At 39.4% G+C, this 57,671-nt stretch carries 57 protein-coding genes and 1 pseudogene (1 of these 58 running past the window's edge); 39 read left to right on the top strand and 19 right to left on the bottom strand.

Translation table 11 applies throughout. The annotated features are described in order from the left end of the window. Nucleotides 1-77: 77 nt before the first annotated feature. Together FJR09_RS17350 and FJR09_RS17355 are read right to left on the bottom strand one after the other, a co-directional pair. Nucleotides 78-422: a type II toxin-antitoxin system PemK/MazF family toxin gene (locus FJR09_RS17350; RefSeq protein WP_041458587.1), complete on the bottom strand. Its 345-nt coding sequence runs from the start codon at nucleotides 420-422 to the stop codon at nucleotides 78-80. Next, on the bottom strand, nucleotides 409-639 hold the full coding sequence (locus FJR09_RS17355; protein ID WP_015083417.1) for a hypothetical protein: 231 nt from the start codon (nucleotides 637-639) through the stop codon (nucleotides 409-411). The genes FJR09_RS17350 and FJR09_RS17355 overlap by 14 nt, the downstream gene beginning before the upstream one ends. A gap of 694 nt (nucleotides 640-1,333) precedes the next feature. On the opposite strand from FJR09_RS17355, the gene FJR09_RS17360 reads away from it, so the two are divergent. The 4 genes and pseudogenes from FJR09_RS17360 to FJR09_RS17375 all read left to right on the top strand — a co-directional run bounded on the left by FJR09_RS17360 (nucleotide 1,334) and on the right by FJR09_RS17375 (nucleotide 4,305). Beyond that, complete coding sequence (locus FJR09_RS17360; RefSeq protein ID WP_015083416.1) at nucleotides 1,334-1,552, top strand: DUF4327 family protein; 219 nt, start codon at nucleotides 1,334-1,336, stop codon at nucleotides 1,550-1,552. A gap of 499 nt (nucleotides 1,553-2,051) precedes the next feature. Further along, a pseudogene (gene iscB / locus FJR09_RS17365) lies at nucleotides 2,052-3,330 on the top strand (RNA-guided endonuclease IscB). Next, nucleotides 3,308-3,712, top strand: a complete 405-nt coding sequence (locus FJR09_RS17370) for a Uma2 family endonuclease (RefSeq protein ID WP_323294673.1) — start codon at nucleotides 3,308-3,310, stop codon at nucleotides 3,710-3,712. The pseudogene iscB and the gene FJR09_RS17370 overlap by 23 nt, the downstream one beginning before the upstream one ends. A 311-nt stretch (nucleotides 3,713-4,023) precedes the next feature. Then, a complete protein-coding gene (locus FJR09_RS17375; protein ID WP_371260418.1) occupies nucleotides 4,024-4,305 on the top strand; it encodes a Uma2 family endonuclease in 282 nt (93 codons plus the stop codon). Here FJR09_RS17375 and FJR09_RS17380 read toward each other — a convergent pair. The 3 genes from FJR09_RS17380 to FJR09_RS17390 form a co-directional block, all read right to left on the bottom strand. Next, nucleotides 4,291-5,547: a protein kinase gene (locus FJR09_RS17380; protein WP_015083415.1), complete on the bottom strand. Its 1,257-nt coding sequence runs from the start codon at nucleotides 5,545-5,547 to the stop codon at nucleotides 4,291-4,293. The genes FJR09_RS17375 and FJR09_RS17380 overlap by 15 nt on opposite strands. 35 nt (nucleotides 5,548-5,582) lie before the next feature. After that, nucleotides 5,583-7,490, bottom strand: coding sequence for a serine/threonine phosphatase (locus tag FJR09_RS17385; protein WP_168652780.1), 1,908 nt, complete (start codon nucleotides 7,488-7,490; stop codon nucleotides 5,583-5,585). A gap of 155 nt (nucleotides 7,491-7,645) precedes the next feature. Further along, nucleotides 7,646-8,230 (bottom strand): rRNA large subunit pseudouridine synthase E, encoded by a 585-nt coding sequence (locus tag FJR09_RS17390; RefSeq protein WP_015083413.1) that lies wholly within the window; start codon nucleotides 8,228-8,230, stop codon nucleotides 7,646-7,648. 182 nt (nucleotides 8,231-8,412) lie between these two features. On the opposite strand from FJR09_RS17390, the gene FJR09_RS17395 reads away from it, so the two are divergent. Together FJR09_RS17395 and dnaK are read left to right on the top strand one after the other, a co-directional pair. Next, entirely contained in the window at nucleotides 8,413-9,276 is an 864-nt protein-coding gene (locus FJR09_RS17395) for a phosphodiester glycosidase family protein (protein WP_168654152.1), read from the top strand. A 656-nt stretch (nucleotides 9,277-9,932) separates the two neighbouring features. Beyond that, nucleotides 9,933-11,831 carry a molecular chaperone DnaK gene (dnaK, locus tag FJR09_RS17400; RefSeq protein ID WP_168631942.1) on the top strand — a complete coding sequence of 633 codons (1,899 nt, stop codon included), beginning with the start codon at nucleotides 9,933-9,935 and terminating at the stop codon, nucleotides 11,829-11,831. Nucleotides 11,832-12,387: 556 nt separating this feature from the next. Here the strand turns inward: dnaK and gatC are convergent. Continuing rightward, nucleotides 12,388-12,678, bottom strand: a complete 291-nt coding sequence (gene gatC, locus FJR09_RS17405) for an Asp-tRNA(Asn)/Glu-tRNA(Gln) amidotransferase subunit GatC (protein WP_015083410.1) — start codon at nucleotides 12,676-12,678, stop codon at nucleotides 12,388-12,390. A 17-nt stretch (nucleotides 12,679-12,695) separates the two neighbouring features. On the opposite strand from gatC, the gene FJR09_RS25935 reads away from it, so the two are divergent. The 3 genes from FJR09_RS25935 to FJR09_RS25940 are packed head-to-tail and all read left to right on the top strand — an operon-like array spanning nucleotide 12,696 to nucleotide 13,078. Continuing rightward, the gene (locus FJR09_RS25935) at nucleotides 12,696-12,818 is read left to right on the top strand and encodes a hypothetical protein (protein WP_256370266.1); all 123 of its coding nucleotides are present in this window, start codon (nucleotides 12,696-12,698) and stop codon (nucleotides 12,816-12,818) included. Continuing rightward, on the top strand, nucleotides 12,819-12,962 hold the full coding sequence (locus FJR09_RS25415) for a hypothetical protein (RefSeq protein ID WP_168652310.1): 144 nt from the start codon (nucleotides 12,819-12,821) through the stop codon (nucleotides 12,960-12,962). Continuing rightward, nucleotides 12,956-13,078, top strand: coding sequence for a hypothetical protein (locus tag FJR09_RS25940; protein WP_256370267.1), 123 nt, complete (start codon nucleotides 12,956-12,958; stop codon nucleotides 13,076-13,078). Before FJR09_RS25415 ends, FJR09_RS25940 begins: the two co-directional genes overlap by 7 nt. Before the next feature lie 139 nt (nucleotides 13,079-13,217). Here the strand turns inward: FJR09_RS25940 and FJR09_RS17420 are convergent, their stop codons facing one another. Both FJR09_RS17420 and priA read right to left on the bottom strand, forming a co-directional pair. Next, nucleotides 13,218-13,739 (bottom strand): photosystem I assembly protein Ycf3, encoded by a 522-nt coding sequence (locus tag FJR09_RS17420; protein WP_168631941.1) that lies wholly within the window; start codon nucleotides 13,737-13,739, stop codon nucleotides 13,218-13,220. Nucleotides 13,740-13,921: 182 nt separating this feature from the next. Further along, entirely contained in the window at nucleotides 13,922-16,390 is a 2,469-nt protein-coding gene (gene priA, locus FJR09_RS17425) for a primosomal protein N' (protein WP_168652977.1), read from the bottom strand. A 1,067-nt stretch (nucleotides 16,391-17,457) separates the two neighbouring features. On the opposite strand from priA, the gene FJR09_RS17430 reads away from it, so the two are divergent. The 5 genes from FJR09_RS17430 (at nucleotide 17,458) to FJR09_RS17450 (ending at nucleotide 21,942) form a co-directional block, all read left to right on the top strand. Then, nucleotides 17,458-18,627 carry an RpoD/SigA family RNA polymerase sigma factor gene (locus tag FJR09_RS17430; RefSeq protein WP_015083407.1) on the top strand — a complete coding sequence of 390 codons (1,170 nt, stop codon included), beginning with the start codon at nucleotides 17,458-17,460 and terminating at the stop codon, nucleotides 18,625-18,627. Between the two features lie 12 nt (nucleotides 18,628-18,639). Then, entirely contained in the window at nucleotides 18,640-18,984 is a 345-nt protein-coding gene (locus FJR09_RS17435) for a hypothetical protein (protein WP_174783330.1), read from the top strand. A gap of 64 nt (nucleotides 18,985-19,048) precedes the next feature. Continuing rightward, a complete protein-coding gene (locus tag FJR09_RS17440; RefSeq protein WP_168653719.1) occupies nucleotides 19,049-19,534 on the top strand; it encodes a GNAT family N-acetyltransferase in 486 nt (161 codons plus the stop codon). 257 nt (nucleotides 19,535-19,791) lie between these two features. Beyond that, nucleotides 19,792-20,130, top strand: coding sequence for a cytochrome c6 PetJ (petJ, locus tag FJR09_RS17445; RefSeq protein ID WP_168653718.1), 339 nt, complete (start codon nucleotides 19,792-19,794; stop codon nucleotides 20,128-20,130). Between the two features lie 429 nt (nucleotides 20,131-20,559). Beyond that, nucleotides 20,560-21,942, top strand: a complete 1,383-nt coding sequence (locus FJR09_RS17450; protein WP_168653717.1) for an energy transducer TonB — start codon at nucleotides 20,560-20,562, stop codon at nucleotides 21,940-21,942. Between the two features lie 167 nt (nucleotides 21,943-22,109). Here FJR09_RS17450 and psbN read toward each other — a convergent pair whose 3' ends face one another. After that, nucleotides 22,110-22,247: a photosystem II reaction center protein PsbN gene (gene psbN, locus FJR09_RS17455; RefSeq protein ID WP_015083402.1), complete on the bottom strand. Its 138-nt coding sequence runs from the start codon at nucleotides 22,245-22,247 to the stop codon at nucleotides 22,110-22,112. A 214-nt stretch (nucleotides 22,248-22,461) separates the two neighbouring features. On the opposite strand from psbN, the gene FJR09_RS17460 reads away from it, so the two are divergent. Beyond that, a complete protein-coding gene (locus FJR09_RS17460; protein ID WP_015083401.1) occupies nucleotides 22,462-23,790 on the top strand; it encodes an adenylosuccinate synthase in 1,329 nt (442 codons plus the stop codon). 99 nt (nucleotides 23,791-23,889) lie between these two features. After that, complete coding sequence (gene rplY / locus FJR09_RS17465) at nucleotides 23,890-24,189, top strand: 50S ribosomal protein L25 (protein WP_015083400.1); 300 nt, start codon at nucleotides 23,890-23,892, stop codon at nucleotides 24,187-24,189. Here rplY and FJR09_RS17470 read toward each other — a convergent pair. From FJR09_RS17470 to FJR09_RS17480, 3 genes are read right to left on the bottom strand one after another with little or no spacing between them, the layout of a single operon-like run. Beyond that, nucleotides 24,179-24,343 (bottom strand): hypothetical protein, encoded by a 165-nt coding sequence (locus FJR09_RS17470; RefSeq protein ID WP_168654141.1) that lies wholly within the window; start codon nucleotides 24,341-24,343, stop codon nucleotides 24,179-24,181. The two genes, rplY and FJR09_RS17470, sit on opposite strands and share 11 nt — an antisense overlap. Next, on the bottom strand, nucleotides 24,277-24,456 hold the full coding sequence (locus tag FJR09_RS17475) for a hypothetical protein (protein ID WP_168654142.1): 180 nt from the start codon (nucleotides 24,454-24,456) through the stop codon (nucleotides 24,277-24,279). Before FJR09_RS17475 ends, FJR09_RS17470 begins: the two co-directional genes overlap by 67 nt. Further along, nucleotides 24,401-24,544: a hypothetical protein gene (locus FJR09_RS17480; RefSeq protein WP_174783331.1), complete on the bottom strand. Its 144-nt coding sequence runs from the start codon at nucleotides 24,542-24,544 to the stop codon at nucleotides 24,401-24,403. Before FJR09_RS17480 ends, FJR09_RS17475 begins: the two co-directional genes overlap by 56 nt. A gap of 78 nt (nucleotides 24,545-24,622) precedes the next feature. On the opposite strand from FJR09_RS17480, the gene FJR09_RS17485 reads away from it, so the two are divergent. From FJR09_RS17485 to FJR09_RS17505, 5 genes are all read left to right on the top strand, one after another. Continuing rightward, the gene (locus FJR09_RS17485) at nucleotides 24,623-26,161 is read left to right on the top strand and encodes an AAA family ATPase (protein ID WP_015083399.1); all 1,539 of its coding nucleotides are present in this window, start codon (nucleotides 24,623-24,625) and stop codon (nucleotides 26,159-26,161) included. 298 nt (nucleotides 26,162-26,459) lie between these two features. Then, nucleotides 26,460-26,972, top strand: coding sequence for a hypothetical protein (locus tag FJR09_RS17490; RefSeq protein WP_168631938.1), 513 nt, complete (start codon nucleotides 26,460-26,462; stop codon nucleotides 26,970-26,972). Nucleotides 26,973-26,989: 17 nt separating this feature from the next. After that, nucleotides 26,990-27,781 (top strand): YdcF family protein, encoded by a 792-nt coding sequence (locus FJR09_RS17495; protein WP_168651109.1) that lies wholly within the window; start codon nucleotides 26,990-26,992, stop codon nucleotides 27,779-27,781. A gap of 71 nt (nucleotides 27,782-27,852) precedes the next feature. Beyond that, a complete protein-coding gene (locus tag FJR09_RS17500; RefSeq protein WP_168653837.1) occupies nucleotides 27,853-28,596 on the top strand; it encodes a Uma2 family endonuclease in 744 nt (247 codons plus the stop codon). A 79-nt stretch (nucleotides 28,597-28,675) separates the two neighbouring features. After that, nucleotides 28,676-29,242: a Uma2 family endonuclease gene (locus FJR09_RS17505; RefSeq protein WP_168651110.1), complete on the top strand. Its 567-nt coding sequence runs from the start codon at nucleotides 28,676-28,678 to the stop codon at nucleotides 29,240-29,242. A 5-nt stretch (nucleotides 29,243-29,247) separates the two neighbouring features. Here the strand turns inward: FJR09_RS17505 and FJR09_RS17510 are convergent, their stop codons facing one another. The 3 genes from FJR09_RS17510 to metH form a co-directional block, all read right to left on the bottom strand. After that, nucleotides 29,248-29,490 carry a DUF4351 domain-containing protein gene (locus FJR09_RS17510; RefSeq protein ID WP_168651111.1) on the bottom strand — a complete coding sequence of 81 codons (243 nt, stop codon included), beginning with the start codon at nucleotides 29,488-29,490 and terminating at the stop codon, nucleotides 29,248-29,250. A gap of 17 nt (nucleotides 29,491-29,507) precedes the next feature. Further along, nucleotides 29,508-32,189 carry a DNA methyltransferase gene (locus FJR09_RS17515; protein ID WP_168653836.1) on the bottom strand — a complete coding sequence of 894 codons (2,682 nt, stop codon included), beginning with the start codon at nucleotides 32,187-32,189 and terminating at the stop codon, nucleotides 29,508-29,510. Nucleotides 32,190-32,486: 297 nt separating this feature from the next. Beyond that, a complete protein-coding gene (gene metH, locus FJR09_RS17520; protein ID WP_168653835.1) occupies nucleotides 32,487-36,020 on the bottom strand; it encodes a methionine synthase in 3,534 nt (1,177 codons plus the stop codon). Nucleotides 36,021-36,240: 220 nt separating this feature from the next. Here metH and purC point away from each other — a divergent pair, with 220 nt between their 5' ends. The 11 genes from purC to FJR09_RS17575 all read left to right on the top strand — a co-directional run bounded on the left by purC (nucleotide 36,241) and on the right by FJR09_RS17575 (nucleotide 47,174). After that, complete coding sequence (gene purC / locus FJR09_RS17525) at nucleotides 36,241-36,984, top strand: phosphoribosylaminoimidazolesuccinocarboxamide synthase (protein ID WP_015083391.1); 744 nt, start codon at nucleotides 36,241-36,243, stop codon at nucleotides 36,982-36,984. A 50-nt stretch (nucleotides 36,985-37,034) separates the two neighbouring features. After that, nucleotides 37,035-39,437 (top strand): BamA/TamA family outer membrane protein, encoded by a 2,403-nt coding sequence (locus FJR09_RS17530; RefSeq protein WP_168653834.1) that lies wholly within the window; start codon nucleotides 37,035-37,037, stop codon nucleotides 39,435-39,437. 136 nt (nucleotides 39,438-39,573) lie between these two features. Next, complete coding sequence (locus FJR09_RS25420) at nucleotides 39,574-39,723, top strand: hypothetical protein (protein ID WP_235082073.1); 150 nt, start codon at nucleotides 39,574-39,576, stop codon at nucleotides 39,721-39,723. 158 nt (nucleotides 39,724-39,881) lie between these two features. Beyond that, nucleotides 39,882-40,730, top strand: coding sequence for a UDP-3-O-acyl-N-acetylglucosamine deacetylase (gene lpxC / locus FJR09_RS17540; RefSeq protein WP_015083389.1), 849 nt, complete (start codon nucleotides 39,882-39,884; stop codon nucleotides 40,728-40,730). A 53-nt stretch (nucleotides 40,731-40,783) separates the two neighbouring features. After that, nucleotides 40,784-41,293, top strand: coding sequence for a 3-hydroxyacyl-ACP dehydratase FabZ (fabZ, locus tag FJR09_RS17545; RefSeq protein ID WP_168653728.1), 510 nt, complete (start codon nucleotides 40,784-40,786; stop codon nucleotides 41,291-41,293). 118 nt (nucleotides 41,294-41,411) lie between these two features. After that, the gene (gene lpxA / locus FJR09_RS17550; protein ID WP_148763897.1) at nucleotides 41,412-42,227 is read left to right on the top strand and encodes an acyl-ACP--UDP-N-acetylglucosamine O-acyltransferase; all 816 of its coding nucleotides are present in this window, start codon (nucleotides 41,412-41,414) and stop codon (nucleotides 42,225-42,227) included. Between the two features lie 217 nt (nucleotides 42,228-42,444). Next, the gene (lpxB, locus tag FJR09_RS17555; RefSeq protein ID WP_168653727.1) at nucleotides 42,445-43,602 is read left to right on the top strand and encodes a lipid-A-disaccharide synthase; all 1,158 of its coding nucleotides are present in this window, start codon (nucleotides 42,445-42,447) and stop codon (nucleotides 43,600-43,602) included. Nucleotides 43,603-43,614: 12 nt separating this feature from the next. Continuing rightward, a complete protein-coding gene (locus FJR09_RS17560) occupies nucleotides 43,615-44,862 on the top strand; it encodes a DNA cytosine methyltransferase (RefSeq protein ID WP_015083385.1) in 1,248 nt (415 codons plus the stop codon). 258 nt (nucleotides 44,863-45,120) lie between these two features. Beyond that, nucleotides 45,121-45,567 carry a deaminase domain-containing protein gene (locus tag FJR09_RS17565; RefSeq protein ID WP_015083383.1) on the top strand — a complete coding sequence of 149 codons (447 nt, stop codon included), beginning with the start codon at nucleotides 45,121-45,123 and terminating at the stop codon, nucleotides 45,565-45,567. A gap of 14 nt (nucleotides 45,568-45,581) precedes the next feature. Then, on the top strand, nucleotides 45,582-46,328 hold the full coding sequence (locus FJR09_RS17570; protein WP_235082071.1) for a hypothetical protein: 747 nt from the start codon (nucleotides 45,582-45,584) through the stop codon (nucleotides 46,326-46,328). Between the two features lie 270 nt (nucleotides 46,329-46,598). Further along, nucleotides 46,599-47,174, top strand: a complete 576-nt coding sequence (locus tag FJR09_RS17575; protein WP_015083381.1) for a phycobiliprotein lyase — start codon at nucleotides 46,599-46,601, stop codon at nucleotides 47,172-47,174. Nucleotides 47,175-47,259: 85 nt separating this feature from the next. On the opposite strand, the gene FJR09_RS17580 is transcribed toward FJR09_RS17575, so the two are convergent. After that, nucleotides 47,260-48,744 carry a site-2 protease family protein gene (locus tag FJR09_RS17580; RefSeq protein ID WP_168631924.1) on the bottom strand — a complete coding sequence of 495 codons (1,485 nt, stop codon included), beginning with the start codon at nucleotides 48,742-48,744 and terminating at the stop codon, nucleotides 47,260-47,262. A 164-nt stretch (nucleotides 48,745-48,908) separates the two neighbouring features. On the opposite strand from FJR09_RS17580, the gene FJR09_RS17585 reads away from it, so the two are divergent. Next, nucleotides 48,909-49,661, top strand: a complete 753-nt coding sequence (locus FJR09_RS17585; RefSeq protein WP_168653457.1) for an MBL fold metallo-hydrolase — start codon at nucleotides 48,909-48,911, stop codon at nucleotides 49,659-49,661. On the opposite strand, the gene FJR09_RS25945 is transcribed toward FJR09_RS17585, so the two are convergent. Both FJR09_RS25945 and ctpA read right to left on the bottom strand, forming a co-directional pair. Continuing rightward, on the bottom strand, nucleotides 49,614-49,745 hold the full coding sequence (locus FJR09_RS25945) for a hypothetical protein (protein WP_256370269.1): 132 nt from the start codon (nucleotides 49,743-49,745) through the stop codon (nucleotides 49,614-49,616). The genes FJR09_RS17585 and FJR09_RS25945 overlap by 48 nt on opposite strands. A gap of 11 nt (nucleotides 49,746-49,756) precedes the next feature. Beyond that, entirely contained in the window at nucleotides 49,757-51,004 is a 1,248-nt protein-coding gene (gene ctpA, locus FJR09_RS17590) for a carboxyl-terminal processing protease CtpA (RefSeq protein WP_015083378.1), read from the bottom strand. Between the two features lie 393 nt (nucleotides 51,005-51,397). Here ctpA and petB point away from each other — a divergent pair, with 393 nt between their 5' ends. The 4 genes from petB (at nucleotide 51,398) to FJR09_RS17610 (ending at nucleotide 54,154) form a co-directional block, all read left to right on the top strand. Continuing rightward, nucleotides 51,398-52,045: a cytochrome b6 gene (petB, locus tag FJR09_RS17595; protein WP_015083377.1), complete on the top strand. Its 648-nt coding sequence runs from the start codon at nucleotides 51,398-51,400 to the stop codon at nucleotides 52,043-52,045. 182 nt (nucleotides 52,046-52,227) lie between these two features. Continuing rightward, complete coding sequence (gene petD, locus FJR09_RS17600; protein WP_015083376.1) at nucleotides 52,228-52,710, top strand: cytochrome b6-f complex subunit IV; 483 nt, start codon at nucleotides 52,228-52,230, stop codon at nucleotides 52,708-52,710. A 339-nt stretch (nucleotides 52,711-53,049) separates the two neighbouring features. Then, the gene (locus tag FJR09_RS17605; protein ID WP_015083375.1) at nucleotides 53,050-53,493 is read left to right on the top strand and encodes an anti-sigma regulatory factor; all 444 of its coding nucleotides are present in this window, start codon (nucleotides 53,050-53,052) and stop codon (nucleotides 53,491-53,493) included. Nucleotides 53,494-53,785: 292 nt separating this feature from the next. Continuing rightward, nucleotides 53,786-54,154 (top strand): hypothetical protein, encoded by a 369-nt coding sequence (locus tag FJR09_RS17610; RefSeq protein ID WP_015083374.1) that lies wholly within the window; start codon nucleotides 53,786-53,788, stop codon nucleotides 54,152-54,154. 94 nt (nucleotides 54,155-54,248) lie between these two features. Here FJR09_RS17610 and rimI read toward each other — a convergent pair whose 3' ends face one another. After that, the gene (gene rimI / locus FJR09_RS17615) at nucleotides 54,249-54,743 is read right to left on the bottom strand and encodes a ribosomal protein S18-alanine N-acetyltransferase (protein WP_015083373.1); all 495 of its coding nucleotides are present in this window, start codon (nucleotides 54,741-54,743) and stop codon (nucleotides 54,249-54,251) included. A gap of 125 nt (nucleotides 54,744-54,868) precedes the next feature. On the opposite strand from rimI, the gene lysA reads away from it, so the two are divergent. Further along, nucleotides 54,869-56,281 carry a diaminopimelate decarboxylase gene (gene lysA, locus FJR09_RS17620; RefSeq protein ID WP_015083372.1) on the top strand — a complete coding sequence of 471 codons (1,413 nt, stop codon included), beginning with the start codon at nucleotides 54,869-54,871 and terminating at the stop codon, nucleotides 56,279-56,281. Nucleotides 56,282-56,784: 503 nt separating this feature from the next. Beyond that, nucleotides 56,785-57,671, top strand: the 5' portion of a protein-coding gene (gene cdaA, locus FJR09_RS17625) for a diadenylate cyclase CdaA (protein WP_015083371.1). 67 nt of this gene lie beyond the right edge of the window; 887 of the gene's 954 nt are visible here — the first part of the coding sequence; the start codon lies at nucleotides 56,785-56,787; the stop codon falls past the right edge of the window.

Below are 57,671 nucleotides of genomic sequence, written 5' to 3' on the forward strand. Positions count from 1 at the left end.
AAAGCTCTACTTTGTGTATCCATAATTTTGTTTTACATTGATACCTAATTGTTAAAATCATAAATTTTAATTGACCGTCAATGTAGTTTACTTGTGCTACTTTTTGAAGTGCGGAATGTGGGTTCTAAAATCCCCACCAACCCTAAAACCCGACGATAATCAACAGAACGAATTTGAGCAACATCAATAAAACGATCTTTATCTAATCCATTAGTTGCTGTTGCTTTGATATTGACAATATAGGGAGCTTGCTTACTTCCTGGTCGAAATGGCATCACAATTGTTAATAATCCATATTGATTCATAATATCATTTTGAACTATCAAACAAGCACGGATTTTTTGTGCTTCTGCTCCCACCGTTGGATCAAGATTTACCCAGCGAATTTCACCCCGTTTATAAGTTAAATTACCCTCTGGCATTAATACCATCTCCAGCTACATTATCCCAAGCAGAAATCTCATTTTGATATTCTAAATCTTTTGCATCTTCTTGGAGTGCAGCAATTATTTCTGCTTCTAAAATTTTGCGTCTTTGTTCTGCTAATAGTGCATTGATATAGGCACTACGATTACCTTTTGCTTGTTGATCAATAAATCTGAGAATGTCTTCTTCTAAAGTAATTGTGACTTTCATCATTATGTATGACTTATTCATCTTACTAATCAATCATACCACTTTTTTAACAATTTGCAAATACTCTGTATTCTCCGTGTCTGGAGTGGTTCGTAAAAAAAAGGATTCTGGTAAGTTGAAGGAATGCGATAGCGTAAGTGCTGACTTGTCAGTTCGCTGTTTGGGAGGTTGAGGAGATGCGATAGCGAACGCATTGCGTCCCGGAGGGAACTAGCGTGACCTAGGAATCGCTTTTATCTTAAAATGGAATCCATTCCAACTTATCTATCCATTCTTCCCCTTCAGTGAATAAAAACGGGTTGCAGGTCTAAAGGTAGATTTGTTCCCTAATTAGGCTAGACTAGCAGCGCAACTCCTTCAATTCGGGGAAAACAATTACCTATTTACATTCATCCCACAATTAAAATTGAGAAATTCGTGTCAATTTTCTCTACTTGCGTTATCATGGCGATGGCAAGCCTAAAAACCTTGTAGACTGGATATTGCCACCACTTTTCAGCCTAAATAGCGGTTAGTAGTAGTGATTACCGGACAAAACCGAATTCCCAAGCAACTTACTCTTGTTAGTTATGGTATAGTGGAAAAGTTGGAACTAGCTTTGCCAAACCATAATTGCTCTACGCGCAGGTAATAATTGCAACCGGAAAGCTGTTTTGATCAAGAATTTACACACAAAAATCTGAAATACACCGAGTTTATGATTCAGCAAGTAATTCACCCAATGGTGAAATTGCAGCGCAACGTGCAATCACTCGTAGAATCCAATATTATCAAACCCAATGATAGGATTTGGAAAATTGCCTTACTCTATGGCGATGAATGGCAACATTGGAAACAAGAATTGCTAGACTTTGGATTTAGCACTCAAGATCCAATTGGTGATTTATTAGCAGTAGAAAAGTGGGACGACGATTAAACATCTAAATTAGATCGGCTATATCTAACATAGCTTGATGTAAATACGCCTACCTCTACCTATAACAAGGATGGTGCTTAATCCTTGTTTTTATGGTAGGTGTAATTCCGCCGAGATTCTATTATAGATTTAGCACAATATTGATCTGGGATTCAGTATCTTAACATAGCATTTTTATCAAGGTAGGTAAATTATGGTTCAAACCTTACCTAAAACCCAGTTAGTAACCTTTGAAGAGTTTATTAAATGGAAACCAGAAGGCGGATTTTATGAACTGCATGAGAGCATAAATAAACGGAGTAATCTGTAGTTTATGTGAACCAAACCACCCTGAGCGTAGTCGAATGGGTAAACGTTATCTAGGTCATAACACCTTGGGATTCGCTAGTCCCCTGCCATGTTGCTACTTATTAAACAATCCGCAAGGATAGTGTATTTAGCATAACAAGCTCAGATAACAAGGTTGAAGCAAACATTACCCTGAAAAGGTGAAATTTAAATGTCTAATTTTGTTCTAGTTCTTGATACCAACAAAAAACCACTTACTCCAATTCATCCAGGAGATGCACGTTTTTTATTAAATCAACAAAAAGCTGCTGTATTTAGAAGATTTCCATTTACCATAATTTTGAAAGAACCTAAATCTGAAGTTCCAACTCAACCGATTGAATTAAAAATAGATCCAGGGAGTAAAACTACAGGTTTTGCGTTAGTTCAAAATAATAAAGTCATCTGGGGTATGGAATTACAACACAGAGGTTTAGCTATTAAAGAAAGCCTAGAAACTCGAAAAGGAGTAAGGCGAGGAAGACGTTCTAGACATACTCGTTATCGTCAAGCTAGATTTCTTAACCGCACTAAACCTCAAGGTTGGTTAGCACCTTCTTTAAGCCATAGAGTTTTAACTATTAACACTTGGGTCAAAAGATTATGTAATTTTGCCCCAATAACTGACATAGTTCAAGAGCTTGCTAGGTTTGACCTACAGCAGTTAGAAAACCCGGAGATATCAGGCTTTGAGTATCAACAAAGGAGAGTTACAAGGGTATGAAGTCCGTGAATATCTTTTGAATAAATGGAATAGAAAATGTGCATACTGTACTGCTGAAAATGTCCCTTTACAAGTTGAGCATATTAAACCAAAAGCCAAAGGAGGAACTAATAGAATTTCTAATTTGTGTCTAGCTTGTGAAAAATGCAATATCAAAAAAGGTACTCAAGATATTGAGAAGTTTTTAGCAAAAAAGCCTGAGTTGTTGAAGCAAATTTTATCCCAAGCCAAGCGGACACTAAAAGATGCGTCTGCTGTAAATTCAACGAGATGGGCTTTATTTAATAAGTTAAAAGAAACTGGATTACCTATAACAACAGGTTCAGGAGGTTTAACTAAGTTTAATAGAACTCGTTTAGGATTGCCTAAAACTCATTGGATTGATGCTGCTTGTGTAGGAAAAGTTGAAACTCTCAAAATACTGACAACAAAAATTTTAACAGTAAAAAGCACGGGGCATAGTTGCAGAAGATTCTGTAGGATCAATAAATTTGGTTTTCCTTGCACTGAGCCTAAAAAAATATTCACTCATGTTTCTACAGGAGATTTTGTTAAGGCTACTTTGCACAAAGATCGTAAAAACATAACTTCTGGAAAGTATGTAAGTCGTGTTAAAACTCCCACAAAAAACGGATGTGAGATTGTTATCAATGGTTTTAGAGTTGAATTTTCAACAATGAAGGATATTACTAAGGTTCATTGTAGTGACGGATATAGCTACGTTTGACTACGGAAAACTACAATTTTATGAGATTAAATGCAGAGACGGGGAAATTATTGAGATGAATCCGCCATTAGGAAAACACGAAAGCAGAACTGGATTTTTAACTATAGAATTAGCTATAGAGTGCCGCCGCTTAAATCTTCCCTATTTTATTCCCAAACAGGCATTAGTTAAACCGCAAACAAGGCAATCAGCCTATTGTCTAGATGTTTTGTTGATAAATCCCACAAACCTAGTCAATGAAGCCCTGTGGGAAAAAACAGCAACGGTAACTCAAGGTGATTCTGTACCATTAATCATCGAAGTGGTGAGTAGCAATTGGCGAGTTGATGACTATAGAAAATATATTGACACTCTGCGGTCTAAAGACACGCAGATTCTTTAAGACCTGCTTAAAAAGGATAGTCAATTATCCTCCTAGACGCTCAAGGCAACTACCAGTACGACAGGTATTGCAATTGCGCTTACTTTTGATTTTTTTTTGCTGCTTTTGTGAGTCCATCAATTTTTAATGTTAAACGCTCCATGATTTACCATTGCTTGTTTACCCAGGCTACAGCTATGCCGAGACGAGATAAATCAGGGGTTTCTCCTTAATAAAACACTTCTTTGCGCTGATGGTTATTCCTACTTGCTAATTAATTCTATCATGTCACCGCGAATAAATAGAGCCTCCGGCACGCTCCGCGAACGCCGTTGGCACTTCCTCCACGCATCTATTGCCAAGTGGCTTCCGTGCCTTTCGTTCTATTTGGTGATTATGAAGAAATGGGAATTAAAGAATACTGGATTGTTGATTATCAACCTTTTGGTGCTGGTAAATTCGTTGGTGAACCAAAACAACCTACCATATCAGTTTGTTCTCTAATTGGTGATGAGTATGAAATTAACCAATTTAGAGACAATGAGCCAATAATTTCCCGGATTTTTCCTGAATTGAAGTTAACCGCTCACCAGATTTTGCTAACTGCTGACTGATCTTAATGCTTGAGCCAAATCTTTTGCAGTATGATAGCGATCGCGTGGTAAAGGTTCTGTCACACACTCAATTACCTGTCTTAATTGATCAGTGATTGTGGGAATACCTTTAACCTCAAACCGAAAATTCCGTCCCCTTTGCCGATAAAATTTTAAAGGATTTTCCCCGGTTAATAAAAAAATTAACGTCGGACCAATAGCATATAAATCAGATTGGGTAAGAGGTTGTCCCCGTTCCTGTTCAGGAGCGCAAAAGCCTTCAGCACCGATTCTGGTCCCTGGTTTTGTGCCAATTTCCTTAACAGCACCAAAATCCAACACCACAATACTATTATTACCACCACGCACCATTAAATTAGCCGGCTTAATATCCCTGTGAATTAGTGGTGTTTGTTGGTGATGAAGATAATCTAGAATATCACAAGTTTGTACCATCCAAGCGATCGCCTGTTTCGGAGTTACAGGCCCAGTTAAGCGAATTCGTTTGTCTAAATCTTGTCCATGAATTAACTCCATAGCCAAGTATTTTTTACCATCTTCCACAAAAAAGTCATAATATTTGGGAACTCCTGCATGATTAAGATGCTTGAGAATACTAGCTTCTCGCATGAATAACTCTTGAGCCTTGGGAATTTTCACCATATCAGCATTCATCTGTTTGATTACCAGTAATTGTGGTACACCAGTAATTTCACCAACACTATCCCAAGCTAAATAGGTAGTACCCATGCCACCCTTGCCAATAGTGCGTAATACCTGATAATGACGAATAGTCTTTTGTACCAAAATTGGTTGACCACAGTGAACACAAAAGACATTCTGGGGATGATTCCCCTCATGAGTACAACCAGTGCTGGAGTATTCTGGGGTTATCTTCTGACTAATTTCCCCATCTCCTGACGGTGAAGGTTGGATAAGTAGAGAAGATAATTCCTGAATCTGTACCTTGAGTAGAGGACCACCTTGAGCTAATAGCAGTAAAGAATTATCAGGAACGATACATTTAGTCACCAAAGAGCCATTGAGGAAAGTGCCATTAGTCCCGTGACTAATTAATTCCCAATCATCTCCTCCGGCATTAGTAACTAATTTCAGTTCTAAATGATACCGAGAAACTAAATTTTCAGCCAAAATAACGTGATTATCTACCGCCCGACCGATGCGAACGACGGTAGAACCCTCAAAGCACCACTGTTTAAGCGGTGTTTGTGTGCTTTTTTCTAATAGGGTCAGAGTAATCACAATACAACCTAAAATTTAAGATCAAAAAACTAATTTTATAAGCAACTTTGCTGAGATGGGCGGACTTTCACCCGTACCAGTATAGCTGTAATATTATCATGACCGTTATGTTCATTGCCCAATTCAATTAAATTTTGAATACCCGTTTCTAAGTTACTAGCAGAACTTAATAAGGGTTGAAGATGAGTTTGCCAATGAGTTTCTAGACAGTCATTATCTGATAAACCATCTGATACCAATACCAGAAGCATATCTTCATTGATCTCAAAGAACGTCACATCAGGATGGAGAGAATCTTCATTGCGTGGACCCAGAGCTTGGGTAAGTTGGTAAGCATCTGCACGTCCATAAGCGACACTCGGTTCTATCCCCCTAGCAATTTCTCGTTGACCAACTTCATGATCTACAGTTATTTGTTCTAGTCCTTGCTTGCGGGTCAGGCAATAAACACGACTATCTCCCACATGAGCAATTGCGGCCTGATTATCCTGAAGTAACAGCATGACCAAAGTAGTACCCATGCGACCAATACCGGAACGGGCTTCTTTTTGATTAAGCTCATAAATAGCTTGATTAGCTAAATAAACCGCATGACGGATACATTCCCTCCGAGGTAATTCTGTATTTACCCAGGTTTCTTGGAAGTATTTACGGATAGTCTTCACCGCTAATTCACTGGCTACTTCACCTCCAGCATGACCACCCATACCATCACAAAGAATATATAAACCCTGTGCTGTAATCGTGCTATTTCTTGGTAATTCTACCTTGTGAACCTGACTATCAACACAAAAATAGTCTTCATTGTGATTGCGTTGACGACCAACATCAGTAGATGCTGCATATTCCAAGCTACTTAGCTGCATGGATAGCACCACAGTTGGGGCATCATCAGTCTTGGTTTCCGTTTCATCACCTAGTTGCAAAATAGTTGAAGAAGCATTGAGTTTTTCCTGAGTAAATATTTCTGCTGTTTTTTCTAACTCCGATAGCGTTCGCGGAGCGTTCTGGAGGGAACTAGCTCTGCTACAAGCAGTTCGCAATTGTGTCAGAGTTTGAATATTCCCAGATTCTATATCCTCTAATATCTCTACCACACAGCCAAATTGAGTGCATTGGGATTCTCTAAACAAAGTTTGCCACATCTGGCCCAAACTTTTAATAGTTAAGAGCTTCTCATTATCAGGATATAACTTTTGTAATACCAAAGCTTGGTCTTCATCTAACCGCAAATTTGATAACTCCAACAAACTTTGGCGACAATTCACAGCTTCGAGTAACTCCCAAAGTTGAGTCATCTGATCAAACCAATGTAAAATTTCCACCGGGCTGGTTGTGTCTTTTTGCCAAACATCAAGCAACATAGGATAATTGGATCTATCTGCCAACAAGACTATTTGCAGATCATCTTGCTGCCAAGCATCATGAATTTTGGGTATTCCTGGGTGGATCTTCATCTGCAATTCTAGATAAGCTGGCGCTAGATCCGGAATTGTCATTGTATCGATCTTAGTTTCATGCTCAAGCATGGCCCCAATCAGTGATATTTCGTAAGGTTGGCAATCTAGAACCTTGACTTCTCTATAATCCCCAATCACTTGTGGAGATTCTAATAAGCGATAACGCTGCTGAGAATCTAAATAAGAATCTAAAACAAATTTGGAAAACGGACTAGAATCACCACTCTCGTCCGCTATATTTTCTAAATTTTGGGTTAATTCCGCAGTTTTTGCCATAACAGAAACTACCTGATCTACTGCGTGAGTAATGAGCGCGTACCAAACTGTGCTAGATTCTGCACCACATTTATAACAATACTGTGCATCTAAAGCTATATCGGCACTGCATTCAGAGCAGATTTTATGAGCTAAGGATGTACCACAGCTTTGACAAAACTTATTACTATCAGGGTTTTCAAATTTACACTGGGGGCAAATCAGCATAGTGGGAGTTCCTTGATTTTCCTGCTAAGGTGCTTTCAGTCTCTCTAGCCACGAACATTCCAACGGGACAGAATTAAATGACTAAAATTATGTAACTTGAGAATTAAGTGGTATTGTTAACACTCTTTTGTATACTGGTATTACAGTCCCTTAATCTATCTTTCCGGTGAATGATTTAATCTTGTGACTTCTAAGGAAGTGAGTTCTCGCCATTGTCCTGGTGATAAATCATCTAATTGAATATTACCAATACTTATTCTGATTAACCGCAAGGTCGGAAAACCCACAGCAGCCGTCATGCGACGGACTTGGCGGTTTTTACCTTCAGTTAGGGTCATTTCTAGCCAAGCAGTGGGAATACTTTTGCGAAATCTAATCGGTGGAATGCGTTGGACTACGGATGGTTCTTCTAACAATAACCTAACTTGAGCAGGACGAGTCCGGTAATCTTGAATTTCTACCCCACTTTGTAGCTGATTAATTGCATCAAGATCAGGAATGCGTTCCACCTGCGCCCAATAGGTACGTTGATGACCAAAACGCGGATGTGCCAGACGATGCTGTAACTGTCCATCATTTGTTAACAACAGCAACCCTTCACTATCCCAATCTAAACGCCCTACAGGATAAACATCGGGAACATCTATATACTCTTTCAGAGTGATATGTTTGGGACTTTCTTGGGTAAATTGGCTCAAAACCCCATAGGGCTTGTGAAAAATAATATACCGATTGTTCATAAGATATAGGAGTCAGGAGTCAGGAGTCAGGAGTCAGGAGGCAGGAGTTAGGAGGAACAAAGAAGAATAGTTTTCACCACTTACCACTTACCAATTACCAATTACCTGTTCCCTGTTCCCTGTTCCCTGCTCCCTGTTCCCTCTCTCAACAAATGAATTTAATTTTGTCAGACTACTCAATTATGACAATTAGCAAAATCAGCCGCAGATCCTTTTTATTCCTTGGTGGTGCAACCTTAGCACAAGGATTAACCTTAACATTACCTAGTTATGCCCAAACTGTACAGGTAAACAAAAGTCAAATTAATGGTATTCCTTTTTATCAAACCATAGTTGACCTCACAGATCCAAAAACCTTTATCACCATGGGTTTAGCCAAAAACGCCGCTTTTGCGAATACCATTCAAAAAACCAGTGGTGATGAAGAATTTAGTAAATTAGTGGCGCGTTATAAGGCTGCCGTAGTTGCTAACGGCACATTTTTTGCCAAAAATCCCCAAAAAACGGTTATGGGTAACATGGTAGCCGGGGGAAAATTTGTGAAATACAGTCGTTGGGAAAACTTTGGGACTACTTTGGGATTAGGAGTCGGTAATAAACCAGAAATGGTGACAGCCAGAATAGACGGCAAACCAGAATGGAATAAACATTGGTTTTCCCTAACTTGTGGACCAAGATTATTGCGACAAGGGGAAATCCGGTTAAACCCCAGGATTGAAGGTTTTAAAGATCCTGCTGTTTTAGGTAATAGCGCCCGAACAGCAATTGGTTTTACTCAGGACGGCACAAAACTGATTTTAGCCAATTTTGAAATTAACCTCACTTTACAACAAGAGGCGGAGGCAATGAAAGCGATTGGTTGTTATGAAGCTATGAATTTAGATGGTGGAGCATCTAGAGCCTTAGCCAACAAGACTAATATTATAGTTCCTGCCGGTAGACCTTTGACTAATGTAATTGTCATTTATGATGTCACCAATCCTGCCCCAACGGACTTGCAACAGGCATGGCTGAAGTTTCAACAAGGGGAACGTCCTGCTTCGTAAATAATTGACAATTACCAAGCCCCTTATTACGGAGTAAGGGGTATCATTTTTAATTTTTAATTCTTAATTTTTAATTCCCGACAGGGTTTGACGGCAAATACGACTATAAAGTTACGGTTCACCCCAATTCCTCAAAGTATTAATTACCATACATTAGTCAATGTGAAAGCACATAAATCCATGAACCCACTAGACATAATTTATAAAATTCACCGTTCCCCTAACGGTTCGGTAAACCACCCTTCATGGAATACCACTGAGTTTATGTCAGTAACCCAGCCCTAAAGGGACTGAGCTTGCAAAAGTAATCAAGCAAGCTGTACTGACCAGTCTAAGTCTTCACTGACTACGTTTTTTGAGTCACGACACCGGGCGAATGCGTAGCTAGTTCCCTGCTCTGTCGCTTGTGATTAAACAGTTTCAAGGTCACTGAAACAGTGTTGCAAGCCTAACAAGCTCTTAAAACATTGACGTTCGCGCAAGCGTGCCGGAGGCATTCAGCTAACATTACCCCAGAAATGGGAGGCTCTTCGGAGCAATACATTATGCGTACAGAGTTGGGAAATTTGAATCGGTTTGTTATTGACATTTAGTTAATGCAATTTTATATTCTCTCTGAGTTCATTTAGTAATTTTATACGGAGCAAACACCCAAAATGGCAAAGGTAGTTGGAATTGATTTAGGTACGACAAACTCCTGCGTGGCAGTAATGGAAGGTGGTAAACCCACCGTTATCGCTAATGCAGAAGGTTTTCGGACAACACCCTCAGTAGTTGCGTTTGCCAAAAATGGCGACAATTTAGTTGGTCAAATCGCTAAACGCCAAGCGGTAATGAACCCCGAAAATACTTTTTATTCTGTAAAACGCTTTATCGGTCGTCGTTTTGAAGAGATTACCAATGAAGCTACAGAAGTTTCTTATAAAGTTCTCAGTAGCGGCGGTAACGTTAAAGTAGATTCTCCCGGTGCTGGTAAACAATTTGCACCTGAAGAAATTTCTGCGAAGGTTCTTCGCAAATTAGTGGAAGATGCTAGTAAATACCTGGGTGAAACCGTTACCCAAGCTGTAATTACCGTTCCTGCTTACTTCAACGACTCCCAACGTCAAGCCACAAAAGACGCGGGAAAAATCGCTGGTATTGACGTTCTCCGCATTATCAACGAACCTACCGCTGCTTCCTTAGCTTATGGTTTTGATAAAAAGAGCAATGAAACTATCCTCGTATTTGACTTGGGTGGTGGTACTTTCGACGTATCTGTTCTGGAAGTAGGTGATGGTGTATTTGAAGTATTATCAACATCTGGGGATACTCACCTGGGTGGTGACGACTTTGATAAAAAAATCGTTGATTTCTTAGCGGAAAAGTTCAAAAAAGACGAAGGGATTGACCTGCGTAAAGACAAACAAGCTTTACAACGTCTGACTGAAGCGGCAGAAAAAGCTAAAATTGAACTTTCTAGCGTTAGCCAGGCAGAAATTAACCTGCCATTTATTACCGCTACCCAAGAGGGTCCCAAGCATTTAGATACAACTTTAACTCGCGCTAAGTTTGAAGAACTTTGTTCTGATTTAATTGACCGTTGCCGCATTCCTGTGGAAGATGCGCTCAAAGGTGCGAAGTTAAATAAGACCAATATTGACGAAGTTGTTCTCGTTGGTGGTTCTACCCGGATTCCCGCTGTTCAAGATGTGGTTAAACGGGTGTTAGGTAAAGAACCTAACCAAACTGTTAACCCTGATGAAGTGGTAGCTGTTGGTGCTGCTATTCAAGCGGGTGTTTTAGCTGGTGATGTTACAGGTATCTTGTTGTTAGACGTAACACCATTATCCTTGGGTGTAGAAACCTTGGGTGGGGTAATGACTAAGATTATTCCTCGCAACACTACAATTCCTACCAAAAAATCAGAAGTGTTCTCTACTGCGGTGGACGGACAAGGTAATGTGGAAATTCACGTTCTCCAAGGTGAGAGAGAATTTGCCAATGATAATAAGAGTTTAGGAACTTTCCGTTTGGATGGTATTCCTCCTGCTCCCCGTGGTGTTCCCCAAATTGAAGTGACTTTTGATATTGACGCTAACGGTATTCTCAACGTTGCGGCTAAGGATAAGGGAACTGGTAAGGAACAATCTATTAGTATCACTGGTGCTTCTACTCTGGATAAGAATGATGTAGAACGCATGGTCAGAGAAGCTGAACAAAACGCTTCTTCTGATAAGGAACGTCGTGAGAAAATTGAACGCAAAAACCAAGCTGATTCTTTAGCTTATCAAGCTGAAAAGCAGTTGGAAGAGTTGGGTGATAAAGTCCCCGCTGCTGATAAGACTAAGGTTGAAGGTTTGGTCAAGGAAGTAAAAGAAGCAGTTGCGAAAGAAGATGATGCTCAAATCCAGAAGTTAATGCCAGAACTGCAACAAGCTCTGTTTGCTATTGGTAGCAATATCTATCAACAAGCTGGTGATGCTGCTGGCGCTGCTGGTGCTGAACCTCCAAGCGGTGGTTCTGCTCCTTCTGGTGATGATGTCATTGATGCTGATTTTACTGAAAGCAAGTAGTTTCACAAAGGGCGGGGAATTCCTGCCCTTATTTGATTAATACCCACCTAGCCCAATGACTGGATGGGTATTTTTTATGGTAGTTAAATTATTTATGGCGAGACAGTTCTTCCTTATCAATTTCATGATAACAAATTTAAAAGCAAATGTCAACCCTCTTGATCTCCATTTTTAGGGATTTTTCCACTCTTCTAAACTCGATTTAGCTTGATAAATTACAATAGCGTGTAATGTGCCAGTCGGAATACCCCCTCTTCTCCCCCTGCTTGCCTTTACCCGTCATTTTTGGATTGACAGACTACTAGTTGTCCGGTTCGAAAAAATACAACTCGGTTTTTTTGACATTAGTATACGGAAAATAGTTGTCAAATACTTGGCAAATAAAAAATCATCTGCTATATTAAACTCATACCCAAAAACCTAATCCCCTAATCCCCTGTCCCTACGGGGATGTAGAGACGTTCCTCGGAGCGTCTCTACTCTTTTGTGTTGATATTGCAGTAGAAATTGAAGAGAAAGGAAAAGATTCTTTCCTATATCTTCAGTCAGTTCCTAACTAATCAGCATTAAGAATTTTGGGAACTCGGAAAAAATCACCTTCCTGTTGAGGCGCACTGCTGAGGATTGCTTCTCTGTCAGGACAGGGTTGAAGAATATCTTCTCTGGTAATATTGCTAACATCAATAGCTCTGGTTGTCGGTATTACATTGGTGACATCCAGTTGATTGAGTTGTTCTATATAATCCAGAATACTACCCAGTTGAGTAGTAAATTGTGCTTCTTCATCTGCTGTTAATTCTAAACGAGCGAGATTAGCAACTTTACGAACTTGTTCACTATCAATCATAATTTGTCCGTTGTCCGTTGTCCGTTGTTAGTTGTCCGTTGTCAGTAGGGGCGAAGCATTTGGAAGATAAATTATCGGTCATTGCCAAAAATAGTCCTCCAAATGCTTCGCCCGTACAGTTGTTAGTTGTCCGTTGTTAGTTGTCCGTTGTTAGTTGTCCGTTGTCAGTAGGGGCGAAGCATTTGGAAGATAAATTATCGGTCATTGCCAAAAATAGTCCTCCAAATGCTTCGCCCGTACAGTTGTCCGTTGTTAGTTGTCCGTTGTTAGTTGTTAGTTGTTAGTAGGGGCGAAGCATTTGGAAGATAAATTATCGGTCATTGCCAAAAATAGTTCTCCAAATGCTTCGCCCGTACAGTTGTCCGTTGTTAGTTGTCCGTTGTTAGTTGTTAGTTGTTAGTTATCAGTAGGGGCGAAGCATTTGGAAGATAAATTATCGGTCATTGCCAAAAATAGTTCTCCAAATGCTTCGCCCGTACAGTTGTCCGTTGTCAGTTGTCAGTTGTCATGTAAAATTGTATAACCGACTAATGACTAAGTTAAAAGAATATGTCAATTTGCGATCGCCCGGTGGTTTTGATCCAGTTTTGAGCTTCAATATAGTTATTGGGAGCCATGCGAATTGCTCTAATCCAATAATCTGCCGCTTGATCAAACAATGCCTCTCCACCGTCATGATCTCCGGTTTCCTTAGCCCTTTCACCTTGAAAATGATAAATCACCGCAATATTATTCAAGGCTTGGGGTAATTGTGGATTTAACTCAATGGCCTGATGATAATACTCTAAAGCCTTATTATGATCACCGTTACTGGCATAAATTAAGCCCGTATTATAGAGAATATAACTCCGATCATTGGAGTCTTCTTCCATTTCTAAGGCTTCTTTATAGTAGTCTAGAGCTTCAGCGTATTCGCCTTCTGCCTGTGCGGACATCCCATCTCGGTAATAAACAAAGGCTTCTTTAGCTTTTCTGTTGGTTGGCAATATCTTGAGGATGATATCTGCCATCACGGTAAAGGATTTGTCAACAAAGTTATCGTTTTTCTGTGTTCTTGGCATATTTGTCTCTATGGTTTCTTCATGGCAGCATACCGCTAATTTAACTAATTTTTGGGGGTTTGAGTTATTGCAAATTAATATGAAGCTGCATGAAGTAAGATTTCCTGAATTATTTACCGCAGATAAACGCAGATAAACGCAGATGAATTAATGGATTTTATGATTCGTTTTAAATCATTCGACTACATAATATTAATCGGATCTACATCAATTGTTAAACTGACAGAAGCAGGAGAAAGCGCTCGCACTTCTGGCCAATCTGGTAAATTTGGTAAAGCGTCAGGATCAAACTTGAGTAATATTTGCCAACGATAACGGTTAGCTACTCGTAAAATACTAGCTGGTGCAGGTCCCAATATCTCAAATCCTTCTTTATTGTTCAAAAATGTAGCAATGATTTGGGCTGTGTTTTGGACTTGAATGGGATCTAAACTACTTAATCGTAATAAAATTAATCTCCCATAGGGAGGATAATTCAGAGTTTGTCTTTGTGCTAACTCTGCATCAGCAAAAGATTGATAATCATGTTTTTGCACTGCTTCAATAATCGGATGTTCTGGAGTATAGGTTTGGACAATTACCCTCCCTGGATCATCCCCTCTTCCTGCCCTTCCCGCAACTTGGGTCAAAGTTTGAAATGTGCGTTCATTGGCGCGATAATCAGATAAGTGCAATAATCCATCCGCAGCGACTACACCCACAAGGGTAACTTGGGGTAAATCTAACCCTTTTGTCAGCATTTGTGTCCCTACTAATAAATGGGCTTCACCATTAGCAAACTGGGTAAGAAGTTTCCGGTGTGAACCTTTAGTGGTGGTGGTATCACTATCAAAGCGAATTATTTTCAAATTGGGAAATTGCTTAGTTAATTCCTGCGCTACCCGTTGAGTACCGCTGCCAAAAAACTTTAAATAAGGGGAACTACATTCGGGACAATGGGGAGGATGTAAACGCCCATAATTACAATAATGACAGCGCAATAATTCCGGCGCTCCCTCTTCCACATGATGATAAGCCAGGGATACATCACAATGGGGACATTCCAACACATAACCACAACTGCGACAAGAAACAAAGGTACTATGTCCGCGCCGATGAATAAATAATATTCCCTGTTGTTGTCTTTCTGCTAATTGTTGCAGCGCATTTTGCAGCTTTCTACTAAAAATAGACCGATTTCCCTCTTTTAACTCTTGACGCATATCCACGATTTCCACAGGTGGTAATGGGCGCGAGTTAATGCGTTCTGGTAATGATAAATATAGTTGATTTCCACTTACCCAACTTTCTAAAGAGGGAGTCGCAGAACCTAAAATTAGGGGACAATGTGCTAATTCGGCTCGCCATTGAGCGATGGTGCGGGCGTGGTAAGTGGGAATAGGAGAATCTTGTTTAAAGCTGCTATCGTGTTCTTCGTCCAGGATAATTAAGCCTAGATTGGGTAAAGGAGCGAAAATGGCGCTGCGAGTCCCGATGATGATTTGCGGCTCTCCTGTGAGCATTTGTCGCCAGGTGTCGTAACGTTCACCGTCAGAAAGGGCGCTGTGATAAACGTGGACTTTGTGACCAAATCGGGCGCGAAATCTATCTGTAAGTTGAGGTGTGAGGCCGATTTCGGGAACTAAAACAAGGGCCGATTTTCCTTGTTCAAGTAATGGTGCTATGGCTTGTAAGTATACTTCTGTTTTTCCTGAACCTGTCACCCCATGTAGCAATACTTGAGCAAATCCGGTTAAGGAATTAATCGTTTCTAAGGCGTTATTTTGGGCTGGTGTTAAGGATTTTGCCCAATCTGCGGCTACTGTGGGGCCTTGTTCTCTGCGTAATATTTCCCTGTCCTCAATGACTATATAGCCTTTATCTGCTAAGGCTTTTAGGGTGGAAGTGCTGGTACTGCAAAGTTGTAATAATTCACTTTGCCATATTTCTCCCCCTCGTCGTCGCAAAACTTCCACAATTTCTTTTTGACGGGCTGTTAAATCGTCATGATTATTATCTAGAAGTGTGACAGCTTTTTGTAATTTAGGTTTGGTAAGTTGTGGCGGTTCTAAATAATTTTCGGCTAAACCTAAGCGGATTAATTCCCGAATTCCGCGATATGCGGCTTTAACTTTTTGTTGGATGTAGTGATAACTATAGTCTGCTGTTGGGGTTTTTTCTAAAAGTGTAATTACTTGCTGGGCTATAGGACTAATATAAATAGCAAGATTTTTTTTACCCAGAGAAGTCAAGCGTAAACGACGTTGTGATCTTCCTAATAAGCCTGGTGGTAAAGCGACGCGAATTACTAAAATTAGAGGTGTATAGTAATAGGCTGCAACACGGTTGAGTAATGTCCAATAACCAGGAGGAAAAAACCCTTCACTAACTACATCTTCTACTTCCCGAATTTTTTCTAAGGGAATATCTAGATTCGGTTCAGTTAATAAGCGGATAGCGATCGCCCCTACCTGTGTCGCACCAAAGGGAACGCTTAAAATATCTCCTGGTTTGATTGCTAACTGTGCTGGGATTTTATAGGTAAATAAATCTGAACATCCTGGACAGTCTACAAGCACTTCCACCCATTCAGGTAATTTTGCTGGAGATTGATATGATCCTCCTGGTTCAGCTACAGCGATAACAGATGATTTTGCACCAATACTATACATAAATTTTCGATTTATAAACAAATATTGTATTCACAGACTTCGTTAATTCTATCCTTTGGTTTTACTTTGTGTAAATAGTATTTTACAATACTTCAATTACCCATAATCCTTGATAATCTCTAATTTATGTAATCTACTAGACAAATTAGCTTCTACAATTTAGGCAATAAATAATTGAAGATTGAAAGTTTAAATTTGAGCAAGTAGCTTACACAGTCTTGATCAGATTTTTTAATGCTTTGTTGACTTACCGACTGGGATACTCAAGCTGCAAAACCTATCTTGAGAAATATGCCGAAGTAATGAGTAATCATGAGTAAGTAGGTAATTAAGTGATTAAACTTCCAGATTTTTATGTGATTTGTAACATCTTGATTAACTAGTAAATTATGTTATTAATCAATCATGAGATTGAGCTACGAAATAAGGCATAGAGTTTTTCAACCTATTGATAGATATTAAATATTTTTTCAATATGAGATGCTTTTAAACGATAAATATTATCCGGATTAGAAGTTACCATTTTTGTAATTTGGATCATTTAGTAAATTTTCGGAGAGATAAATAACTCTAGTACCAAAATGGCGATTTATTCAATTACTCTGATGATTTCAGCCGGACAAACCTGAAAACTTTGCAAAAAATACACGAAAATTTAATATATATCATTTTTCGGTGATTTATCACCTTTACACGGAAGCTATGTACAGACTACAGGCAACAAGCAACTGATTTTTCCCCAGATCATTTAAGATAGATAGATAGGCTTCTTTCTCTATGTTTTTGATATTTGTTAAAGTTAGTCTTAGGGGGTTTGACCTATTTAGTAATCAAGAAAAGCATAGAGAATATGTCTATTGGGTTTCTGAAAAAAATAGTTTTTTGTGAGTGCTAAAGTCGTTAATGATTATAGGTCGTATCTAGCCATAACTCAAAATAATGGACAAATACTGATTTCCATTCCAGACGAGGAATGATTAAAAAGAGAAGATTTTGCTAGAGAAGAAGGGTGTATTTGTCCTCAAGGGAAAACTACCAAGCCTGAAAGAGGCTGTTGTCATGAAATTATGTACCAAACAAAGCAACCATCTCTAACGGAAACTATGAATCTTGCTGAATTGGGAACAATGGAAATACTAGAGAATATTACTGATCATGAAGAACCATCAATTGAGAGTTTAGATCAAGTAGTATATGAAGATGCTACAATTGTCGAAAACTTGGCATCAGAAGAGCGCAATGGCGATGACATGGCCGCAGCCCGTCCTTCGGGATATAATAAAACCGAAAATGATGATGCTGTTGGCGCATTTTTTAAGGAAATGGCGCGTTATCCCCTACTCAAACCTGATGAAGAAGTAGAATTAGCGCGACGGGTGAGATTTTTAGAAGAAGTCAAAGAATTGCAAGCAGCTTTGGAATTACAACTAGGAGCGCAGCCTAGTAAGGTGCAGGTGGCTTCGCAATTAGAGATAACAGAAAAACAACTGGAAAGCCGCTTGTATCAAGGTAGAGTGGCCAAGCGAAAAATGATTCGCTCCAATCTCCGGTTAGTCGTATCTATTGCTAAACGATATTTAAATCGTGGTGTCCCTTTTCTCGATTTAATTCAAGAAGGAGCAATGGGTTTAAACCGCGCTTCTGAAAAATTTGATCCTGATAAAGGATATAAGTTTTCTACTTATGCTTATTGGTGGATTAGACAAGCAATTACCAGAGCGATCGCTAATGATGCCCGAACTATTCGCTTACCAATCCATATTGTTGAGAAACTTAATAAACTAAAAAAAGCCCAACGGGAACTCAAACAAAAACTCGCTCGGAATCCCACAGAGGCCGAAATGGCCGAAGCTTTGGAAATTACAGTTCACCAACTGCGTCAACTTCAACAACTGCGTCGTCAAGCCCTGTCCCTTAACCACCGTGTCGGTAAAGAAGAAGACACAGAATTAATGGATTTGCTAGAAGATGAAGACAACCAGTCTCCCGAAGCCAAAATGAACGAAAACATGATGCGTCAGGAGATTTGGGAAGTTCTCGGAGACGTACTCACCCCACGAGAGAAAGATGTCATTTCCCTGCGCTATGGACTCACTAGCAGTGAACCCTGCACCCTAGAAGAGGTGGGGAATATGTTTAACCTTTCCCGCGAACGAGTCCGTCAAATCCAAAGTAAAGCCATGCGAAAGCTACGTCGTCCCCATATAGCCAAGCGTTTAAAAGGTTGGTTGGTATGAGTCATTAGTCAGTTGTCAGTAGGGGCGAAGCATTTGGAAGATAAATTATCGGTCATTGCCAAAAATAGTTCTCCAAATGCTTCGCCCGTACAGTTGTTAGTAGGGGCGAAGCATTTGGAAGATAAATTATCGGTCATTGCCAAAAATAGTTCTCCAAATGCTTCGCCCGTACAGTTGTTAGTAGGGGCGAAGCATTTGGAAGATAAATTATCGGTCATTGCCAAAAATAGTTCTCCAAATGCTTCGCCCGTACAGTTGTTAGTAGGGGCGAAGCATTTGGAAGATAAACTATCGGTCATTGCCAAAAATAGTTCTCCAAATGCTTCGCCCGTACAGTTGTTAGTTGTCTGTGGTTAAAAAAAATTAGACATCTTGAGTATAAAATGTGAACTAATGACCAATGACTAATGACCAATCACCAATGACTAATTTAATTGTCCGTTTTGCCGAACCCAGTGATGCTCATACCTTATTTGCCTTAATTCAGGGACTTGCTGAATATGAAAAACTATCTGATGCTGTTATTGGCAATGCTGAAGCCCTCAAGGATCATTTATTTGGTTCACCAAAATACGTAGATGCAATCCTAGCCGAATTTGAAGGTAAGGTTGTAGGTTTTGCCCTATTTTTTCATAATTATTCTACATTTCTCACCAAGCCAGGAATTTACTTAGAAGATATCTTTGTTTTGCCGGAATATCGCCGCCAAGGTATTGGTAAAGCACTTTTGTCCAAAGTAGCCCAAATAGCTGTAGAAAGGGATTGTGGGCGCTTAGAGTGGAGTGTTTTAGATTGGAATGTGTCAGCGCAGGCATTTTACCGGAATATGGGTGCAGATATTTTAGAAGATTGGCGGATTTGTCGGGTGACTCAAAAGGATCTGACCCAATTAGCCAAGCAAAAATGAAGTTTAAAAGATAAAGGGTAAATATAGCAAATTTTCCTTTTATCCTTCATTATTAATTTCTTTTTGCTCTTCTTCAATTTAAATTCATATAAGTTTACATTTTGTCTAAACCCTGAAGCTATCAATCAACTAATCTCAAATTCTCAATTATTTCAGCCAAGTTTGACAGTCTGTCGTTTGACTAATGCAACGAAATTAAATGAGAATTAGGGAGGATATTTGTACCGATTCAGACATTGTTATCGAGAGAACACCAGATGAAAAAGATTGTCTCAGTATTATTATTAGGCATAGCTATCTTCAACTTTGCCTTCAGTAGTCCTGCTTTGGCCGCAGACGCAGCCAGCGGAGCTAAAGTATTTAGTGCTAATTGTGCTTCTTGTCATGCGGGTGGCAGAAATTTAGTTAATGCTGCCAAAACCCTGAAAAAAGCAGATTTGGAAAAGTACGGTATGTACTCGGCTGAAGCAATTGTTTATCAAGTTACTAATGGTAAAGGTGCTATGCCAGCCTTTAAGGGTCGGTTAAAAGCAGAGCAAATAGAAAATGTAGCTGCTTATGTCCTACAACAAGCTGATAACGGCTGGAAAAAGTAAATTTAGATCTAATTTGATGGCTTAACAATGTGCGGGGCTTTTTGTCCCGCTCAGTCTTTTTATTAGTAATTAAGTAGGTTAGCATTGAAAATGGTCGTTATGGCAAGGCAAGAGGCAAGAGGCAAGAGGCAAGAGGCAAGAGGCAAGAGTGAAGAGGGTTTGGGCGATTTTACTTTTCGTTACATATTTCGGTTTTTTCCGTTCACCTACTTAGATTTAGTAACCACTGTGCAACCAAAAATATCATCAGCATGGTAAATGGCTTTTCTTTAATATCTTAATATTTTCATAAATTCTCCATTCCATGAATAAAATAAATTAATTATTCCCTGCCTAAATAGAAAAATTCATAAAAGCATAGATGTTGTTGATATCATCTTTTACTGGATTCTAAATCAAGAAAATAATTATCATAAATAGTCAGAAAATATGGAGTTTTCAAGTGTCACTATAGAACAGCGCGAAAAAGAAGCTGAAGCATTAAAGACTTTTCTTTTCTTTAGTCTAATTGGTTCATTGGTATTACATATTGGGATACTAGCTTTAGCTATTAACAAATTTTTTCTCAAATTCCCTGAAGTTAGAGAAGAACCCATTGAAGTGACAATTCTGGAAACAATACCCCAGGAAGTAAACCAACTACCAGTAGAGATAAAATCCCTAGCAAAAACAAATTCCGGTGGTGGTGGTGGAAATAAAGGTGGCGGAATTTCTACACCAACAGAAACAGCCCTGAATATGATTAAGTCTTCTGTCGCACCCATAACCAAACAGGCTCAACTAAAAATCACTACTAACCTTATCAGTAAACAATCCCAAACACTTACAAATCGTGAACCAGCGAAAATATTAACTCCTGTACAAACTAACCCAATAGAAAACACAACTCCTGAACCTGCGACAACACCACCCCCAGTAGAAACAAAACCAATACAAAAATTAGATGAAAACGCAAATACCCTAGCGTCTACTCAACCCCAAGTGCAGACAAAACCCACAAAAATCACACCATTAAAGTCAGAAACTCAACCTAATGCTAGTTCCAACAATATCCCTAGCAACTCCACCGCTTCCACACAGTTACCGCAGAATAAAAATATTTTAGGCAATTTAGGCGATCGCTCAAGAAATAGTTTAGGTACTGAAAACGGTACTGGTTCAGGTACTGGTGTTGGTAATGGAATTGGAAATAGTACAGGTAATGGTACTGGTAATGGTACTGGTAATGAAAGTGGGAATAAACCAAAATCAGAAAATACACCAATAGCTACCGCACCGAAACCTCCCATAGAAAATAATTCTAAACTGAATCGTGCGGATTGTATCCAGTGTCAAATTAAGTACCCAGATAGAGCCAGACAGCGTGGCATAGAAGGAAATGCAGAAGTTGCTATTGATACTGATAGCCAGGGTAATGTTACGCGAGTTCGGTTAGTCCGTTCCAGTGGTGATAGCGAACTAGATCAAGCCGCTCAACAAGCTGCACAAGAGTGGAAATTAACACCCACAGCAGAGGGAAGAGAAGGGGTAAGAGCCTCAGTTAACTTTGCCATTAAAGGATCACAGCGTCACCGTAAACTTCAAGAACGGCAAATACAAAAACAAAGAGCAACCACCAAAAAAACCCCTGAAAAAGCGACTTCTACCTCTACTCCTATCGAATCTCCTCAATATAATCAACAAAAAATAACTCCTATTATTACTGATATTCCCTCCGAAAATACAACTAAACAGAAAGAAGAATCTGCACCTTCTGAGAGTCAACAGATCTCACCACCAGCATCTGCAACTACATCACCTACTGAGTCTTAGAGGATGTATCTCAAGAAAATTTGATAGTAAATTTGTTTCTACAAGAATCAATAGGAAATCGGTAGATCTTCAAAGTATAGATATGGGAGGGATAATTCATGAATTACCCCATCTGACTAGAATGTAGGGTGGACAATGCCAACCATCATGTTAAATTAATAGATCTGTTAATCTTCGTGATCATCAAACGGATCATCTAATTCCTGGCTTGGGGGTCCAAAAGATGTGTAAATTGCCATACCAGTAATAGCAACTAACGCCGCACAAAAGGAAATTCCAAGCACCGTAGCGGGTTCTAAGTCCATAAATTTAGATACATATTATCACAGCGATATTTATAGAATATTACAAAATTTAACTTATCGCACATTACATAGTTAAAGCATGATCATCTCACCCTCGTAAATTGGCCAAGGTATTGATACTCCGTAAATAATGTTATGCCCAATTTATTGACAAAACATTAAAAATATGTTAATAATGGATCTTTGTGGAAACTTTACCCTTTAATATAATCTCTTGGCTAACGTCATTGTCATAGGTGCCCAGTGGGGCGATGAAGGAAAAGGTAAAATAACTGACTTACTCAGCCGCTCCGCAGACGTGGTGGTACGTTACCAAGGGGGAGTGAACGCTGGGCATACAATCGTAGTCCAAGGTCAGACGTTTAAGCTGCACTTAATCCCCTCTGGTATTTTGTATCCAAAAACCGAGTGTATCATTGGCTGTGGAACAGTCATCGATCCGCAAGTCTTGATTAAAGAACTCGAACAACTAGAAGAATTAAATATTTCCACGGCTAATCTGTTGATATCTCAGACGGCTCATGTCACCATGCCCTATCATCGCATGATTGACAAGGCATCAGAGGAAGTACGGGGAAATCATAAAATCGGGACAACAGGTAGAGGTATTGGTCCTACTTACGCCGATAAATCTGAGCGGATAGGCATCAGGATGTTAGACTTGATGGACACCGACGGACTCCGTGAGCAGTTAAAGTGGACGATAAACTATAAAAATACCATTTTAGAAAAGCTGTATAATCTGCCACCTCTCAATCCAGAAGAAGTGATTGAGGAGTATTTAGGTTATGCGGAACGCTTGCGTCCTTTCGTCGTTGATACATCGTTGAAAATCTACGATGCGGTTTTACGACGACGGAATATTTTGTTTGAAGGCGCACAAGGGACATTACTTGACCTAGATCACGGAACTTATCCCTATGTCACATCCTCCAACCCAGTCGCTGGGGGGGCTTGTGTGGGGAGTGGACTAGGACCAACAATGATAGATCGGGTAATTGGTGTATCCAAAGCCTACACGACAAGAGTGGGAGAAGGTCCTTTCCCCACGGAACTAGATGACGAAATTGGTGACTTGTTAGGCGATCGCGGTGCAGAATTTGGCACAACTACAGGGCGTAAACGTCGTTGTGGTTGGTTTGATGCGGTTATTGGTCGTTATGCGGTTCGCATTAACGGCATGGATTGTATGGCACTTACCAAACTTGATGTTCTCGATGAACTAGAGGAAATCAATGTTTGTGTGGCTTATGAAATTGATGGTGAACGCTGCGAACACTTCCCCACCAGCGCTCGTCTTTTCGCCCGTTGTCGTCCCATTTACAAAACTGTACCAGGATGGCAAGTGTCAACAAGTCACTGTCGTACCCTGGAAGAGTTACCACAAAAAGCACTGGACTATCTGAAATTCTTGGCAGAATTAATGGAAGTGCCGATTGCAATTGTTTCCTTGGGAGCAAGTCGTGATCAAACTATCATTGTTGAAGATCCTATTCACGGTCCCAAACGCGCACTGTTACAACCTAACAGTACACCAGTTTAGTCATTGGTCATTGGTCATTGGTCATTGGCAAAATAACTGACAACTGACAACTGACAACTGACAACTAACAACTCACAACTTAACAACTTAACAACTTATATGGCAATCACACTCGAATCTAAAACCCGCCCAGAAGGTAGCAAACCCAGAGCTTTGCGCCGTTCTGGATTAATTCCCGCCAACTTGTATGGTCACAACGGGATTGAATCAATTTCTCTAGTTCTTGACGCTAAAGTTGTAGAACGTTTGCTCAAGCAAGTTATTCCTAATAAAACCCAAGTGGAACTCAGCATTGCTGAATTAGAGTGGACTGGTACAACCGTGCTTCGTGAAGTTCAGATTCACCCAGCCAAAGGCACACCTTACCACATCAGTTTTTTTGCTGGTGCTAAAGGCTAAAATTCAGGTAATAATAACGAAGAGAACCAGGGTTAGCCCTGGTTTTTTTGTGGGAAAAAGGCAAGAGTATCAAAATCCCTCTTACCATTAACCACTGTACGGGCGAAGCATTTGGAGAACTATTTTTGGCAATGACCGATAATTTATCTTCCAAATGCTTCGCTGTACGGGCGAAGCATTTGGAGAACTATTTTTGGCAATGACCGATAATTTATCTTCCCAATGCTTCGCCCCTACTAACAACTGACAACTGTACGGGCGAAGCATTTGGAGAACTATTTTTGGCAATGACCGATAATTTATCTTCCCAATGCTTCGCCCCTACTAACAACTGACAACTGTACGGGCGAAGCATTTGGAGAACTATTTTTGGCAATGACCGATAATTTATCTTCCCAATGCTTCGCCCCTACTAACAACTAACAACGAACCAATGACACAAACCAATCTCCCAAATTTAATTTCACAAATGTTACAACCAGGATTTTATCCTCATTCTGTAACAGAACCAATTCAATTAATTCAAACTCATATTTCCTATGTCCTCCTCACAGGAGATTATGCTTACAAACTGAAAAAACCAGCCAACTTTGGTTTTTTAGACTTTTCCACCTTAGAAAAACGACAACATTTTTGTCAAGAAGAATTGCGCTTAAATCAACGTGGTGCAGGTGAATTATATTTAGAAGTTCTACCCCTAACTTTAGTTGGTGAACAATACCATTTAGGGGGAACAGGAGAAGTTGTAGAATATGCAGTAAAGATGCGTCAATTTCCCCAAGAAGCCCTTTTTAGTGAACTTTTTGCCAGTGGAAATTTGCAAGAAAGTCATTTGGAAGAATTGGGAAGAGTTGTCGCTCAATATCATGCTGAATCAGTCACAAACGATTATATTCGTAGTTTTGGGGAAGTCTCACAAATACGATTAGCAATTGATGAGAATTATCAGCAAACTCAAAACTATATTGGTAGACCTCAGACACAAGAGCAGTTTGAGGCAACAAAACAATATACAGATAACTTCTTTGTCCAACATCCAGAACTATTTAAAAGCAGAATTGACAATAACTATATTTGTGAATGTCACGGCGATTTACACCTCAGAAATATAGCTCTTTGGCATGACAAAATTATGCTATTTGACTGCATAGAATTCAATGAGCCTTTCCGCTTTGTGGATGTTATGTATGACGTAGCATTTACAGTCATGGATATTGAAGCCAGAGGAAGAAAAGACTTAGGAAATGCTTTTTTAAATGCCTATGTAGAGCAAACTGGAGATTGGGAAGGTTTACAGGTATTACCTTTATATTTAAGCCGTCAGGCTTATGTGCGAGCTAAGGTAAATTCCTTTTTATTAGATGATCCTAACATCCCGGCTGCGGTAAAAGAAGAATCTGCAAAAACCGCATCTGCATATTATCGTCAAGCGTGGGAATATACTAAACCCCAACAGGGAAAACTGATTTTGATGTCGGGTTTATCTGGTGCTGGTAAAAGTACCACAGCTAAATATTTAGCCCGAAAACTCAATGCAGTTCATCTCCGTTCTGATGCTGTGCGTAAGCATTTAGCAGGAATTCCCCTCTTAGAAAAAGGTGGGGATGAAATCTACACACCAGAAATGACCCAAAAAACCTATAGCCGATTGTTAGCATTAGGAATTATACTGGCTAATCAAGGTTGGTCTGTAATTTTAGATGCCAAATATGATCGTCAGGATTTACGGGAAGCAGCTATTTCTCAAGCTACACAGCATCAATTACCTGTACATATTATCAACTGCACCGCACCGTTAGAAGTTGTCACAGAACGACTGCTGAACCGCACTGGTGATATTGCTGATGCAACTGCTGATTTATTAGCATCCCAAATCAAGCAATCTGAACCATTTACAAATCAAGAACAACCTTATATAACAGTTGTAGATACAACTCAACCGCTAGACACGCAATTATCAGAATTGATTTAATTTTCGTTTAGTAAGTTAGGATTTAGCATTGTTCGTAAGTGTCAAATTAACGTAAAATTCCTAGCCCGTCGGGGAATAAATTCCCTGTCTAATAGCTCAAGTCATCTAAAGATGACTAAAACAAACCAAAAATTTTTAGTGTACGTTAGTACACTTTTCTCGTTCCCATACTCTGTATGGGAATGAATTCTAAAAGGCTCTGCCTTTAATAACATTTGAGGCAGAGCCTCCATGATAGCATTCCCAGTCAGAGACTGGGAACGAGATATAATTATTCTTTCTCCTGACTCCTAATCTTATGGCACCAAAAAATAATCTGCTAGGCGATATTTTCTCTTCTTCACCTAACTTTCTTTCTCAACTGTTGTTTGGATTATTTTTATTTATTATCTCCAGAATTGCTCATGCTTCAGTTCCTCTGAGTCTATTCATAGCCATTATGGGTGGTGTTACTTTAGGGTGGTTCACATTTGCCAATGATAATAGTTCTGAACCTGCTACTGTCGCATCTAATGATGGTATTGATGCTGGATTAAAATATTGGTTGTTTTTTATGATGGGCTGCCTTTTCCTCGGTTATTCAGCCCCTGTGAGTATTGTGTTCGGTGCTATTGCTGGAGTTGGTGGTGGCTGGATAATTGGTTGGTGGCGCAGTGAGGAGGCGTTACAAACACAATTATCTGAGGAGATTGTGGAAGAAGTAAATCCAGAACAGCCGAGTGAGAGAAGTGCAAAAAGACGTAAAAGAAAACCTACTAAACGTTTCCGTCGGGAATCTGCAACTTTCAATTTTCGCTTTTGGGAAAAGTAATTAATAATTAACTAATTATGTTTTTATATTTATCTAAAATCCTACCACTATTTTTTTACCCTTTGGGATTGGCAAGTGTGAGTTTAATAGTGGCTTTAGTAACTTTACGAAAACGTCCCCGGATTGCGACTATAGCTATTTCTTTATCTTTAGCTTTATTGCTAATATGTAGTAATGCTTGGGTGGCTAAATCCTTGGTACGCAGCCTAGAATGGCAAAATATCCCTGCAACTCAAATCCCCAATGCTGAAGCCATTGTAGTCTTAGGTGGTGCAACTAAATCAGCAACTTGGCCACGGGTGACAGTAGATTTAAGTGAAGCAGGCGATCGCGTAATTTATGCCGCACAACTTTATTTTCAGAAAAAAGCCCCTATAATTATCCTTAGTGGTGGCCGGATTGATTGGCGCGGTAGTGGTTCGCCAGAATCAGCAGATATGGCAAATATTCTTACATCTATTGGTGTTCCAGCCACAGCAATTATTCAAGAACCTGATTCTTTCAATACTCATGATAATGCTGTCAATGTCCGTAAAATTCTTGAAGCTCGCCAAATCAAAAAAGTATTATTAATTACATCAGCAGCCCATATGCCGCGATCGCTCAAAATTTTTCACCGTCAAGGTATGGATGTCATTCCCACACCAACCGATTTTCTTGTTAGTCAAGGTGAATTTCAAGAACTTACCAGCACTCCAAAAGCCGCAATTCTCAATTTACTCCCTGATACTGAAAATTTAAACCAATTCACAAGTGCATTAAAAGAATATATTGGTACTTTTATTTATTGGTTACGAGGTTGGTTATGATAATTCATGAAATCAGAATTAATATTCCCAAGTATAATCAAATTAACTTTAAATAACAAGGAGTGGAAAAGATGTTGTTAGAATTAAAGCGCATCCATGTACCACCAGGACAAACAGTAATATTGCAAGATGTCACCTGGACAGAATTAGAAACTATTCTTGAAGAATTAGGAGAACATCGTGCAGCGCGAATTGCTTATGACAAAGGGATATTAGAAATTATAAATCCTTTAGCAGAACATCAATTTGATAAAGAAATTATTAGTGATTTAGTTAAGGCTTTATTGGAAGAATTAGATATTGAATTTAGATGTCTTGGTTCTACCACATTTAAAAATCAATTTATGGAGAAAGGGATAGAACCTGATCAATGTTTTTATATTAAAAATGAAGCTTTAATTCGAGGAAAAAAGCGATTAGATTTAACAATAGATCCTCCACCAGATTTAGCCTTAGAAATTGATATTACTTCCCGCACTCATGCAAATATTTATCAAGCCTTAAAAGTTCCAGAATTATGGCGTTTTGAGAATAGTAATTTAAGAATAAATATCTTACAAGATGGGAATTATCTAGAATCTCAGTCAAGTTTAAATTTTCCTAATTTACCTTTAATTGCAGTAATTCCCCAATATCTTCAACAAAGTAAAACCGCAGGGAGAAATGCGACACTTAAAGCCTTTAGAAATTGGGTAAAACAGCAACAGTTATCCTCTGAGTCTAAGAGGTTGTTTGAAAAGTATTATATCAAACCAGTAATCTCCAAAAACCTAACCCCCCTACCCCCCTTCCCTGCAAGGGAATGGGGGTTTTAAAGCCTCTCCCCTTGCAGGGGAGAGGTTTGGAGAGGGGTCAGTCTATACATTCAAAACTTTTCAAACACCCTCTAAATAAATGACAACAACATTTCTGGCAAAAATCATTACCATAGAAGAATTCTTAAAACTGGGTTTTATTGATGAGTCACCACCATGGGAATATATTAACACAGAAGCAATTCAAAAACCTATGGGCGGAGGTAAACACAGTTTATTACAAAAAAGATTAGTTGCAGTAATTGACACAGCAACAAGTGATTATGAAGCATTTCCAGCACTGCGGTGTAGCTGTGGTAATCGTTCCGTAGTTCCTGATATTGCAGTTATTGATAATAATCAAATACCATTAGATGAAAGCGGTGATATTATTAGCAGTGGGATTAATTTTGCACCAGATTGGGTAATTGAAATTCTGTCACCGGCTCAAAGTCAAACCAAGGTAACTGGCAATATTTTACATTGTATTAAACATGGTACTAAACTTGGATGGTTACTTGATCCAAGTGAGCGTTCAATTTTAGTTTATCAGCCTCATAGTTTACCAGATTTATTAATTGGAACAGATATATTACCAGTTTTAGAAGGAGTGAATTTAATCATCACAGTTGAGGAAGTATTTGCTTGGTTGCAAAGGAAAAAGTGATATATTTAACCCTCAAAAATAACTTGATTATTCAACCAAACAACCAAATCAGCTTTGCTGGTAAAATCTAACAACGCTAAACCTAAATTCTCCAAATCTTCCACAGACAACTTATTAATTTTTACTTGCAAATCCTGACTAACTCCACCTATACGCCGTTCAAGTAGACGCATGACGAGATTGAAAATTACCTCATAACGAACTTCTTGATAATATCTTGTATTTTTTAAATCACTAATACTAAACATTCTTGCTAACTCCTAGTTTAATTGGGTGCATATAGTCCAACAATTTTGATTCCCTGTTTTTGTTTTTCTGCTAGTTCTAAATTCAATGTCAGCAGTTTTTCTAATATGTCATCTTCTGGGGTGAATTTATAAGCGTCCATTACCAGTTTATCTAATTGTTGATGGAGTTTATAAAGTTGACTGCTGGGTTCGTTGAAGAATTTATTATATAATGTGGTGATTCCCCATTGTTTTGTTTCCATTTGTTGAGTTCGATATTGATGGAGTTCTTCGGCTTTGGTGCGGATTTTTTCTACTATTTTTATATCTGCTGTTTGCGGAAATGGGAAGGTTTCAAAACAGGTTGTATTAGTGTAGCGAGTGTCACCTTTTAAAGTTGAACTTTGCGCTTTTACCCACATTCGATGTAAATTAGATGTGAGAATCCCCAAAATATAAAAATCATCTGAAGCAATTACCATATTAGCTTCACAAGGTAAAATAGAAACATCCACAGGTGTAAAAATCACCCACTTAGCAATTTTTGGTAAAGCGAAATAATAAGATAGAGAAGACATTGCTTGTCTCATAGCTGGTCTTTTTTCACCAAATTTCCACCAATTAATTCTTCTTGCGTCTCTACGGTTTTGATCTCTTTCTGGTTTGACTTTTTCCTGTACACGATGAAAAGGTAATTGATATTCACTTGCTTCTTCTATGGATAAATCATTAAAATCAATTACCCAATCTAATGTTAAACAGGGATTAATTAAAGTTTTACCATCAATCATGGGTTTTAAAACATCTACATTTTTAGAGTCAATTTTTATCCATTCTCTAGCTTCTTTTTCAGATATAATAAATCCTTTACCAGATAATTCACAAGATTGAAAAGAAAAGTTTTTATTGGCTTTTAAAATTTCAGCTTTATTGACTGATATCTCACTTTTTAAAGAAGAGGTAATAAACGGAACTTCAACACTATCTAAAAAGTTTTGTTTTTGTTTTTCTTTTGTCCAATTAGCAATACTCACATGAACCGCAGCATCTCCAGACCAAGTTTGAGTAGAAATTGCATCATGAATAATTCCACCTTTACTAACAATATAATCTAAACTGGCTTTTCTCCCAGAAACCTGAGCAATAGAATTTGTACCGACTAATCCTGCTCTACCTTTATTATCTAATAAATCAGCAGCTTTTCTAAACCAAAATACACAAAAATCTGGCTGTCCTTTAACATCTGGAAAAGCTTTATATAGCTTCTCTGCATATTCATCTCCTAATTCTATTCGTAGTTTTTTACCACCTAAAAATGGCGGATTTCCAATAATAGCATTTGCTTTTGGCCATTCACGAAATAAAGCATCTTGACAAACAATATTATTATCTAAAGTATCTAAAGGTAAAGCAGGTTCAGTTAACTGTAAATTATCAATAGCAATTTTTCGCGCTATCGTCAAAGTCACCCTTGCTAACTCTACCGCAAAAGGGTTTGTATCTATGCCATAAAATTGTAATGGTGTTACTAAACCCATTTGCATTTGTTTATCTTTTGATTTACTCAAAGATTGGATTTTTGCTAATAACAATGTTTCAATTCTTTTTAATTCCTGATATGCTATATAAAGAAAATTACCAGAACCACAAGCAGGATCTAAAACTCGATAACTTTGTAATTCTATTTGCAGTGATGAAAGTTCTTTAACTGTATTTGCTGATTCTATCCTATCTTCCCAATAACGGCTAATGGTGGGGCGGACAATTTTCATAATATCCACTTCGGAAGTATAATGAATTCCCCTCGCGTGACGTTCTTTTTTATCTACTGTTCCTTCAAATAAATTACCAAAAATAGCCGGACGGACTTTACTCCAATTTTCTCGCGCTGATACATCTAAAAAATTTAATTCTTCTCTGGTTAATTCAATTGCATGAATTTGGGAAAATAAACCGCCATTAAAATAATCTACACCTTGATAACGTCCTGCGGGGGTAATTCCCGGTTGATTCATTTCTCGAAATAAACCACCTAAAACATCATAGGAACTTGCACCATTCATACAATCTTGAACACAAGAAATGAACATATCACGGGGTAAAAGTTGTCTATCTTCCGCAAACATTGCTAAAACACATTGTAAAATAAATCTCTGTCCTATTAACTTTTCAATTCCCCTACTTTCTAACTCTAATAATAATTCTCCCATACGTCGGGCGGCGCGTTCTGTCACTTGTACCTGGTTATTTTGGAATACAGGGGTTTTTTGCCCTAATTCCATAAATACCAATGCTCCTGCGCGGTCTGGCAGTTGTTCCAGGGTAATTTTATCTACAGGTGTATATAATTGAATATTAAAATCAAAGATCCAAAATTCATCAAAGTTGCATAAAATCACATATTTAGGACGATTTGGGACTAACCGCATCCAATAATCAAAGGCTTGGGAATAATGTTTATTTAAGTCTTCTCCGCGTTTTTTCATTTCAATTAAAACGCGGGGTTTCCAAACTAAATCAGCAAAGCCTGTTTTTCCGGTTTTACTACTTTTCTTAATTGCTTCCTCATAAGTTGCACCAGCTTCTAAAGCACCTTCATGGCCAAAGGCACGAAAAAAGCGGTCGAGAAATGTTTGTGCTTCTTTGCGTTCCTGTCCGGTGATATGTTGGTTACAGAATTGTACGAATTTAGATAAACTTTCTGGTGTTGCTGATGTCATGAGAATAAAAAATATAAACCACCACTTTTAACTTTTAACTTTTGACTTAGAGGGTGTTTTAAAAGTATTAGATGAAACCGATAATCTCCAGAAACCTAACCCCCTTCCCTACCTCTCCCTAACCCTCTCCTACGAGGAGAGGGAAGCGGAAAAACTTTTGTTAGCTGGAATGGGGGTTTCAAAGCCTCTCCCCGCGTCGGGGAGAGGTTTGGAGAGGGGTTTATTTATACATTAAAAACTTTTCAAACAACCTCTTGTAAACTCCCCCTCCATTACAAAACGAAGGGGGATAAAACATTAAGCCGTGAAATACTTAGCCGCAGGGTGATAAGTAATAATCGCCGTTGTCGACTGTTCAGGATACAGTTGCTCACTTTCATCCATCTGCATCTTCATCCTATCAACCCCCAACAACTGCAACTGCTTAAACTGATCCTGAATATTCGGACAAGCAGGATAGCCGAAACTATACCGAGAACCTTGATAACGCTGCGCCAACATATCCCGAATATTATCCGGTTCAGAATCACCAAAACCTAACTCCCGGCGGATTCTAGCGTGAGTCCATTCAGCCAAAGCCTCAGCCACCTGTACAGCCATACCATGAAAATACAGATAGTCAGTGTATTTATTATCGGCAAATAGCTTTTGTCCAAACTCCGTTGCAACTTCCCCCACAGTCACCGCTTGCATAGGGAAAACATCAATAATTCCCGACTCCTTAGGTGCAAAAAAATCTGCAATACATAACCGATTAAAAGACCTCTGACGGGGAAACTCAAAACTAACTCTTACCTCCGCGTCCTCTGCGTCTCTGCGGTTCGTTTCATAAATCAACAAACTATTCCCCACAGACTGACAAGGAAAATAGCCATAAATCACTTGAGGATGTAATAAATTCTCCTCAATAATGCGCTGTTTCCACTCTTCCAAAACTGGATAAACCTTCTCACCTAAAAACGCCTGATATTCCTCCTTAGATTGTTCCTTGGGCTTGCGGAATTGCCATTGTCCAGCCACCAAAGCTTGCAAATCTAAATACCAGAATAACTCCTCCAAAGAAATATCATCAGGTTGTAAAAACTGCGTACCCCAAAAAGGTGGTTGTGGACGTTCAATATCTACCGCTACCGCTTCAGAACGACGGGTATCTTTTTCTTTTGGTTCAACAGGTGTTTTATCTTTAACAGGATTATCTACTGTTTCTTGATGTCCATTAGTTGATTCTTCAACTTCATCCAAAAATCCCTGGAAATTATCCCAATTACCTGCTGTTTTTGCAGGCATTAACTTATCCATAAAATGCAAATCAGAAAAAGCATCTTTGCCATAAATAACCTTACCTTTGTAAGTACCTTGGCAATCCTGATTCACAAATTTAGGAGTTAAAGCAGCACCACCTAAAATTACCGGGACAGTAATTCCTTTTTCATTAAAAGTTTGTAAATTCTCCTTCATGAAAGCGGTGGATTTTACTAACAATCCACTCATGGCAATACAATCAGGTTTGTGTTCTTCGTAAGCCTGAATGATGTTTTCTACAGATTGCTTAATTCCCAGGTTAATCACCTTATAACCATTGTTAGATAAAATGATATCTACCAGGTTTTTACCAATATCGTGAACATCACCTTTTACCGTCGCAATTACAAAAGTTCCCTTCGCATTATTCCCAGATTCCGACTTTTCCATAAACGGTTCTAAATAAGCAACCGCAGCTTTCATGGTTTCGGCAGATTGTAATACAAAAGGTAATTGCATTTGTCCAGACCCGAACAATTCACCAACAACTTTCATTCCGTCTAACAAGAAAGTATTGATGATTTGTAAAGGAGGATATTGTTCTAAAGCTTTTGTCAATTGGGTTTCTAAACCAATGCGTTCACCGTCAATAACATGACGTTTTAAACGTTCTTCAATGGGTAAACTGGCATCAATTCCCGTATTCCGTTTAGTTTTGACTCCGGCAAAAATTGTGGTTAATTCTCCCAAGGGGTCATAAACGCAGACATTACCATCAAATTTACGTTCATCATAAATTAACTGCCGACAAACTTCTTGATGTTGCGGTTCAATCTTAGCCAGAGGTAAAATTTTACTCGCGCTAACAATTGCTGCATCCATGCCCGCTTGCATAGCTTCATGCAAAAACATCGAGTTTAACACCATGCGCGAGGCGGGATTTAAGCCAAAGGAGATATTGGAAACGCCCAACATGACATGACATCCGGGCAATTCTTGGCGAATACGGCGAATTGATTCAATGGTAGCTTTACCATTTTCCCGATCTTCTTCAATCCCAGTAGAAATCGGTAGAGCTAAAGTATCAAAGAATATTTCTGTAGGCGCAATCCCATATTCTAAAGCTTGACGGTAAGCCCGTTGGGCAATTTGAAACTTTTTCTCTGCTGTCCGCGCCATACCATCTTCGTCAATTGTCCCAATAATGACACCAGCACCGTATTTTTTAGCTAATTCTAGCACTTTCAAAAATCGGTCTTCGCCATCTTCATAGTTGGTAGAATTGAGTAAACACTTACCACCAGCTACCTTTAACCCCGCTTCCATTTTTTCCCATTCGGTGGAATCCAGCATTAAAGGTAAAGTTACATTATTGACAACACGAGAAACTAACTCGTGCATATCACGTACGCCGTCACGTCCCACATAATCAACGTTAATATCAAGGATGTGTGCGCCTTCTTTTACCTGACTCCGCGCCATTGAGACTAAACCATCCCAGTCTTCAGCGTTGAGTAAATCACGGCATTTTTTAGAACCACTGGCGTTAAGACGTTCACCGATAATCAAGAAAGAATTTTCTTGTTCATAGGGTTGAGTCGTATAAATTGATGCGGCTGATGGTTCTAAAATTGGTTGTCTAACTTTTGGTTTTAACTCGTGAGCAATTTCCGCCAATTGTTGAATATGTGCTGGTCGTGTCCCACAGCAACCCCCAATCACTTGGACACCCAAATCTTCGATGAAGTGCATTAACGCCATGCGTAATTCTATGGGCGTAAGTTTGTAATGTGCTTGACCGCCAACGTTTTCCGGTAAACCCGCATTAGGAATACAGGAAACTACGAATGGGGAATGTTCTGATAAATACTTGATATGTGGTTTCATCAAGTCGGGACCAGTGGCGCAATTTAAGCCGAGAATATCAATGGGGTAAGATTCGAGGATAGTAACTACGGCGTTGATTTCTGTCCCTACCAGCATTGTTCCCATGCTTTCCATAGTTACAGACACCATTAAGGCTCTTCTTTCGCCTTTTTTGGCAAAAACTTCCTCAATCCCATTTAATGCGGCTTTAATTTGCAGCACGTCTTGGCAGGTTTCTACGAGGAATAAATCCACACCACCATCAAATAAGGCTTCTGCTTGTTCAGCAAAAGAGGCTTTCATGGTGTCAAAATCAATATGTCCCAAAGTCGGAAGTTTGGTGGTTGGACCAATAGAACCAGCTACAAATCGGGGTTTTTCCGGGGTGGAAAATTCCGCAGCTACACTTTTGGCAAGTTCGGCGGCTTTCTTCGTGAGATAGTAAGCTTGGTCTGCTAAGTCATATTCTGCTAAAACTATGGACATAGAGCCAAAGGTATCAGTTTCAATGACATCAGCCCCAGCAGCGAGAAAATCACGGTGAACCTTGGCGACGGCTTCGGGTTTGGTGTGGACTAGATACTCGTTACAGCCTTCATATTGTGCGCCTCCAAAATCTTCAGCGGTAAGATTTTGGGTTTGCAGGTTTGTACCCATTGCACCGTCAAAGACGATAACGGGACGTTCGGGACTATGTAGGTGTTTGAGAAAGGGATGGGTCATAATTGTGTGAAAAAATAGAGTTATTTTTGTAATACTAGACTTAATTTACAGCAGGAGTCAGAAGTCAGGAGTCAGGAGTCAGGAGGAAGAAAATTATTTACCAATTACCAATTACCTGTTCCCTGTTCCCTGTTCCCTGTTCCCTGTTCCCTGTTCCCTACTTAAAATAGTGAAACTTTCAGATTTAAGCAGTCCATTACCGAAAACAGTATCTACTACCATGTCTGTTAATTCTAAACTCTACGAAGGCAAAGCCAAAATTCTTTACGCAACAGATGATCCAGAGATTTTGTTGGCTGATTTTAAAGACGATGCTACAGCCTTTAATGCTCAAAAACGGGGCAGCATTCAAAACAAGGGCATGATTAACTGTAGTATTTCTAGTCAACTGTTCCAACAATTGGCAAAACAGGGGATTAAAACTCATTTTATTGATAGTCCAGCCCCCAATTTGATGAGAGTCAAAGCTGTAAAAATTATCCCCTTAGAAGTGGTGGTAAGAAATATTGCGGCTGGTAGCCTGTGTCAACAAACTGGGTTAGCACTAGGGACTGTGTTATCACGGCCTTTGGTGGAATTTTATTATAAAGATGATAATCTAGGTGATCCTTTACTGACAAGCGATCGCTTATTTCTCCTAGAATTAGCCACACCGGAACAAGTTGCTCAAATTACTCATCTTGCATTGGAAATCAACGAATTTCTGAAGCAGTTTTGGGAAAAATGCCAAATTACCTTAGTGGACTTTAAACTTGAATTTGGCGTGGATTCACAACAGCAAGTGCTTTTAGCCGACGAAATTAGTCCCGATACCTGTCGTTTATGGGACATAGCCGAAACCGATACTAACCGCCGCATTATGGATAAAGACCGTTTTCGTCGGGACTTAGGAAACGTAGAAAATGCCTATCAGGAGGTTTTGCAGAGAGTATTAAAAGTAGTAGAAAGCTCCAAAGCCGAGTAAGTAAATTTTCCAGTGATTAACAATAATGGTGTGTGGTAGTGAAGAGAAATATGATTAAAAAACATTTAACACCCGGATTAATGGCCATGGTAGCCATGACCGTCCCTTTAGCAATTTCTGTCAAAGCAAATGCCCAAACGACTGATAGTCACCCACAGACCACAGACGTTTTGACAGTAGCAACAAACCAGCCAGAAACACAGAATCTTGTCAAAGGTGATGCTATTGAAAATCCAGCATCTTATCCCCTGGTAGCACCAATAGTTGGAGAAAGAGAATCTCACAAATTTTCCCCTCTTATTAAGGCTTTAAAGTCCAACTCAGCATCAGTAGATCAGGGATCTGTAATTATACCCAACTCCACAATAGTTCCCATTACAGCACAGGCTGAACCAACTCAGAAAAAACCAGATCCTTCAAAAACAGCCCCCACAACCATAAAAAAGGGATCTGAGGTTGTCCCCAAACGGACAATAGTTCCTAAAAAAACACCAGTTCCCCTAGTAAAACCGACTCAACCTCCTGCGACTGAATCCAATCAAGAAAAACTAAATCCGCCAACAGTAGCACCCACACCCAATCCAGAAGCAACCGAAGCCCGCGTATTGGTGTCTGAGGTAGCAATTAAATCAGAAACAGGACAAATCACCCCGGAACTAGAAACCCAAGTTTATAAAGTAATTCGCACCCAAGCTGGACAAACAACCACCCGTTCCCAACTGCAAGAAGATATCAGTGCGATTTTTAGAACTGGGTTTTTCTCCAATGTCCAAGCATTTCCAGAAGATACCCCCCTTGGTGTGCGGGTAAGTTTTATTGTTACCCCCAATCCCATTCTCTCTAAAGTAGAATTAGAAGCCAACCCTGGTACGGGTGTAGCCTCTGTTCTTCCTGCTGCCACAGCCAACGAAATATTTAGCAGTCAATATGGCAAAATTCTCAACTTGCGGGAATTAAACGAAGGCATTCAGAAATTAACCAAACTTTATCAAGACCAAGGTTATGTACTTGCCAACTTAGTTGGAGCGCCCAAAGTCTCAGAAAATGGCGTTGTCACCCTCCAAGTGGCAGAAGGGGTTGTAGAAAGCGTTAACGTCCGATTCCGTAACAAAGATGGTGAGTTCGTAGACGACCAAGGCAACCCAATTCGCGGACGGACAAAGGATTATATTATTACACGGGAATTAGAATTAAAATCAGGAACAGTATTCAATCGGAATACAGTACAGAGAGATTTAGCGCGAGTATATGGACTTGGATTATTTGAACCACCTGATACTGAGCCTATATCCCTTGCTCCTGGTAGTGACCCCAGTAAGGTAAATGTACTAGTAAATGTAACTGAGCGTAATAGCGGTTCTATTGCTGCTGGGGCGGGAATTAGCTCTGCTAGTGGTTTATTTGGAACTATCAGCTATCAGCAGCAAAACCTGGGGGGCAGAAATCAAAAATTGGGGACGGAGTTACAGTTAGGAGAACGAGAACTACTATTTGACCTGCGCTTTACTGATCCTTGGATTGCTGGTGATCCTTATCGCACTTCATATACGACAAATATTTTCCGTCGTCGTTCTGTTTCCTTGATTTTTGAAGGTAAAGATAAGAGTATTGATACCTTTGATCCTAACAATATTACGGATACAAATCAACAAGATCGCCCCCGGATTACCCGCTTAGGTGGTGGTGTCACCTTTACCCGTCCCCTTTCCCGCAATCCTTTCAAAAATTCCGAGTGGCTGGCTTCCGCTGGACTCCAGTATCAACGGGTTTCCGGTCGTGATGCTGACGGTAATTTGAGAAAGGAAGGAGCGATATTTGATAGTAGTGGAAGTATCATCAGTGATAGAACTCCTCTCACTCTTTCGTCTTCAGGAGAAGATGATTTATTACTATTGAAGCTGGGCGCACAAAGGGATCTCCGCAATAATTCCTTACAACCCACGAAAGGTTCTTTCCTCAGCTTTGGAGTTGATCAATCTGTACCTATAGGCACAGGTAGTGTTTTTATGACTAGATTCCGAGGTAACTATAGTCAGTATCTACCGATTAAATTACTTAGCTTTAGCAAAAAACCGCAAACTTTGGCATTTAACCTGCAAGGGGGGACAATCTTTGGGGATGTACCTCCCTATGAAGCCTTTACCATAGGTGGTAGTAATTCAGTTCGCGGGTATGATGAGGGCAGATTAGGCACGGGTAGTAAGTATGTCCAAGCTGCTGTTGAATATCGCTTTCCGGTTTTCTCGGTTGTCAGTGGCGCACTATTTTTTGACTATGGTAGTGACTTGGGAAGTAGTACCCAATCTGCACAATTGTTAAAGAAAAATGGCAATGGCTATGGCTATGGTTTAGGTTTGCGGATACAGTCTCCACTGGGACCAATTCGCATAGATTACGGTGTCACTGATGAAGGTGATAGTCGGATCAATTTTGGCATTGGGGAAAGATTTTAAATTGGTCAGTAGGGGCGAAGCATTTGGAAGATAAATTATCGGTCATTGCAAAAATAGTTCTCCAAATGCTTCGCCCGTACAGTGCGAAGCATTTGGAAGATAAATTATCGGTCATTGCCAAAAAATAGTTCTCCAAATGCTTCGCCCGTACAGTTGTCAGTGGTCAGTAGGGGCGAAGCATTTGGAAGATAAATTATCGGTCATTGCAAAAATAGTTCTCCAAATGCTTCGCCCGTACAGTGCGAAGCATTTAGAAGATAAATTATCGGTCATTGCCAAAAAATAGTTCTCCAAATGCTTCGCCCGTACAGTTGTCAGTGGCTAAGAATTTTACTTCTGACTCCTGAATTCTGACTTCTGTACCTTAATAATATTTAATATTTTTCAGACAAGAATAATCAGAGTTTTGAGCAATACTAACTACAATATTTGGATTATTAGATGATGCAGCAACATACTTTAGCTGGGGAAATTACTCAGACTGGTGTGGGGTTACACAGTGGGGTCAATACTCAAGTACGAATATTACCAGCACCACCAGGAAGTAATCGCTTTTTTGTCCGGGTAGATTTACCGAATTCACCAATTATTCCCGCCCAAGTTGCGGCTGTGAGTCAGACTGTGCTTTCTACTCAATTGGGTAAGGGTCAAGTCTGTGTTCGCACTGTGGAACATTTATTGGCTGCTTTGGCGGCTATGGGGGTGGATAATGCCAGAATTGAAATTGATGGACCGGAAGTACCGCTTTTAGATGGTTCTGCTCAAGTTTGGTGTGAAAGAATTGCTGAAGTTGGTTTATTTGCCCAAATGGTGAGTAATTTACCTGCACCTGTCGTTATTACCGAACCGATTTGGATTTATGAAGGTGATACTTTTGTTTGCGCCCTACCGGCACCAGAAACCAGATTTAGCTATGGGATAGATTTTAATTTGGCGGCAATTGGTAATCAATGGCACAGTTGGTTATTAACGACAAGTTTAGAAAAATCTTCTGCTGACTTTGCTTCAGAAATTGCGCCGGCTCGAACTTTTGGGTTACAGCATCAAATCGAACATCTGCAAAAGTCGGGATTAATTAAAGGTGGTAGTTTGGCTAATGCCCTAGTTTGTGGGTTGGAAGGTTGGCTAAATCCACCATTACGATTTGCAAATGAACCAGTTCGTCATAAAATCTTGGATCTAGTCGGAGATTTAAGTTTACTGGGAATTTTCCCTGTTGCTCATTTTTTGGCTTACAAAGCTAGTCATAATTTACACATTCAACTGGCACGGAAAATTTTAGAACTGATCTAAAATTCCCAAATTTACCCATCTTAGTGTTTAATTATTCAAACAACGTACCACTAATGTCCACTATTACCGAACCTAATTCCCAGGAATTGAATACATCAAGTGAGGATAATGTCAATCCACAGACTATAAAAACTACCTTTAGTATTGAGGAAATTCAGGAACTCTTACCTCATCGCTATCCATTTTTACTGGTAGATCGGATTATTGATTATGTACCTGGTAAAAAAGCCGTGGGTATTAAAAATGTTACCTTTAATGAACCCCAATTTCAAGGGCATTTTCCAGGGCGATCGCTGATGCCAGGTGTGCTAATTATCGAAGCCATGGCACAAGTCGGCGGGATTGTGATGACGCAAATGCCGGAATCAAAAGGAGGACTATTTGTCTTTGCTGGTATTGATAAAGTCCGTTTCCGTCGGCAAATTGTTCCTGGAGATCAACTGGTAATGACGGTGGAACTGTTGTGGGTGAAGCAGCGTCGGTTCGGGAAAATGAACGGACGAGCGGAAGTTGATGGACAATTAGCCGCTGAAGGAGAACTAATGTTTTCTTTGATTAGTTAAAATTTATTATACCATAACAGGATTTTAGATTTTCGCCCTCACACATAACTGAACTTTGCCCGACACGTTTCTTAATTGAATAAATTAGCAAGTAGCACTTAGTTTTGGAGATTCACCTTTGAAAACACTTATTCATCCAACTGCTGTCATCCATCCTAATGCGGAACTCCACTCAACAGTGCAAGTCGGCGCTTATGCTGTGATCGGCGAGAATGTTAGAGTTGGTGCAGACACTGTAATTGGCGCTCATGTCGTCCTAGAAGGCCTTTGTGAAATTGGTACGGGAAATCAGATTTTTCCCGGTGCAGCTATCGGTATGCAGCCCCAGGATCTCAAATACGTGGGAGAACCGACTTGGGTAAAAATTGGTAACAATAATTCCATCCGTGAATATGTGACGATTAACCGCGCTACTGGCAGGGGTGAAGCGACGATAATCGGTAATGGCAATTTATTAATGGCTTATGTTCATGTAGGTCATAATTGCCTGATTAAAGATTCTGTCATTATTGCTAATTCTGTAGCATTGGCGGGTCATGTACATATTGAATCACGAGCTAGACTGAGCGGCGTTTTAGGTGTGCATCAATTTGTTCACATAGGAACTATGTCTATGGTGGGCGGAATGACACGCATTGATAGGGATGTCCCTCCTTATATGTTGGTGGAAGGAAATCCGGCAAAAGTGCGATCGCTCAATTTGGTAGGATTAAAACGTTCGGAAATGGCTGCTAGTGATTTCCAATTAATTAAAAAAGCTTTCCGTCTTCTCTATCGTTCTGATTTCCTATTTAAAGATGCTTTACAAGAGTTAGAAAATTTAGGAGATTCAGAACAATTAAAACATCTTCGCCGTTTTTTACTCCTTTCCCAAATGCCCGGAAGACGCGGTTTAATTCCCGGAAAGGGCAGAAAATCTGTCAGTGATGAATAATGAATAGTCAGTTAGATGTAGGGGCGGGGTTTTCCCGTCCTTAAAGTTTAGCAGTTACTCTGTTTTTATCGGCAGAATATGGATTTAATGAACCACGTTCGCGTAGCGCCCCGCAGGGTAGAAGCGAAGGTAGCGAAGGAAGAAAAGAAGAAGAAGAAGAAAGTAGGTAATTTTCAACTGGGAAAGGGCGTAAAAATCTCAAATCTAAAGTTTTAAAATGCGGATATTTATTAGCACTGGCGAAGTTTCTGGGGATTTACAGGGTTCGCTATTGATTGCAGCACTGCAACGTCAAGCTGTTGTTACGGGTTTGATATTGGAAATTATCGCTTTGGGTGGGGAGAAAATGGCGGAAGCTGGGGCGAAAATTTTGGGGGATACTAGCGGTATTGGTTCAATGGGTTTGATTGAGTCTTTGCCTTATGTTATCCCTACTTTAAGGGTACAACGCCAAGCGATCGCTTACTTAAAGAAAAATCCCCCTGATTTAGTAGTCCTAATTGACTATATGGGGCCAAATCTGGGAATTGGTACATTCATGAGGGAAAATTTGCCAGATGTACCTGTGGCTTATTATATCGCTCCTCAAGAGTGGGTATGGTCTATGAGTTTTCAGAATACCAACCGCATTGTTGGTTTTACAGATAAACTATTAGCAATTTTCCCTGAAGAAGCGCGATATTATCGGCAAAATGGGGCAAAGGTTTGTTGGGTAGGACATCCTTTAATTGATAGAATGGCAAATGCACCAAATCGAGAAATTGCCAGAGAGAAATTAGGAATTAAACCGGCAGAAATCGCCATTGCCCTGTTACCAGCTTCCCGTCATCAAGAATTAAAATATCTTTTACCAATGATTTTTCAAGCTGCCCAAAATATCCAATCTAAATTACCAAATGTCCATTTTTGGATTCCTCTATCTTTGGAAACATTTAGACAACCAATTACAGCAGCAATTAAAGATTACGGTTTAAAAGCTACACTAGTATCAGATCAACAAAAGGATATTTTTGCTGCGGCTGATTTCGCAATTACTAAATCGGGAACTGTCAATTTAGAACTTGCATTATTAAATGTCCCCCAAGTTGTAGTTTATTGTCTTCATCCCATTACTGCTTGGATTGTACGTCATATTCTTAAAGGTTCAATTCCCTTTGCTTCTCCAGTAAATTTAGTTGTCATGCGGGAAATTGTTCCCGAATTTTTACAGGAACAAGCCACAGCCGATAATATTGTTGAAGCAGCCATGGAATTGTTATTAAATCCTGAAAAAAGACAAAAAACTTTATTAGATTATCAAGAAATGCGCCATTGTTTGGGAGAATTGGGAGTATGCGATCGCACTGCCAAAGAAATATTAGCAATGAAAAAGTAGATAATAGTTAAAATGGCAAAAACCCGACCAATTGCAGTTGACTTATTTGCAGGTGCAGGAGGAATGACTTTAGGCTTTGAACAAGCTGGTTTTGATATTCTGGCATCTGTGGAAATAGATCCAATTCATTGTGCAATCCATAAATTTAACTTTCCCTTTTGGACGGTGATCTGTAAAAGTGTAGAAGAGACAACAGGGAAGGAAATTAGGAATAGTTCTCAAATTGCTAATCAAGAAATTGATGTAGTTTTTGGTGGTCCTCCCTGTCAAGGTTTCTCATTAATAGGAAAACGCTCTTTTGATGATCCAAGAAACTCTTTAGTTTTCCATTTTATTAGATTGGTTGTAGAATTACAACCCAAGTTTTTTGTATTAGAAAATGTCAAAGGAATGACCGTAGGAAAACACAAGGAATTTATTGCTGAAATCATTAATCAATTTACTGAAAGTGGTTATCAAATTGATGCAAATTATCAAGTTTTAAATGCAGCTAATTATGGAGTACCACAAAATCGGGAAAGATTATTTTTACTAGGTGCGCGTGAAGATTTAGAATTACCGAAATATCCAGAAAAAATTACATTCCCTAATCAAACATCTCCCACAGTTTGGGACGCATTACAAGATTTACCAGCAATAGAAAACTATCCAGAACTATATCAACAAGATTGGATATTAACTGAATTTAGTAACCCTAGTAACTATGCTAAAAAACTGCATAATCTGGAAATTGCAAAAAATAACTATGCCTATAAACGTCAATATGATCTGACCTTACTAACATCAAGTTTAAGAAGCAAACATTCACCTGAATCTAGGTCAAGATTTGCTTCTACACCTCATGGTAAAATTGAATCAATTAGTCGTTTTCATAAACTTGATCCTGATGGTTTATGTAATACGTTAAGAGCGGGAACACCTAGTAATAAAGGGGCATTTACTTCTCCTCGTCCCATCCATCCTTTTATCCCCAGATGTATCACTGTCAGGGAAGCTGCGCGGTTACATTCCTATCCTGATTGGTTTAGATTTCATCCGACAAAATGGCATGGTTTTCGACAAATTGGTAATTCTGTTCCTCCGCTTTTAGCGCAAGCAGTCGCAGAGGAAATTATTAAAGTTTTAGATATCAAATCTTCTCGACCTCAAGGTGTTAAAGACTTAGGGGATATTAGTTTATTAACATTTGATATGTCAGCAGCCGCAAAATATTTTGGAGTCAATCATCATGTGATAGAATCGAGAACCAGGAAAAAATGAATATTTAGCATTTAGAGGATGTTTGAAAAGTGGTATTCCGTAATTTTCATCACATTGCTACCCCTCTTTCCCCTTGTAAAGGGGGGAAACAATAAAAATCCAGTTCCCTCCCCTTTACAAGGGGAGGGTTAGGGTGGGGTAAAAAATATTTGATACATCAACCATAACTTTTCAAACACCCTCTTAGCTAATACAGCAATTTTATTGTAGCTACATTAATTATTTTATTATTATTATTATTATTATTATAAATCCAATATGGAAGAACCAAATTTAATCTCAGATGCAGCTAATATCCGAGAGATATATCTTAGAAGATCATTTCCGAAGGGTAATATTGCTATTATCGAGGTACGATTAGAAGATGGTAAAGCTTTTGGAATGGGTGCAACATCTAGAGCCAACAGTCCAGCACCTCAACCAGAACCTAAGTCAAAGGGAGGACAATTTGAACCTGCTGTAGATTCTCACTCAGAACGTATTATGGATACTGATGCGGAATATAAGGTTTTGTCAGCCATTGCAGAAACTTTAGAATTTATCTACAATAAGGATAATAACCGCGTTAGAGGGCAATTGTATCTTTACACAGAAAGAAAACCCTGTGAGAGTTGTCAAGGTGTTATAAATCAATTTGAGCAAAGATTTCCTGAGATAAAAATAACTATCTCCTGGACATATCCTTATCCTCCGAGTAGCAATTAACTATGACATTGATATTGCATGAAGTTGAAAAGTCTCCTCTCATTTTATCTGCTGAAATTCCTGATTCTTTACGTTTAGTCATAGAGAAAATGCAGGGATATTCTTATGCAGAATTATATGAAGAAAAAGACATTCAGGGAATAAGTTTAGAAGATTCTTTAATCACAGTATTTGATGCAATAGAAAAAGAAAAAAATAGTTTAGATATAAGTTATTGCTATTTTTTTATGGCTATAGTTATGGGAATTGCTGTGCAACCAACTATTAAAACTTATTTACCTCGTGAGACAATAACTGGTAATATATTTCAGTATCTTTTTCAGAATTGGATATATTATCAAGATAATTATCAGCCAAATTTAAACGTTTCATTTCAGAATTATCAAAATACTTTGGGACAATATCAAGCTCTTGATGAAGCTGTTGATGTTTTTGACAATATACCGCAAGTGCTGGAGTCTGTGAAAAGAGAAGCCATATTAAATATATTAGATGATTGCTTCCAGGGTTATGCTATTTTTCCAGGTTCGCAAGGTAGACGGGAACTTTTTGATTGGTGGTTATTAGATGTTGTTCCCTCTGTTTTTTGTGGACGTTTACCTAAAAGTATTCATACTTTAAAGGGAGTTGGTAAAATGACTCAACATATTACTAAAATACGGGACTATTTTTTTAAAGTAGTCGGGAATAATCAGTCTCAAGGAAATACAAATTTGGAAAAACAAGATTTGTTGTTAAGATTTTTGGCTTCTGATAAATAATATTAATATCTATCCCCAAACAATTTCCATATTTAAAATAAATCTTGGTTAAATATTTTCAACTGATGATTTTTGAGAAAAGCTTATTGCTATGTTTGAACTGACAATATATGAAGGTGAAGTAAGAATCGTGCAGGAGAAACATTACAAGTTTGTTCCAGCCGATCAAATTTCTGAAACCGATTTACAAAATTATAGGAATTATACATAATGAAGAAGTAAATTGGAGTCAAGAGATTGTTAAAATTATGATGCAGAATAACTTTATTTATGAACATTGAAGAATTTTTTGAATTAAGTGCTGGAAAGTGGTTTTCTCATCGCACTAGTCACCATTTAGCTTTTAAGCAGTCAGAAGACGGCAAATCAGACATCGTGATTGAGATGTTAGCCGCTGATCATCCAGAAGTAATTAAACTGTGTGAACAGTATGAAATTGCGGCTCATACAGCTTCCTGTGGGGCGCGAGTTACCTGGAATGGCACAATGGAATGGGACGAAGAAAAACACCAGGGTTCGACCGTTTTAGCCACAGTCCCGAATGCGGATAACCCAGATGAAGGTAAATTACTCCGAGAAATGGGTTATGCCGAAAAAGCCCCCGTTGCTGGTAGCTATAAAATCGGTGATGATGGGGCTTTAACTCTGATTACTGAGTATGAAACCATGTGGTCTGAAGAAAGGCTATGGTTTGCCAGTCCTAACTTGCGGATGCGAGTAAGTGTTTTGAAGCGGTTTGGTGGCTTTAGTATGGCTTCCTTCACCTCTGAAATCCGCATGGGTAGCACGGATGCTTCTAAAAAGGCTACGGAAGCCGCTAATTCAATTAACGCACCCACAAATTAAAACCTTAAACTACAATATTGAGGCTGGTAATTGATAATTGACAACTATTACCTGCCTCTATATCACGTTTATAGTTAAATTTGTCCTAAATCTGCAATAAACGAGCTAAGAATTGGGGTAATGGTAAAATAATCAATAACAATAAAGCCATTGACATTAATCCCATAAAATCCCGTTTATTATCTAATTCTGTGACATCATTTAAAGCAGGTTCATCAATTAAGGGAACGAATAATAAAATAATTGCCCACAATAAAAATTCTTCTCTAATAAACGAAAGCATTAATAATAATAATCTAGCAATTTGACCAATGAAAACAGCAGTCCGTTGTCCAAACATAGCATGAACAATGTGACCACCATCTAGTTGTCCCACGGGCATCAAATTCAATGCAGTGACAATTAATCCTAAGAAACCTGCAACTGCAACTGGATGTAAATCAATGGCAGATTTTGCGGTTAATTCACTTCCCAAGGCTAATTTTGAGAGTAAAGCTAATAAAATCGAATATTGAGGATTAAGTGCATTGGGGTTTAACATTCCGGTTTTTTCCGGTAACGCTACTATTTCCGAATGAGCTAAACCCCAAATCAATAAAGGTATAGTCATCATAAATCCTGCCAATGGTCCAGCAATACTGACATCAAATAAAGCTTTGCGGTGAGGGACAGGACTCCCCATTTTAATAAAAGCACCAAATGTTCCTAAGAAATAAGGTATAGGAATAAAATAAGGCAATGTGGAGCGAATTTTATAGAATCTTGCTGTTAAGTAATGACCTAGTTCATGAGTTCCTAAAATAGTTATTAACCCTAAAGCATAAGGTACACCGTTAAAAAATAATGTCAAATAAGATTCTAGCGAATTGACTTGAAAACCTGCAATTCTCAATCCGACAAAGGTAGTGCTAAATAAAGTTGCTACTAATAATAGTAATGCTAACCCTGGTCGAGTAATTTTTTCGGAATCGCGGTGGTTATTTTGTCTAACTACTTGAGGATTTGGAACTAAAACAAAGAAGGGTTTACCATTTATTCCTTCTTGAAATATGATGAGAAAGCGATCGCCAAATTGTCCTTCAATATTAGCTTTAATTTGCTCATAAGCCTCACTAGCCATAGTTCGCAACTGTCCCCGACAAATTACGGCTTGGGGACGATACTCAATATTTTGCACATAATATACAGACCAGGGAAAACAATTTCGTAGTTGACTTTCTTCTGCTAAATCAATGGGACGGACTGGTACTGTTTCTTGAGGAGAATTATTACTTGCTTGTCCCTGATTTTCTGGAGATTGATTTTGTGGATCTACGGGTAATTGCCGACCCCTATTAAACAATAGCCAATATAATAATAAACAACCCCCTGATATCCAGAGAATTAATGCTGATGGGGGAGCTTGTTTGATCCCATGTACCAGCGTCCAACCAGTCAATACAAATGCCGGTGTCATTAAAACCAACCACAATAACCATATAGGGGTTCTTGTAGCCCGTGCAACACTGTGCTGCATCATTAAATAAGTCAATGACCCCAAAACGAAAACGAGGAGAAACCAAAATGCCATGTTATCTTCACTATGTTTGATAGAATGCCTTACCTATAATTTCTGTTACAGATTTTGATGACAAATAAGACTGCACGCCTTAATTTTTTAATCACAGTTAACAGTCATGGTAAATACACTGTAACCTGATTGTTCACCACTTCCGAATTTGAGTTTTTTCATTTATGTCTTCTTTTCCTCAGCAGTCCAGTCATCAGACTAAACAACCACGCTCTATATCCCTAAAAAGCCCATCAAAGGCGGAAAATCCTTTAGTTTTGACACCCAACAGTATTTTTGCTTTTCCACCTAATCGGGACACTTTAGGAGCAACATCTTACTTCATTATTACAAATGTAGGGAATATTCTCATAGATTGCCCAGCTTTAGAACAGATAAACCAGGATTTTTTGTCCTTGCATGGGGGAGTCAAGTGGTTTTTTATCAGTCATCGTGGTGCTATTGGTAAAGCCGCAGAATATCAGCAAATCTTAAATTGCGAAATTCTCATCCAAGAACAAGAAGCCTATTTATTGCCTGGTTCAACTGTCACCACTTTTACTGATGAGTTCACTCTTAATGCCACAACGCAAATAATTTGGACACCAGGCCATTCTCCAGGCTCTTCTTGTCTATACTATCGTGAATTTGACGGCGTGTTATTTTCTGGACGGCATTTACTTCCTAACCAGCACGGCGAACCTGTGCCACTACGCACTTCTAAAACTTTCCATTGGCCACGACAACTCAAAAGTGTTAAATTATTAAGCGATCGCTTCACACCACAAACTTTAACTTATTTATGCCCCGGAGCTAATACAGGTTATCTCAGGGGTAAACCCTGTATAGACCAAGCATACCAAAAAATTAAGAACTTGAATTTAGTAACTTTACGGGAACAGGGAACAGGGAAGGAAATTCTTCCCACTGACAACTGACAACTGTACGGGAGAAGCATTTGGAGAACTATTTTTGGCAATGACCGATAATTTATCTTCCAAATGCTTCGCCCCTACTAACAACTGACAACTAACTAATGACCCATTACCAATTTTTTACTCAAAAGTTCGATAGCCGCTTGATATTGAACATCTGCCTTTGTGCCGATTTGTTCCCGGTTAAGTGATGGTTGGGGAATAATTTGATCTGGCTTAATTCCCAACTTATTAATATCTCGATGGTTAGGAGTTTCATATTTAGCAATTGTCACCGCCAAACCAGAACCGTCCGATAATTCAAACAAAGATTGAATTAAGCCCTTCCCAAAAGTCGTTTCCCCGACTAACTGGGCGCGATGATTATCTTGTAAAGCACCTGCGAGGATTTCGCTGGCGCTGGCAGTTCCTTGATTAACGATAATTACTAAAGGATCTGTGGTTAAGGCTGGACCAAAGGCTTCATAAGTTCCCTGAATGCCTTGACGGTTGACAGTGTAAACGATTGTGCCAGAGTCTAACCATAAACGAGCAATTTCAATTCCCGCTTGTAAGAGTCCACCCGGATTATTTCTTAAATCAAGAATATAGGCAGACGCGCCTTTTTTTTCTAGAATAGAAATAGCGTGTGCCAAGTCAGTAACGGCATTGGCACTAAATTGACTCAGGGACAAATAACCAATCTTGGTTCCTTCCGGGGATAATCGTAAGTCAGAGACAACAGGATTAAGAGCAATGCGATCGCGCACCAAGATAACTTCCCGGTCCTTTTCTCCTTCCCTGCCAATTAAAAGCGTAATAACGCTGCCCCTTGATCCACGCATTCGTGCCGCAGCCTCATCAAGAGTCAAATTCTCTGTAGATAAACCCTCAATCTTCAAAATGCGATCGCGTGGTTTTAAATCCGCTTTGTCGGCTGGAGAATCTTCAATAGGTGTAATTACCTCCAAACCACCACGTGGATTGAGAGTAATTTGTAAACCCACCCCAGTTAATTCTCCAGCAGTGCTAACTTGCAAACTGCGATACTTCTCAGGCTCAAGAAACCGGGTAAAAGGATCATCCAGGCTCTTCAGCATAGACTGAATAGTAGAATAAGCTGCTTCATGGTTGGCGAAGTTGCCTTTTAACGCCTTTTGTCGCACATCAAGCCAGCTTTGATGGTTAAAAGTCCCATCTAAATAAGAGCGATTAACAATTCGCCACACTTCATAAACTAGCTTCTGTTCTGGGGTCAAAGCTGAAGCCGGAGGAACATATCCTGCCAACACCAAACCAAAAAGCAATAGTAGTAAACATCCTAGCCGCCAAAACCGTTTGTGAATGAACCCTAATTTCAGTGCCATCTCAGACTCAAATTCCCTAAAACTTTCTGTAATGATCAGTTGCTGATGAAATCTATCTCTCGACTATGTTACTTTTTTTATAGAAGAAGTGCATTCTTCTCATAAACTTGCTAGTCCAAATTTGTGAGATGTCCATTCTTCCTGATCAACGATAAAATCTTCTTTGGAGTCAACATAGTTAGCGTTGGCTGGCAAAGACGAGAGACAGGGGGATTTCTCAAAAATAGGGTGAGTTACACCCGAATTTACGCTCGTAGACCAATAGAAGCCCATTCTCTTGGATGAAGCGAGAAGCGAACCCTCTAACTGAGGTTAGTTGAATAGTCACTCATGACTAAGCTTCGCATCACAAAACTTATCAACCGCAATCTATTTTTAGGAACTTAGGATTGTATGGCCAACGTTTATGACTGGTTTGAGGAACGCTTGGATCTCCAAGAAATTGCTGATGATATCACCACCAAATACGTACCTCCCCACGTTAACATCTTCTACTGTTTAGGTGGAATTACCCTAGTATGCTTCCTGATTCAGTTCGCCACTGGATTTGCGATGACATTCTACTACAAACCTACAGTTGCTGAAGCTTTCTCCTCTGTCGAGTACATCATGAATGAAGTCAACTTTGGTTGGTTAATTCGCTCCATTCACCGCTGGTCAGCCAGCATGATGGTATTAATGATGATTCTCCACACCTTCCGTGTTTATCTAACCGGTGGCTTCAAAAAGCCCCGCGAATTAACCTGGATCAGTGGTGTTATCCTCGCAGTTATCACCGTTTCCTTCGGTGTAACAGGCTACTCTCTGCCTTGGGATCAAGTTGGTTACTGGGCTGTAAAAATTGTTAGTGGTGTACCAGAAGCCATTCCCGTAGTCGGCGTTCTCATCTCCGATTTACTCCGTGGTGGTTCTAGTGTTGGTCAAGCTACACTTACCCGCTACTATAGCGCTCACACCTTCGTTCTTCCTTGGTTAATTGCCGTCTTCATGTTGTTCCACTTCTTGATGATTCGCAAACAAGGTATTTCTGGACCTTTGTAATCAAAGTTATTAGCAAATAGGCAAAACTTGTGTTTCCAGATCATCGTAGTTTGTTTTAAACTAAAGAGAAAATAACTTGTAAGTTGTAGACATAAACTACCATCGGAAACTTGAGCTAGTTGTATTGTTGATAGCTTTCACCAATTCTTTAACTTCACTTCAGTCGGAGAGCGAATTTAAAAATGTCAACGCAAAAAAAACCGGATCTGAGCGATCCCAAATTGAGAGCTAAACTTGCCCAAGGCATGGGTCACAATTACTATGGTGAACCTGCTTGGCCCAACGATTTGCTCTATATATTCCCAGTCGTCATTATGGGTTCTTTCGCCTGTATTGTGGCTCTAGCAACTCTAGATCCCGCGATGATCGGTGAACCAGCCAATCCTTTCGCTACTCCTTTGGAAATTTTGCCAGAGTGGTACTTATATCCTGTATTCCAGATTCTCCGCTCATTACCTAGTAAACTATTAGGTGTATTAGCAATGGCTGCTGTCCCCTTGGGACTAATTCTCGTTCCTTTCTTGGAAAACGTGAATAAGTTTCAAAACCCCTTCCGTCGCCCTGTAGCAACAACAGTATTTCTTTTTGGGACTCTTGTTACCCTGTGGCTAGGTATTGGTGCTGCACTCCCATTAGACAAATCCTTAACTTTAGGATTGTTCTAAGATAGTTCAGTCAAAACTAAATCCAGTAACGTCTGTAATTTTCAAGAGCATATACGGGATAATATCTGACAAACAACTAGTACAATACGGCGTAAGTTAAGCAACCATTAAAAATCCCTGAAAAGCTTATACCATCTGCTTTTTAATTTTTAATTGTTAATTTTTAATTCCGCCCTGCGGTACTAGCCGTAAATCTTTTATGGTCTACTTGTTACTGATATTTCAAAAGAGATATGCTTTTGAAGATCAACAGACGTTAACTAAATTCCTAAATGTGAAATTATCAATCACAAAAAAACGCAAATACTTTTCAATTACTTTCTATCCAAGTCACGGTCAATGCTTAGCATAGTGCAGCAAGACCATCAAACGGTAAAGAGCGATCTTAAACTCTTGATCCAAGTACAACAATGGTTTGAAGAATTCTGTGAGCGATATTTACCTAAATATGGCTGGTCAGATACCCAAGTTTATTGTCTTAACCTAGCATTAGCAGAAGGCTTTACCAACGCAGTTCGTCATGCTCATCATGCTTTACCACCGGAAACAACTATAGAAATTCAAGTCAGTTTATGGATTGATAAACTGGAAATAAGAATTTGGGATTATGGAAAACCATTTAATCCTGACGTGATCACCGAGCCAGAACCTGGGACTCTGCAAGTAGGTGGATATGGGTGGTTTTTACTCCGCCGTTTGGCAGATAAAGTAGTCTATGAACGTGATTCAGATACTAGAAATTGCCTGTTAATTGTTAAATATTGTTTAGAAGGACAACATTAAGAACTAGCACCGCAAAGCGGAAGTTAAAAGTCAAAATGATGACAGTTTGGGGTTATTGTCTGATATTTCTGGTGATCAGACGCAACGAAAGCAATTTTCTTCCGCATCAAAAATAATATTTAAAGAAGAATTAATATTTCATGATCGTCTAGCTGATTTTTGCATAATAACCTCGCAAGCAAACTTGAGGATTGTATATTTAGAGGCAATGGCTGATGAAATACCTGTATTACTGGGGGATAACCCAGGACTAAACTCGCTATCCTAGAGTCAATAGCACAAAGAAAGAGACATGACCAAAAACTTGCAATTCAATTTTGAAAAGATCCGCCCTTGGTTGACCCTGTTAGCAATCGCCTGGCTATTAGCATCATTGGGATTAGGCTGGTTAGTTAATTCTTTAGTAATTATTTTGGGGTTATTGTTTTTTTTACCTGTGGTAGCATTCTTGGGGTTTCGTTGGTGGTTAGCAAAAAATCTAGTTACTAACCAGTGTCCCGTATGTGGATATGAATTAACAGGGGTAAATAACAGCCAAGTACAATGTGTTAACTGCGGTGAACAACTATTAGTTAAAAACTTTCAATTCCAACGCTTCACACCAGAAGGAACAATTGATGTGACAGCGGTTGAAGTTCAAGCCCAATCACTGGAAGATTAGTCAGTTGTTAGTTGTCAGTTGTTCGTTGTCAGTTGTTCGTTGTTAGTTGTTCGTTGGAATCTAGAAGGGTGAATTTATTAGACTTGTCTATTGCCTATTTATCTAGATTTTTGAAAAAATGTGGTTGTTGTAGTTCAGAAAGCCAAAGAATCAAGGCATCCTCATTGTTATCTTTGTAATAACCCCGTCGTTTTCCCGCAGTTTTGAAACCAAACTTTTGATACAAAGAAATAGCAACGTAGTTAGAATCGCGGACTTCGAGGGTAGCTCTTTCCAAACCAAGATCAGCCGCAGTTTGCAGAAGGGAATATAATAAGGCTTTTCCTAGCCCTTGACCATGATATTGGGGATGAACTGCCAAAATTGTAATGTGTGCTTCTTCTAGAATTGACCAAAAGCACCCCATTCCCAAGAGTTCAGAATGATTAAAAGGGGAAAATAAACCCAAAAAATGACTATTAGGACTTTCTAACTCCCGCAGGTAGCCTTCCATAGTCCATAAACCATCAAAACAAGCTTTATCTAGTTCTAATAGTTCAGTTAAATTATCTGTGGTTAAAGATTGAATTTTTAAGTCGGATGAAATCACAATTTTTGAGGATTGAGGAAGGTTAATTACCAATTACCAATTATCCATTACCAATGAGAGGTTAAACTGGAAATCAGGACATATACTCATGGCCTGATTTTTCACAAAGACAACTCTTATTAGTTATGGTATCGACTTACCCCGTCGAAGTTCAACTTTCTGGCCGTCAATATTTACAGTCAACAACTGGTGACAGTGCTGATATTTCTCCTAACCAACAACTCTTACCTTTGACAGCGAGAGTTAATGATCATGATCATCTGGAAATCGGTGGGTGTGATGTCACAACCCTAGTTGAACAGTTTGCTTCACCTTTATATATTTTAGATGAGGAAACCCTGCGGACAGCTTGTAGGCAATATCGAGATACCTTTAAGGAATATTACAAGGGAGAATCTCAGGTACTTTATGCTTCTAAGGCATGGAATTGTTTAGCTGTTTGTGCCATTGTTGCCTCAGAAGGGTTAGGAATTGATGTAGTATCCGGTGGCGAACTTTATACTGCGCTGAATGCGGGTATGAGTCCTGATAAGATTTACTTACATGGAAATAACAAATCTCATGATGAGTTAGTTTTAGCGATTCAGTCTGGATGTACTATTGTAGCGGATAACTGGCATGAATTAGATCTGCTGGTGAAGATAGCAGGGGAGAACACAGAAAATTCTGATCTTTCGCCCATTCGGATTATGCTACGCTTAACTCCTGGGATAGAATGCCATACCCACGAATATATTCGTACTGGACACTTAGATAGTAAATTTGGTTTTGATCCCCATGATTTACAAGAAGTATTTGCTTTTGTAAGTAAGCAGCCCAGTTTAAACTGTGTGGGGTTACACGCTCATATTGGTTCACAAATTTTTGAACGTCAACCACATAGAGATTTAGCTGCTGTGATGGTGCAGTGGTTAAGAGATGCGGCTAAACATGGATTAAAGGTGAGAGAATTAAATGTTGGTGGTGGTTTAGGGATTAGATATACAGAATCTGATGATCCACCAAGCATTGTGGAATGGTCTAAGGCAATTTGTGAGGTTGTACAAACTGCTTGTATCTCGGAAAATCTGCCTTTACCAAAATTACTCTGTGAACCAGGGCGATCGCTCATAGCCACATCTTGCGTCACTGCTTATACTGTTGGTGCTACGAAGGTTATTCCCGAAATTCGCACCTACGTAGCGATTGATGGCGGAATGTCCGATAATCCCCGCCCTATCACCTACCAATCAGTTTATCGGGTAGTAGTTGCTAATAAAATATCTACCCCCTGCACTGAAACGGTCACATTAGCTGGTAAACACTGCGAATCAGGGGATATTCTGATTAAAAATGCCCAACTACCAAAAACTGAAGCAAATGATATTCTCGTAGTTATGGGAACTGGTGCGTACAATTACAGTATGGCATCTAATTACAATCGTCTCCCCCGACCGGCAGCAGTTGTAGTGGCAAATGGTGAAGCAAATTTAATTTTGCAGCGCGAAACTTATCAAGATTTGATTCGACAAGATTGCCTACCGGAAAGACTGAAATAGTCAGTAGTCAGTGGTCAGTGGTCAGTGGTTAAAAAATCACAATTGACAACTGACAACTGACTATAAGAATCCAGATGTCTTGACACTCTCATGGCTTCAGCCACTGAGATTCTGCGGACAGAGTAAAACTCTCGCTGCGACCGTCAAACGCCGACTAAACGCTCAAAACAACTACCAACTAAGGTGTTGAAATTGCGCTTACTTTTGTTCAAAATGCTATGGCTAAAGCCACGCTGCGCTATCGGAATCTGTCACTAAGCCTGTGGCACGGTACGCTCAGTCAACCTGCCATTGCTTGCTCTTTCTCGTCATACTGCCGTTAGAAAATCTAACCGTTGTTTCACAGGAGCCGGGATTTCTCCGTACTAGGATGCTTCAATACGTAGACAATAATTCTTACTCGCAATTTAATTTTACCACAAATGTCACGGCGACTTTAATCGCTCGTGTCGCTTCCCTCTCAGGTCTGAAGACTCTGAGTTTCCTGCATACGGCGAGGTTTTATGAGAGATTGGTGGAAGCAATGGCTGATAAACCTGGGAGATAGGTCACAGTCCTTGTTCCTTGGGACTCTGGATATAATGTTAGTGCTGGCACTGACATACATGATCCTGGTTATTATTAGTGAACGGCGCACTTTATGGATGGTGCGAGGGTTTATAGTCTTAATGCTCTGCTCGGCACTCAGTGGCAAATTGGGATTACCCCTCCTAAATTTTGTCCTGGAAAAATTGGTGATTGGCTGTGCTGTGGCTATGGCTGTAGCACTGCAATCAGAATTTCGCCGTTTTTTAGAACAATTGGGACGTGGTGAATTTTGGCAGTTATTTCGGAATAACGCTAGAGCAATTCCTAAGTCGGATAGTGTAATTGATGAAATTGTTGATGCAATTAAAGAGTTATCAAAAAATCGGATTGGCGCTTTACTAATTTTAGAAACTACAGGACCCATTGAAGAACAAGATTTCTCCGTTCCAGGAGTGAAGCTAAATGCTGAAGTTTCTAAAGAACTGATCCAAACTATTTTTCAACCGAAAACTTTGTTACATGATGGAGCAACGTTAATTCGTGGTTCGCGCATTGTATCATCTGGTATAATTTTACCACTTTCAGGACGCACAGCGTCGCGGCAGTTGGGAACACGCCATCGGGCGGCAATGGGAATTACTGAAAGGGTCGAAAATTGTATTTGTGTTGTTGTATCAGAAGAAACGGGTTCTATTTCCTTAGCGGAAAAGGGAACTCTATATAGACCACTAACTATTAAAAAGCTCAAAGAGTCTTTAGAGACTCGATTCTCTCCCACTGTAGATCGGGAAGCTCATGCACCTGGTCTTTTCAGTTTAGTTCGTCAACTTGGTGATCAATCACTAAAATTAATGTCCCGGTT

The sequence above is a fragment of the Dolichospermum sp. UHCC 0406 genome (genome assembly GCF_009712025.1).
GTDB lineage: Bacteria > Cyanobacteriota > Cyanobacteriia > Cyanobacteriales > Nostocaceae > Dolichospermum > Dolichospermum lemmermannii.

Coding starts and splice junctions, on each gene's coding strand:
- FJR09_RS17350 (WP_041458587.1), bottom strand. CDS start 422: ATGCCAGAGGGTAATTTAACTTATAAACGGGGTGAAATTCGCTGGGTA.
- FJR09_RS17355 (WP_015083417.1), bottom strand. CDS start 639: ATGATGAAAGTCACAATTACTTTAGAAGAAGACATTCTCAGATTTATT.
- FJR09_RS17360 (WP_015083416.1), top strand. CDS start 1,334: ATGATTCAGCAAGTAATTCACCCAATGGTGAAATTGCAGCGCAACGTG.
- FJR09_RS17385 (WP_168652780.1), bottom strand. CDS start 7,490: ATGCTGATTTGCCCCCAGTGTAAATTTGAAAACCCTGATAGTAATAAG.
- FJR09_RS17390 (WP_015083413.1), bottom strand. CDS start 8,230: ATGAACAATCGGTATATTATTTTTCACAAGCCCTATGGGGTTTTGAGC.
- FJR09_RS17395 (WP_168654152.1), top strand. CDS start 8,413: ATGACAATTAGCAAAATCAGCCGCAGATCCTTTTTATTCCTTGGTGGT.
- dnaK (WP_168631942.1), top strand. CDS start 9,933: ATGGCAAAGGTAGTTGGAATTGATTTAGGTACGACAAACTCCTGCGTG.
- gatC (WP_015083410.1), bottom strand. CDS start 12,678: ATGATTGATAGTGAACAAGTTCGTAAAGTTGCTAATCTCGCTCGTTTA.
- FJR09_RS17420 (WP_168631941.1), bottom strand. CDS start 13,739: ATGCCAAGAACACAGAAAAACGATAACTTTGTTGACAAATCCTTTACC.
- priA (WP_168652977.1), bottom strand. CDS start 16,390: ATGTATAGTATTGGTGCAAAATCATCTGTTATCGCTGTAGCTGAACCA.
- FJR09_RS17430 (WP_015083407.1), top strand. CDS start 17,458: ATGTACCAAACAAAGCAACCATCTCTAACGGAAACTATGAATCTTGCT.
- FJR09_RS17440 (WP_168653719.1), top strand. CDS start 19,049: ATGACTAATTTAATTGTCCGTTTTGCCGAACCCAGTGATGCTCATACC.
- petJ (WP_168653718.1), top strand. CDS start 19,792: ATGAAAAAGATTGTCTCAGTATTATTATTAGGCATAGCTATCTTCAAC.
- FJR09_RS17450 (WP_168653717.1), top strand. CDS start 20,560: ATGGAGTTTTCAAGTGTCACTATAGAACAGCGCGAAAAAGAAGCTGAA.
- psbN (WP_015083402.1), bottom strand. CDS start 22,247: ATGGACTTAGAACCCGCTACGGTGCTTGGAATTTCCTTTTGTGCGGCG.
- rplY (WP_015083400.1), top strand. CDS start 23,890: ATGGCAATCACACTCGAATCTAAAACCCGCCCAGAAGGTAGCAAACCC.
- FJR09_RS17475 (WP_168654142.1), bottom strand. CDS start 24,456: ATGCTTCGCCCGTACAGTTGTCAGTTGTTAGTAGGGGCGAAGCATTGG.
- FJR09_RS17480 (WP_174783331.1), bottom strand. CDS start 24,544: ATGCTTCGCCCGTACAGTTGTCAGTTGTTAGTAGGGGCGAAGCATTGG.
- FJR09_RS17485 (WP_015083399.1), top strand. CDS start 24,623: ATGACACAAACCAATCTCCCAAATTTAATTTCACAAATGTTACAACCA.
- FJR09_RS17490 (WP_168631938.1), top strand. CDS start 26,460: ATGGCACCAAAAAATAATCTGCTAGGCGATATTTTCTCTTCTTCACCT.
- FJR09_RS17495 (WP_168651109.1), top strand. CDS start 26,990: ATGTTTTTATATTTATCTAAAATCCTACCACTATTTTTTTACCCTTTG.
- FJR09_RS17500 (WP_168653837.1), top strand. CDS start 27,853: ATGTTGTTAGAATTAAAGCGCATCCATGTACCACCAGGACAAACAGTA.
- FJR09_RS17505 (WP_168651110.1), top strand. CDS start 28,676: ATGACAACAACATTTCTGGCAAAAATCATTACCATAGAAGAATTCTTA.
- FJR09_RS17510 (WP_168651111.1), bottom strand. CDS start 29,490: ATGTTTAGTATTAGTGATTTAAAAAATACAAGATATTATCAAGAAGTT.
- FJR09_RS17515 (WP_168653836.1), bottom strand. CDS start 32,189: ATGACATCAGCAACACCAGAAAGTTTATCTAAATTCGTACAATTCTGT.
- metH (WP_168653835.1), bottom strand. CDS start 36,020: ATGACCCATCCCTTTCTCAAACACCTACATAGTCCCGAACGTCCCGTT.
- purC (WP_015083391.1), top strand. CDS start 36,241: ATGTCTGTTAATTCTAAACTCTACGAAGGCAAAGCCAAAATTCTTTAC.
- FJR09_RS17530 (WP_168653834.1), top strand. CDS start 37,035: ATGATTAAAAAACATTTAACACCCGGATTAATGGCCATGGTAGCCATG.
- FJR09_RS25420 (WP_235082073.1), top strand. CDS start 39,574: ATGCTTCGCCCGTACAGTTGTCAGTGGTCAGTAGGGGCGAAGCATTTG.
- lpxC (WP_015083389.1), top strand. CDS start 39,882: ATGCAGCAACATACTTTAGCTGGGGAAATTACTCAGACTGGTGTGGGG.
- fabZ (WP_168653728.1), top strand. CDS start 40,784: ATGTCCACTATTACCGAACCTAATTCCCAGGAATTGAATACATCAAGT.
- lpxB (WP_168653727.1), top strand. CDS start 42,445: ATGCGGATATTTATTAGCACTGGCGAAGTTTCTGGGGATTTACAGGGT.
- FJR09_RS17560 (WP_015083385.1), top strand. CDS start 43,615: ATGGCAAAAACCCGACCAATTGCAGTTGACTTATTTGCAGGTGCAGGA.
- FJR09_RS17565 (WP_015083383.1), top strand. CDS start 45,121: ATGGAAGAACCAAATTTAATCTCAGATGCAGCTAATATCCGAGAGATA.
- FJR09_RS17575 (WP_015083381.1), top strand. CDS start 46,599: ATGAACATTGAAGAATTTTTTGAATTAAGTGCTGGAAAGTGGTTTTCT.
- FJR09_RS17580 (WP_168631924.1), bottom strand. CDS start 48,744: ATGGCATTTTGGTTTCTCCTCGTTTTCGTTTTGGGGTCATTGACTTAT.
- FJR09_RS17585 (WP_168653457.1), top strand. CDS start 48,909: ATGTCTTCTTTTCCTCAGCAGTCCAGTCATCAGACTAAACAACCACGC.
- ctpA (WP_015083378.1), bottom strand. CDS start 51,004: ATGGCACTGAAATTAGGGTTCATTCACAAACGGTTTTGGCGGCTAGGA.
- petB (WP_015083377.1), top strand. CDS start 51,398: ATGGCCAACGTTTATGACTGGTTTGAGGAACGCTTGGATCTCCAAGAA.
- petD (WP_015083376.1), top strand. CDS start 52,228: ATGTCAACGCAAAAAAAACCGGATCTGAGCGATCCCAAATTGAGAGCT.
- FJR09_RS17605 (WP_015083375.1), top strand. CDS start 53,050: ATGCTTAGCATAGTGCAGCAAGACCATCAAACGGTAAAGAGCGATCTT.
- FJR09_RS17610 (WP_015083374.1), top strand. CDS start 53,786: ATGACCAAAAACTTGCAATTCAATTTTGAAAAGATCCGCCCTTGGTTG.
- lysA (WP_015083372.1), top strand. CDS start 54,869: ATGGTATCGACTTACCCCGTCGAAGTTCAACTTTCTGGCCGTCAATAT.